Here is a 55452-nt window from a genome sequence, read left to right as displayed (position 1 = left end):
TGGCGAAGAAATCCGCCGCCAGTTGCCTGCGCATCAGCCCGTCACCTTCGCCAACCGCCTGATCAATGCGCTGCCGTTGCGCTGCCCGCAGTTCCTGCGCAAATTTTTGCTGAAGTGGAAAATCGAGCGGGCGAACGCCGACGTGGTGATCGTCTGGGACCTGGTGCCGGGGCTGGCGGCCAAACCCAAGCGCGGCAAGCTGGTTTACTACGATCACGGCTGCTCCTGGCGTTACCCCAAGAATAAAAAGACGCTGCGTTTCTTCGCCATGCTGGACGGCGTCATTTCCGCCTCACACGCGTCGAAGCGGGTGATGGAGCTGCGCTTTAATCTGCCTTGCCCAAATCACGTGGTGATCAACCGCATCAAAACACCGGCGGGGATCGACACTGCGCCGAAAACCCTGTCGCAGCCGGTCAGGATCGGCACTGCCTCACGCCTGGTCAGCCTGAAAGGCATCAGCGTGTCATTATTGATGATGCAGGAACTGCTGCGGCGCGGGCATGACGTCACGCTGGAAGTGGCCGGCAAAGGGCCGGATCGCGCGGCGTTCGAGGCGCTGGCGGCCCGGCTACAGCTCGGCGATCGCGTCACCTTCAGCGGTTATCAGGATGACGTCGCCGGCTTCTTCAATCGCACGCACATCTACATGAGCACGCCGATCACCGAGCCGTTCGGCTTGTCCTGCATGGAATCGCTCTATTTCGGCGTGCCGGTCATCTTCCCGCAGGTCGACGGCCAGCCGGAAGCGGTGAAAGACGGGGTCTGCGGCATTGGCCTGACGCCGTCGGTCACCATCGAACAACACCGGCAGCTCACCGATATCGAGGTCGACTTCCCGCATGAGGTCTACGATCCGTTGACCGACAGCCTGGTCGCGCCCAAGCTGCTGTCGCATATCGACTGTGCGGATGCCGTTGAGAAATTGCTGGAGCGAGAAACCTACCAGACTCTGAGCCGAAATGCGCAGCGCTATCCTGCGGAACATTTTAACTATGCTCAGTTCAAAGTTGAATTCGACGACACGCTGCGATCCTTTATCGCTTAATTGAAACGTGAGCCGGAAAATACGCCCGATGCTAAAACACAGAACGCCGCACCCTGCCTTCAGCTATCTGATCTATCTGGGGTGCGCTATCGCTTTTTGCACCATTCCTTTCGGTTCCGCGACCGGACGCAATCTGTTTTACGTTTCCAGCTACATCGCCTTTATCGCCGTTTGCCTGTACCCGCGCTACTACTTCAGCAACGTTAGAAACCTGCTGCTGCCCGCGCTGATGTTCAGCGTGGGCATGGGAACCATCCTCTGGATGCATCACTTCAAACAGCCGGGTGAGTACATCAATATTTATCGCTCTTATATGTCGACCGGCAAACTGCAGCTCGCGACCGCTTTCATCTTGCTGATTGCGCTCAATGAGCGGTTGTGCGTACAGCGCCTGCTGATCGTTGTGGCTCTCGCCACCGGTCTGGCGATCAACGGTTATTCCCTCTATCAGGGGCTGCGTCTGGATATCCCGCGCGTAGAGCTCAACTTCGATCGCGCCACGGTCGCCGCCTATCTGATGACCGCCATCGATCTGGTCATGATGCAAGCCATCCTGATGCTGCGCACCCGCTACCGCCTGGTGTTGTACATTGCGGCATTCCTGCTGTCCTTCTCTGCGCTGGTGCTCACCGGCACGCGCGCGGCCATGTTGGTCTATCCGGTGGCGGTCTGCCTGTCGCTGCTGGCCACCAAGCAGTTGGTTTCCAGAAAACACAAGCTTGCGTTGGTGGCCTCGGTACCGCTGCTGCTCGTAGCCTGCGGCCTGGTGTTTAAACCGCAGATAGAAGAACGCATTCAGGCTTTTGAGACCGACATGCGCCTGATGGACCAGCCGCAGACTGAAAACTCCATCATTTCCCGGCTGTCGATGCAAACGCTGGCATGGCATACCGGGTCACAAGCCCCGTGGGGCCAATCCGCCGAACAGCGCGGCGAAGAGATCCGTGCGATGGTCGCACAGCAACCCCGCCTGTCTGGCGTCATGCCCTATATCAACGTCCACCTGCACAACGAGCTGCTGGAAACTTACTCGCTCAAGGGCGTCTGGGGCGTCCTGCTGCTGCTGGCGCTGTATGTCAGCCTGTTTTTCTCTTCCTTCCGGCCACAGCGCAACGCGCTGCTGCTGAGCGTCAGCGCCAGCCTGTTCGTTTACGGCCTGAGCGACGTCATCTTCTTCAGCACGGAAGGTACCGCCATGTTCGGCCTGGCGCTGATCGCCGCCGTTCTTTCCGTCACGAAACAGCCCCCTGCCCAGGAGCCCACCCCGTGAATCCTCAGCAGCCGCTGCTCAGCGTTATCGTGCCGTTTTATAATAACGAAGCGTTCGTTATCGCTGCGCTGGATTCGTTATTTGCACAGATTAGCGACGATATCGAGGTGGTGATCATCGACGATGGCTCCACCGACGCCTCCGGCGCGCTGGTCAGCCAATATCTGGCGCAGCGGCGGCACCCGCGCGTGGTCTTTACTTCACAGGCCAACGGCGGCATTGCGCACGCCCGCAACGTCGGCTTACGTCTGGCCACCGGACGCTATATCACCTTCCTCGACGGCGACGATCTGCTGAGCGACGACTATCTGGCGATCCTGCGCCCCCAGCTTACCGCCGGTGAATATGACCTGATCGATTTTAATTATCAGAAGTTCACCGAGCATCCGCCGACACCGGATAACCGCGCGGCGCGGCCCGTAGCCTACGACTTTTCACAATTGGGGCTGGGCAGCCTGCAATCGCTTTTCGAACGCTCGATGTGGCATCTCTGGAGCCGGGTATATAAACGCACGCTGCTGGCAGGGGAAGCGTTCGAAGAAGGCAGGCGCTACGAAGACGTGATTTTTACGCCTTTTCAGTATTTCAAAACTCGCCGCATCGCCCATCTTGACGGCGAACTCTACTTCTATCGGGACAACAGCCAGGGCATCACCCGCAATATCAAACCCAAAGATATTGAAGATATGTTGTTCGCCATGGAGAAGATGCTGCGTTTTGTGGCGCAGCATCCCGGGGATGAGCCGCTGCGCCGGTTGGCCGCCCTGATGCTGGCCAACTGCTTTTCCGAGGTGAAAAGCATGTCGAAGGCGGTCTACGGCTATTACCATTACGCGCCGGCAACGCTGCACATCCTGCGCCGCGCCGCCGACGTCTGCCGCAACAGCGACGTGCCGGGCAAAAAAGTCCGCCAGATGCGCTATGCGCGAGTGGATACCTTTCTTTCTAAGCTGCGCGGGCGCAGGCCGCGCTAACCGCATCGGCCGGGCGGCCGATGGGTCGTCTCGCCTTTAGCGCGCTAAAGGCACGTGTGCGACCAGCTCGTCATAAATCCGCTGCGGTTGGATGACCCCCATCGGGCTTTCCGCCTCCAGCGGCATCGTATAACCGGTACGCGACACCTGAATGATGCGGTGCAGTTCAGCATCCTGAATCGGCCCGGTGGAGCGTGAGTCGGCGGTCACGAACAGGCTGATGGTTTTCACCTTCAACGCCACCGCCAGGTGCAGCGGCCCGGTATCGCCGGTGACCAGAACATGGAAACTGTCGATCAACGTCAGCAAGCCTTGCAGCCCCGTTTTACCGATCTGGTTATCCACGCAGGCCTGCGTTTGCGGGCCGATCAGGCTCATAAACTGTTTGGCCTTGCCGTCGTCAAACGGTGCGCCAATCAGCACGATGCGTACATTAGGGTGCTTCGCCACCAGCTCATCGGCCAGCCGCGCATAGTGCGAAACCGGCCAGCAACGCGACTCTGTTGACGCCCCCAGCTGAAAACCGATGGTGGGATGCTCGCTGCTTTTGACGCCGCGCTGATAATCCACGGGAATTTCCATCGTCGGATCGTCGCTGCGGCAGCCCAAAATGGAAATCAGCTCCAGCTTGCGGCGCACGAAGTGGCCGTAATAATGGAAGATATAGTTGGTCAGCCAAGGCTCCAGCCCGCAAATGCCCGAACTGTAGTTATCCCTGATAATGTACTTCGCCCCGGCCAGTACGGCGCTGATGATGTCATAAGGCAGGTGGGAGTGCAGGATCAGCGCCAAATCCGGCTGATGTTCGCGCAGCGATTTCAGCAACGGGCGGATCGTCTTGATCTTGCTGTCCCAATACACCACGCGATCGTAATAGCGGCCGTTTTCCACCAGCTCGCGGTTTTTCTTGTGCACCACCAGTGTGATGTGTGCGTTGGGGTAGCGTTCCCGCATCGCCCTCAATGCCGGCGTGTTGAACATGAAGTCGCCCAACGCCGTGGTGGAATAGATGACGATATTGTCAAACTGCTGGGCGCCGTCGAACGTCGTCTTATCCTGAAAACGACCGTACTTCGCCGTATAGCGCCGCAAGAACCAGTCGGCAACCTTGATTTTCCATTTTTTCGACATGTGCGTGCTTAATTCGCTTTAAGTTGATAATACTCGGCCAGCGTCATGCCCACCGTGCGCTGCTGCAGCCAGTCAAACAGCTGTTCCAGATCGCGGTACAGCACTTCGATATCCTGCTCGGTTTTGAACGTCGGGCTGCCGCCCGGCATAAACTCGGAGGAGTGCAGCATAAATTCGACGTAGTCATGCCCCTGCGCCAGCGACGCTTCAGCCACGCTTATCATCTTGGCCACGTTGCCGCCACTTGGCCGCAGCCAGTTGACGGACGGCGAACGCCGCTTGCCGCGCAGCCGATCATAACCTTGCTTGAACGCGTTCATCAGCGCCGAGTGCTTATACTGAATGCTCATCGGCACTTCCAGCAGCGCCGAAGCGCCCGGTTTGGCAATGTTCTGCGGATCGATGAAATAGGCCTGCGACGGGAACCGGCTGTAATCGGTGCCGCCGTTGCCCTGCGGATTGCCCGGCGAAAACTGCCAGTTGACGCGCGGCGTCACCGAACAGTCCACCTGATAGCCATACTCCAGCAGCAGCGAGGCATAATATTCGTTGAACGCCCAGCGGCCGGCGCGATGGCTGAGCATTTTGGTCTGGAAGGCATCTTCCAGCAGCTTGGTCATGTGATCGACCTTGGCGCGGATCTGATCGGCGGGATACTCGATCAAATACGGTTTGTGGCGCCAGTCGTCGTCGGTGAGCGGCGTTAGCGGCGGGCTGTTCCAGGCGTGCAGGTGCATGCCGACTTCACCCGCGCCGCGGGCGATCACGTCACGCGCGAACTCGACGTAAGCCGGATCCATCGCCATTTCATAGTTGGTGAGATAAACCGGTTTGAAGGCGTATTTTTCGCACAATGCCTGAAAGCGCGGCAAGAAACGCGTGTTTTCGGTCGCGATGCGATCGTGGTTTTGCCACAGATTATCGCCTTCGGTATCAATGGTGATGAGAAACGCCGGTTTAGTCATGAATATCGAGCCTGATATCAACAGAATGCACTATGTTACGCAGCCCGTTTCGCCAGGGCAAACGACTTTGCTGCCTGGTTTGGACAACATTGAAACGCATTCGTCCCCGGCTCGGCGATTTTTTTGCGGCCCGGCAAGAAAACCTTGCAACAGTAGCCACATGCGATCGGGTCATTTAGAATCAAAGATTGGTTTCCCAGAAAGCGACTCATGATGAACGACGCGCCAGCCCCAACTTCCGCCCCATCCGTACAGCGTATTTTGATCATAAAACTGCGCCATCACGGCGATATGCTGCTGGTCACGCCGGTCATCAGCAGCCTGCGGCAAAACTACCCGCAGGCGCAGATCGATGTGCTGCTGTATCAGGAAACGCAGGAGATGCTGGCCAGTAATCCGGAACTGTCGACGCTGTTCGCCATCGACCGCCAATGGAAAAAACAGGGCGCCCGCGCGCATCTGGGGCACGAACTGGCGCTGCTGCGCCGCCTGAAGGCGCAGCGCTACGATCTGGTGGTCAACCTGGCCGATCAGTGGCGCAGCGCCATCCTCACGCGCCTGACCGGCGCGCGCATCCGTCTGGGCTTCGATTTCCCCAAACGCCGCGGCTTCCTGTGGCGCCACTGCCACACGCAGCTGGTGCCGGTCGACAATCACGCCCACCTGCATACCGTCGAACAAAACCTCTCGCTGCTGGCGCCGCTGAACCTGCCCGCGCTCAGTGATCATGTGACCATGAGTTACGATCCGCAGGATTGGCAGGCATGTGAGCAACGGTTACAGAAACAGGGCGTCACCGGCAGTTATATTGTGGTGCAGCCCACCTCGCGCTGGTTCTTCAAATGCTGGAGCGAAGAGAAAATGGCAGCCACCCTCACCGCCTTGCAGGCCGACGGCCACCAGCTGGTGATCACCTCCGGCCCCGACGCCAGAGAACAAGCCATGGTAGAGCGCATTTTGGCGCTCTGCCCGCCGCAGGGCGTGATTTCGTTAGCCGGCCAGCTGACGCTGCGCCAGCTGGCCGCCCTGATCGACCACGCCAAGCTGTTTATCGGCGTGGATTCGGTGCCAATGCACATGGCCGCCGCGCTGCACACGCCGTGCGTAGCGTTGTTCGGCCCTTCCAAGCTGACTTTCTGGCGGCCGTGGCAGGCTACCGGCGCCGTGATCTGGGCCGGCGACTTCGGCGAACTGCCCGATCCGGACGCCATCGATACCGGCACCGACGAACGGTATCTCGACCTTATTCCTACAGACGCGGTGATTGCAGCCGCGCGGAGCACGCTGGCATGAAAGCATTTCGTTTGGCGATCGTTCGCCAAAAATACCGCCCGGACGGCGGGGCCGAACGTTTCGTTTCCCGCGCCCTGGAGGCGCTGGAGCAACAGGATCTCGATCTGAACGTCATCACCCGCGAATGGCAGGGTGACGCCAATCCCAACTGGCATATCCACCTGTGCAACCCGCTAAAACTCGGCCGCATCAGCCGCGAACGGGGCTTCGCCGTGGCGGCCAGGGCGCTGTGGCAGAAAGAGCATTTTGATCTGGTGCAAAGCCACGAGCGCATTCCCGGCTGCGACATCTACCGCGCCGGCGACGGCGTACACCGCCGCTGGCTGCTGCAACGCGCGCGTCTGCTGCCGGAATGGCGCCGCAAATGGCTGTTCTCCAACCGTTATCACCGCTATGTGATGTGCGCCGAACGCGCCATGTATGCCGCACCGGAGCTGAAAGCCGTCATCTGCAACGCCGAGATGATCAAGCAGGAAATCATCGCGGACTTTGGCGTGCCCGCCGAAAAAATTACGGTGATCTATAACGCCATCGATAATCAAAAGTTCCCGCCCGCCGACGAGGCCCTGCGCCAACGTCTGCGCGAGCAGTATCAGATCCCGCAACAGGCGCACTGCCTGATCTTCGTCGGTTCCGGCTTTGAGCGCAAAGGGCTGGCGGCCGCCATCCGCGCCGTGGCAGCGACCGACAGCCACCTGTTGGTGGTCGGCAAAGACAAGGCCGAAAAACGCTACCGGGCGCTGGCACAGTCGCTGGGCTGCAGCGATCGGGTTCACTTTATGGGCGTGCAGAAGCAGACCTTGCCGTTTTATCAGGCCGCAGATGCGCTGCTGCTGCCGACGCTGTACGATCCGTTCCCGAATGTGATTCTGGAAGCGATGTCGTGCGGCCTGCCGGTTATCACCAGCACCACCTGCGGCGGCGCCGAGTTTATCACCCCCGGCCAGAACGGCTTCGTGACCGATGCGCTCGACGTACCGGCCATCGCGGAGGCCATTCGCGCGCTGCCGCGCCAGGCGCTGGGATCATCCATGGGCGAAGCGGCAAGACTGCGTATTATGCCGGCTACGCCGGCGCATCTGTCCGAACAGCTTATTTCCCTCTATAACCGGTTACTGGATTAGCTATGCGTATTCTGATGATCATCGACGGCCTGCCGGGAGGCGGCGCGGAAAAAGTGGTGCTGACCCTGTGCCAGGGCATGCAGCAACAGGGGCATGACGTCAGTCTGATCTCGCTGCGCGACGTCTGCAATTACCCTATCCCGCCGGGCATTGATTATCAGGTGGTGGCCGATCGCAGCCGCGCCCCCTGGCGCAAGCTGACCGAGCTGTCGCGCCGCGCCGGCGCGCTGGATCGGGCGATAGCCGAACACGAGCGCCAACACGGCGCGTTCGATCTGGTGTTCTCCAACCTGCATAAAACCGATCGCATCGTCAGCCGCAGCAAGCGGTTGGCCGCGGATCGCCTGTGGTTCTGCATTCACGGCATTCTCTCCACCTCCTACCTCGGCCACCGCAAGGGCCTGGATCGCTGGCTGAAGCAACGCAAAATCGCCAACGTTTACCAGGGAAGAAACATCGTCGCCGTTTCACGGGCGGTCGGCGACGATCTGCAGCAGAACTTGCCGATCCGCCCGCGCCGGCTGGCGGTCATCAACAACCCGTTCGATATCGACGCCATCCAGCAACAGGCGGCGATGCCTTGCGAACTGGCCGGCCAGGACTATCTGGTGCACGTCGGCCGCTTTCACGCCACCAAGCGGCATGACCGCCTGCTGAAAGCCTATGCGCACTCCGGCATTCAGGCGCCGCTGGCCTTGATCGGCGCCGGGGACGACGCCAGAGTCGCCGAGGTCAAACGTCTGGCGACAGACCTGGGCATTGCAGAGCGCGTGCTGTTTCTCGGTTTCCAGGCTAATCCCTACCCGTTTATTCGCCATGCCTCGCTGCTGGTGCTCAGCTCCGACAGCGAAGGGTTTGGCAACGTGCTGGTAGAATCGCTGCTGTGCGGCACACCGGTGGTCAGCACTCGTTGTCCGGGTGGCCCTGCGGAAATTCTGGAAAAGGCCGGCATGGCTAACGCGCTGGCGGAATTAAACGAAGCGTCGCTGGCAGAAAAAATGGCGGAGATTTACGCCAATCCGCCGCAGATAAATCAACAGCAATTGCTGAGCTATGGGCTTGAGCCTATTTGCCGCCAATATCTGGAACTGGAAAGAAAATAATAAAGAATGAAATAAGGCAGGGGATGCCTGCCTTATTTTCTTCGCTAGCTGAGCGCCTGCATTTTCTGCCAAACCTCATCGACAGAAACATCCTCACAGTGCCCCGACTCACTTTGCAAAATATGATGACGGCCGGTCCATGGATGCCAGGAGGCTTTATCGGTATCGCCAAAGAACACTACCATGTCCTTATTCAACGCGGCGGCAAGATGCATCTGCCCACCGTCGCTGCACAGCACCCGGTCGCATAAATCAAACCCGCCCAACAGCTCACGCACCGACGCCGTCGGATAAAGCGCGACGCGTTCGTTTTGACACAGCGCCAGCAGCTGTTCGGCGCGCTGCTGGTCGCCGATGTCGTCCGGCGCCAGCGTGCCCTGCGGCGACCAGAAGATCAGCACGCCGGTGTGGGGATCGGCAACCAGACGGTTGATGATTTCGGCATAGCGTTCAACCGGCCAACGCCTTTTCGGGCTGCGGCTGCTGATATGCACGGCGCATACCCGTTCGACCGGCGGCAGACGCTCCTGCATCCGTTGCGCCGCCAATTGCCGCTCTTCAGGCGTCAGAAACACCCGCACCGGCGGGATCAGAATGGATTGATCGGTTATCGCCGATAAATAGCTGTAGGTATGTTCGACCTGATGTTGACCGTTGAAATCGTCCTTGCGGAACGGGCGATGAATATCTTTCGTGCCCAAATCAGCGCCGATGATATGGGTGGCGCCAGCCATTTTCGCTAAACGTAAACTGTATTTGCAAGGCACCGGGTTGGCCAGAATGACCGCATCGAATTTTATTTTGCGCAGCTTCAGGAAGATCATCAGACGCTCGAAATAAACGCCCAGCGTGGTCTCATTTTTCGCCTTGTGCTTGGCCTTTTTATAGACAAAGACTTTCTCGAGATGAGGGTTGTTTTTAACGACGTCCTGGCTGACTTTATTGATCAGCAGATAAACTTTTGCGTCCGGATAGGCAATTTTCACCCCTTCAATCAAGGGCGTGGTGCAAACAAGATCGCCGATGTTATCGCGGCGAATAATTAAAATATTCTTCATTCCGAGCCTGTCGGCGAAATCGCTCGCCGGTTGTCTGAAACTGACACCCAAGGTTACCAAATTAGCGCCTTTCCCTTCCAGTTATGGTACTATTCCGAATAACCCATATAAATGAAATTGATAGAATGTTGCTGCGTTTATATCAGGTACTACTCTACCTCATCCAACCCCTGATCTGGCTCCGCTTACTGCTGCGCAGCCGCAAAGCTCCAGCCTACCGTAAACGCTGGGCGGAACGCTATGGCTTCTGCGCCGGGAAAGTCGTGCCAGGCGGCATCATGCTGCATTCCGTCTCCGTCGGCGAAACGCTGGCGGCCATCCCGCTGGTGCGGGCGCTGCGCCATCGTTACCCCGCTTTGCCGATAACTGTGACCACAATGACCCCAACAGGTTCAGAACGCGTCCAGTCCGCTTTCGGCAAAGACGTGCATCATGTCTATCTGCCCTACGATCTTCCCGGCTCCATGAACCGCTTCCTCGATCAGGTGAATCCCAAGCTGGTGATCATCATGGAAACCGAGCTGTGGCCCAACCTGATCAACGCGCTGCATCAGCGGCAGATCCCCCTGGTGATCGCCAATGCGCGCCTGTCGGCCCGCTCCGCCGCCGGCTATAAGAAAATTGGCGGATTCATGCGCGATATGCTGCGCCGCATCACGCTGATCGCCGCCCAAAACCAGGAAGACGGCGATCGGTTTATCGAGCTGGGCCTGAAGCGCTCTCAGCTGGCCGTGACCGGCAGCCTGAAGTTCGATATCTCCGTCACCCCGGAACTGGCCGCTCGCGCCGTTACGCTGCGCCGCCAATGGGCGCCGCGCCGCCCGGTGTGGATCGCCACCAGTACCCATGACGGGGAAGAAACCATCCTGCTGGAAGCGCACCGCAAACTGCTGGAAAAACACCCCGATCTGCTGCTGATCCTGGTGCCGCGTCACCCGGAGCGCTTCCCGACCGCCAAGGAGCTGGTGCAGAGAGCCGGCTTCAGCTACACCCTGCGCAGCAGCGGCGAAATCCCGTCCGGCAGCACCCAGGTGGTGATCGGCGATACCATGGGCGAACTGATGCTGCTGTACGGCATCGCCGATCTGGCCTTTGTCGGCGGCAGTCTGGTGGAACGCGGCGGGCACAACCCGCTGGAAGCCGCCGCGCACGCCATCCCGGTGCTGATGGGCCCGCATACCTTCAACTTCAAAGACATCTGCGCCAAGCTTTCGCAGGCCGAAGGCCTGATCACCGTGACCGACGTGGATTCGCTGGTGAAGGAAGTGGAAACCCTGCTGACCGACGAAGACTACCGCCGCTACTACGGCCGCCATGCGGTGGAAGTGCTGTATCAGAATCAGGGAGCGTTGCAGCGCCTGCTGCAGCTGCTGGAACCGCACCTGCCGCCCCGGAGCCACTAAATGAGCAGCCGCAAAAGCCTGTCGGTGGTGATGATCGCCAAAAACGAAGCCGGGCTGTTGCCGGACTGTCTGCGCTCGGTCGAGTGGGCTGATGAAATCATCGTGCTGGACTCCGGCAGCGAGGACGACAGCGTCGCCATCGCCGAAAGCCTGGGCGCCAAAGTCTTCACGCACACCGACTGGCAAGGGTTCGGCAAGCAGCGTCAGCTGGCGCAAAGCTACGCCAGCCATGACTACGTTTTGATGATCGACGCCGACGAACGCGTCACGCCCGAGCTGCGGCAATCCATCGAACGGGTGTTGAACGCGCCGGACGACGGCGCCGTCTACAGCTGTGCGCGGCGCAATCTGTTCCTTGGCCGCTTCATGCGCCACAGCGGCTGGTATCCCGACCGCGTCAACCGCCTGTACGCCAACCGACGCTATCGCTATAACGACGATCTGGTGCACGAATCGCTGAACATCGGCGGCGCCAAAGTGATCCCCCTCAGCGGCGATATGCTGCACCTGACCTGCCGCGATTTCTTCGCCTTCCAGCGCAAACAGCTGCGCTACGCCGAAGAGTGGGCAACGCAACGCCACCGGGCCGGCAAGCGTTGCGGCTACCTGTCTATCCTGACCCACACGCTCGGCGCCTTCGTCAAAACCTGGCTGCTGCGCGCCGGCTTCCTCGACGGTAAACAGGGGTTGCTGTTAGCGGTGGTCAACGCGCAATATACCTTCAATAAATATGCCGCATTATGGGCATTGGGCCGCAACTACTCAGAGAAGTGAATCATGACCAGCAAAGCCATCTATCCCGGGACCTTCGATCCCATGACCAACGGCCACCTGGATTTAGTGACGCGCGCATCACTGATGTTCGATCACGTGATTCTGGCCATCGCCGCCAGCCCGAGCAAAAAGCCGCTGTTCAGCCTGGATGAGCGCGTGGCGTTGGCGACGCAGGTCACCTCGCATCTGGGCAATGTGGAAGTGCTGGGCTTCAGCGAGCTGATGGCGCACTTTGCCGCTCACCAAAATGCCAATATCCTGGTGCGCGGCCTGCGTGCGGTGTCTGACTTTGAATACGAATTGCAGCTGGCGAACATGAACCGCCATTTGATGCCGACGCTGGAAAGCGTGTTCCTGATGCCTTCCGAAGAGTGGTCGTTCATCTCCTCCTCACTGGTGAAGGAGGTCGCCCGTCACGGCGGCGATATCGCGCCTTTCCTGCCGGATGTGGTCACCCAGGCGCTGATGGCGAAGCTCGCCGCCGAGTAATTGCTCAGCGCTGGCAGCGGCGGCAAAAGAAGGTGCTGCGCTGCCCGTGCTTGGCGGATTCGATCGGCGTGCCGCACGCGCGGCAGGGTTCTCCCGCCCGACCGTAAACCTGCAGTTCCTGCGCGAAATATCCCGGTTTGCCGTCCGACTGCAAAAAGTCGCGCAATGTCGTGCCGCCCTGCTCGATAGAGCGCTGCAACACCGCCTTGATGGTCTGCGCCAGCAGCGCCGCTTCGGCTTTGCTCAACGATCCCGCGGGACGATCGGGCAAGATCCCGGCGCTGAACAGCGATTCGCTGGCGTAAATATTGCCGACCCCGACCACCAGCTTGTTATCCATCAGCCACGGTTTGATCAGCGTGCGCTTATTGCGTGATTTTTCATACAGGTAGTCGCCGTTGAACGCTTCGCTCAGCGGTTCCGGCCCCAGATGCGCCAACACGCTGCTGGTCGCCAAATCTTCGCACCACAGCCAGGCGCCGAAACGGCGCGGATCGGTATAGCGCAGGATCATGCCGTTGCTGATCACCAGATCGACGTGGTCGTGTTTGCCGGCTTCGTCTTCGTTTTCCTCACGCAGCATGCGCAGGCTGCCCGACATGCCCAGGTGCACGATAATCCAACCGTTCTCCAGCTCGATCAGCAGATATTTGGCCCGGCGCTGCACGCTGAGCACCGGCCGATCGCTCAGCGTCAGGATCTGCTCGGAAACCGGCCAGCGCAGGCGCGCGTTGCGCACCACCGCATACTGAATGCTGTGGCCGACAAGATAAGGCTCTATACCGCGTCTGCTCGTCTCAACTTCCGGTAATTCAGGCATCTGGCTTCCCCTCCGACGTTTTCTACCCTTTATAAAACAAAAAACCCGGCCAAGGCCGGGTTTTTCATTAATCCACTAAAATTATTTAATTTTAGCTTCTTTGTATACTACGTGCTGACGGACAACTGGATCGAATTTCTTCAGTTCCAATTTTTCCGGCTTAGTACGCTTGTTCTTCGTGGTGGTATAGAAGTGACCAGTACCAGCAGAAGAAACCAGCTTGATCTTCTCGCGAACACCTTTAGCCATGATTCAGTTCCTTAATACTTCTCACCACGGGCACGCAGATCGGCCAGAACCGTCTCAATACCCTTCTTATCGATAACACGCATACCTTTAGCAGATACACGCAGAGTTACAAAGCGCTTCTCAGCCTCAACCCAAAAACGGTGTGAGTGCAGGTTAGGCAGAAAACGGCGTTTGGTCGCGTTCATTGCGTGGGAACGGTTGTTACCGCTCACCGGGCGCTTGCCAGTAACTTGGCAGACTCGGGACATGTCTATTCTCCAAAAATCAAATCAGCTCGAGCTTCGTATAGGGTATGGCCGCCTCGTCAGGCTTTTAGAGCCCATCTCAGCAAACTTCATACTGAGGAGACTCTCGTCATCAGGTAGAAACCACACATCAGGTCAGAAACCTGCTGAGATAGGCTCTTGCGCCAAACCCAAGATTCTCAAAGGTGGCGTAGTATACGCTCTGAAGCGTAAGTGCTCAAGTCCCGAACAGCTAAAGATCCCACAAGGATCGCGAAAAAATCGCTTAAAGCCATCCGCGCTCGGCAAAAGAGACGCATTCACCCCGACCGATCACCAAATGATCAAGCACTCGGATCTCCAATAACTGACAGGCTTTCACCACCTGTTCCGTTATCAAGCGGTCGGCATGACTGGGTTCAGCCTTACCCGAAGGGTGATTATGCGCGAGAATCAGCGCGGCGGCATTAGCCTTCAACGCTTCGCGCACAATTTCTCTCGGGTAGACGACGACGCTGCTGATGGTACCAGCAAACATCTCCTGATGGCGAATAACCCGGTGCTGATTGTCTAAAAACAATACCAAAAAGACCTCCCGCTCGCGATGCGCCAGCAGGCTTTGCAGATAATGCTGGGTGACCCGCGGATTGAGCATGGCGTTTTCCTGCGACAAATGGCTGGAAAAGAAGCGCAGCGCCAGCTCGGCAATCGCCTGCAGCTGCGTATAGCTGGCGTCCCCCAGGCCTTTTTGGCTGCAAAAAGCCTGATGATCGGCCGACATCAGGTGATAAAGCGAGCCGAACCGGCGCAGCAGCTGCTCCGCCAGCTGCATCACGTGCACGCCGGGCAACCCGGTGCGCAAGAAAATGGCCAACAGCTCTGCGTCGGACAGCGCCGCCGCCCCCTGCATCAGCAGCTTTTCACGCGGTGCCAGCGCGCCCGGCCAGCACGCCACAATCGAGTTGCTCATCGTGTTCCTCCCTGAAAGGGCTACAGCATGCCATGTGCCGCCCGGCGCGTTCGACAGGTGTTTGATAACATTGCGAAGTGTTTCGCAAAGCACAATGTAACGCCCTGCAGCCATTGCGGAATCGCTCACCTGAACCACGGATATGCTAAAATGGCGCATCTTTCGGCTTTCAATCGGACAATGATGATGACGGGACTTTCCGGCAAACATATTGTGCTTGGCATCAGCGGCGGCATCGCCGCTTACAAATGCCCAGAGCTGGTGCGCCGCCTGCGAGACAGGGGCGCGGAAGTGCGCGTGGTGATGACCCACGCCGCCAAGGCGTTCATTACGCCACTGACGCTGCAGGCTGTTTCCGGCTACCCGGTGTCCGACGATCTGTTGGATCCCGCCGCCGAAGCCGCCATGGGCCACATCGAACTCGGCAAGTGGGCGGATCTGGTTATTCTGGCGCCGGCGACCGCCGATCTGCTGGCGCGCGTGGCCGCCGGCATGGCCAACGATCTGCTGACCACCGTCTGCCTGGCGACCGATGCCCCCATCGCCGCCGCGCCCGCCATGAACCAGCAGATGTATCGCGCCGCCGCCACGCAGGCCAACCTGCAAACGCTGCAGGCGCGCGGCATGCTGCTTTGGGGGCCGGACAGCGGCAGCCAGGCCTGCGGCGACGTCGGCCCGGGCCGCATGTTGGATCCGCTGAACATCGTCGACCTGGCGAACGCGCATTTTTCCGCCCCGCAGGATCTGCAACATTTGCAGGTTATGATCACCGCCGGCCCGACGCGTGAAGCGCTGGATCCGGTGCGTTTCATCAGCAACCACAGCTCCGGCAAAATGGGCTTCGCCATCGCCCGCGCCGCCGCCGCCCGCGGCGCGCAGGTGACGCTGATCGCCGGGCCGGTCAGCCTGCCGACGCCGCCATCGGTCACCCGAGTGGACGTCACCAGCGCGCTGGAGATGGAGCAGGCGGTGCAACAGCGCGCCGCGCAACAGCAGATTTTCATCTCCTGCGCCGCCGTGGCCGACTACCGCCCCGAGCGGATCGCCGATGAAAAAATAAAAAAACAGGGTGATGAAATCATCCTCAAGATGGTAAAAAACCCCGACATCGTCGCCGGCGTGGCGGCGATGACCAAAAATCGACCGTTTGTCGTGGGGTTTGCCGCCGAAACCCAGAATGTGGAAGAATACGCGCGGCAAAAACTGGCGCGTAAGAAGCTGGATTTGATTTGCGCTAACGATGTATCGCTTGCAGAGCACGGGTTCAACAGCGACACCAATGCCCTGCACCTTTTTTGGCAGGATGGAGAGAAACGCCTGGCGCTGAGCGACAAGGCACTCCTTGGCCAACGTTTAATAGACGAGATAGTCAGCCGTTATGATGAAAAAAATCGACGTTAAGATCCTCGACCCGCGCATCGGTCAGGATTTCCCGCTACCGACCTACGCCACCCCGGGCTCCGCCGGTCTCGACCTGCGCGCCTGCCTGGACAGCGCGGTAGAGCTGGCGCCGGGTGAAACCACGCTGCTGCCTACCGGCCTCGCGATCCATATCGCCGACGCAAGCCTGGCGGCGGTGATCCTGCCGCGCTCAGGCCTGGGCCATAAGCACGGCGTCGTGTTGGGCAACCTGGTCGGCCTGATCGACTCCGATTATCAGGGCCAGCTGATGGTGTCCGTTTGGAACCGCGGCCAGAAGCACTTCACCATAGAGCCGGGTGAACGCATCGCGCAGATGGTCTTCGTGCCGGTAGTGCAGGCAGAATTCAACCTGGTGGAAGATTTCGACGGCAGCGAGCGCGGCGAAGGCGGCTTCGGCCACTCGGGGCGCCACTAAGCGCCACCCAAGGCACGAGGGCCGGCAGGGAAACGTCGCCTGAACCTTGCCTTTCCGGGGAGAAGGATGTTCTCTGCGGCAAGGTTTTACCGCGACAATTGCAGCGCACACCAGGCAGCGCGGAAAAGGCCGTTAAGGCCGCTGACCCCAGCATCGTAAAAAAGCTATCACATAAGCCGCACAGAGCCTGCTCTGCAGCGGCCGGTGCCCGGGTTTCCGTCAGTTAAGTTTTAGCAAGGGTCTAATCAGACATGGCAGAAAAAGAAAAGACGAAAAGGAATCGGCGCGAGGAAATATTGCAGGCGTTAGCCCAGATGCTGGAGTCCAGCGACGGCAGCCAACGCATCACCACCGCCAAGCTCGCCGCGAACGTGGGTGTTTCTGAAGCTGCGCTGTACCGGCATTTCCCTAGCAAGACACGGATGTTCGACAGCCTGATCGAGTTTATCGAAGACAGCCTGATCACCCGCATCAACCTGATCTTGCAGGACGAGAAAGAGACGTTTAATCGTCTGCGCCTGATTTTACTGCTGATTCTGGGCTTTGCGGAACGCAACCCGGGGCTGACGCGCATCATGACCGGCCACGCGCTGATGTTTGAACAGGATCGCCTGCAGGGCCGCATCAACCAGCTGTTCGAACGCATCGAGGCGCAGCTGCGACAGGTGCTGAAAGAGCGCAAATTGCGCGAAGGCAAAGGCTTTATCGTCGATGAAACGCTGCTGGCCAGCCAGCTGCTGGCCTTCTGCGAAGGCATGTTGTCGCGCTATGTGCGTTCGGAATTCCGCTATCGCCCAACGCAGGAATTCGACGCCCGCTGGCCGCTGTTGGCGGCCCAGCTGCAATAAAGATAACGCCGGGCATGCCCGGCGTTTTTACTTACACCCCGTACTGCTCGCGGTAAGCGCGCACCGCCGCCAGGTGGTCCGCCATTTCCGGCTTCTCTTCCAGATAGGCGATCAGGTCCTTCAGCGTCACGATCGAAATCACCTTGCAGTGATAGTCGCGTTCCACTTCCTGAATGGCGGAGATATCCGCGCGGCCGCGTTCCTGACGGTCGAGGGAAATCAGCACGCCCGCCAGCGAAGCGCCGCTGGCGCCGATGATTTCCATCGACTCGCGGATCGCGGTGCCGGCGGTGATCACATCGTCCACCAACATCACGCGCCCCTGCAGCGGGCTGCCTACCAGCGAACCGCCTTCGCCGTGGGTCTTGGCTTCCTTGCGGTTAAAGCAGTAAGGCACGTCGCGCTCATGGTGTTCCGCCAACGCCACCGCCGTAGTGGTGGCGATAGGAATGCCTTTATAGGCCGGGCCAAACAGCAGGTCGAAATCGATGCCGGAGTCCATCAGAGCTTCGGCGTAGAAGCGCCCCAACAGCGCAAGATCGCGCCCGGTATTAAACAGGCCGGCGTTGAAGAAATACGGGCTGGTGCGGCCGGATTTCAGGGTGAACTCGCCGAATTTCAATACCTGCTTGTTAAGCGCGAACTCGATAAACTGGCGCTGATAGGCTTTCATTACTGCTTCTCCTCGTCTGAATCTGCTTAGGTCTTGTTATTACTGCCGCCCGATCGCCGGGCATAAAAAAGGCGACTTCTCAGTCGCCTTAAAAAATCAGTCCGCCAGCGCCGCTTTCTGCGCCTGGAAGATGGTTTCGATGCCCCCTCGGGCCAGCGCCAATAGCGCCAACAGCTCATCGTGGCTGAACGGCTCGCCTTCGGCGGTGCCCTGCACCTCAATCATGCGGCCATCTTCCATCATCACCACGTTCATGTCGGTTTCCGCCGCGGAATCCTCCACATACTCCAGATCGCACAGCGCTTCGCCATTGACGATGCCGACGGAAACCGCCGCCACCATGCCCTTCATCGGGTTGGCTTTCAGCTTGCCGTTGGCCACCAGCGTGTTCAACGCATCGGCCAGCGCCACGCAGGCGCCGGAGATCGAGGCAGTTCGGGTACCGCCGTCGGCCTGCAGTACGTCGCAGTCGAGGGTGATGGTGAATTCACCGAGCTTTTTCAGGTCTACCGCGGCGCGCAGCGAGCGGGCGATCAGGCGCTGGATCTCCAGCGTGCGGCCACCCTGTTTGCCTTTGGCGGCTTCACGAGCGTTGCGGCTGTGGGTGGAGCGCGGCAGCATGCCGTACTCGGCGGTGATCCAACCTTGCCCCTGGCCTTTCAGGAAGCGCGGAACGCCCTCTTCTACCGTGGCGGTGCACAAGACTTTTGTATCGCCAAACTCAACCAGCACTGAACCTTCAGCGTGTTTGGTATAGTGACGGGTCAGTGTCAGGGGGCGAACTTGCTGTGGTGCTCTGCCTGCAGGACGCATGGGCTCTCTCCGGCTTCAAATCAACTATTGGCTGCGCATTATACGGGCTTCGTGACGTAATGCCTATCCTGCCCGCAGCCGCGACGCTATAATCGCCCCATCTTTTCCTATTACGGGTACGCATCAATGATCCGCAGCATGACCGCCTACGCCCGGCGTGAAATCAAGGGTGAATGGGGCAGCGCAGCCTGGGAGCTGCGTTCCGTTAACCAGCGCTACTTAGAAACCTACATCCGCCTGCCGGAACAATTCCGCAGCCTGGAGCCGGTGATCCGTGAACGTATCCGTGGCCGCCTGACCCGCGGCAAAGTCGAATGCAACCTGCGTTTCGAGCTGGATCCAAGCGCGCAAAGCTCGCTGATCCTGAACGAAAAACTGGCCAAACAGCTGGTCGAAGCCGCCAACTGGGTGAAAATGCAGAGCGACGAAGGTGAAATCAACCCGATCGACGTGCTGCGCTGGCCGGGCGTGATGTCCGCGCAGGAGCAGGATCTGGACGCCATCAGCGCCGAGCTGATGCAGGCGCTGGACGGCGCGCTGGATGACTTCATCGTCGCACGCGAAAGCGAAGGTGCCGCGCTGAAAACGCTGATCGAACAGCGCCTCGACGGCGTCAGCGCCGAAGTGGTCAAAGTGCGCGCCCAGATGCCGAACATCCTGCAATGGCAGCGCGAGCGCCTGGTCAGCAAGTTGGAAGAAGCGCAGGTACAGCTGGAAAACACCCGCCTGGAGCAGGAGCTGGTGCTGATGGCGCAGCGCATCGACGTCGCCGAAGAGCTGGACCGTCTGGAAGCGCACGTGAAAGAGACGCACAACATTCTGAAGAAGAAAGAAGCCGTCGGCCGCCGCCTCGACTTTATGATGCAGGAGTTCAACCGCGAATCGAACACCCTGGCCTCCAAGTCGATCAATGCCGACGTCACCGCTTCCGCCATCGAGCTGAAAGTGCTGATTGAGCAAATGCGCGAGCAGATCCAGAACATCGAGTGATCCTGCCCCGCATGCCATCAAGCCCGCGCCAAGCGGGCTTTTTTATGGCTGCAGATCAGCGATGGGCGGCCGCCTGCTCTTCATCAATCAGCCCCATTTTCTGCAGCTGCACCGCAATGCTCCAGGTTGAGCGCTCGAACTCATCGCTCAGCGCTTCCAGCGTCGCCCCGGCCGCATGGCTCTCACGCAGCCGCAGTTTTTCTTCTTCCGGCCAAGGGAAGTAGGCATTGGCCGGCCGGCCCTCGGCCAGATTCTTCTGCCGCTTCTCCTCCGGCGTCAGCCGGGCTTTTTTCTGCAGTTCGGCTTCACCGTCGAACTCGTTGGCCAACGCGAACAGCAGGCGGATAGCCTCCGGCGCACAGGCCGCCGAAGCCGGTCTCAACAGCTCGCCGGTGTCGGGATTAACGCCGTTGGCCAGCGCCCTGAGCAACGTGCCGGTATTCATCGTTCGCCTCCTTGTCCGAGAAAATACGCGCCGGTCGTGGCGCTTTGTTCAGGCATTTTTCTCTGCCTCTCTCGAGAAAACCACGCTTTACGCCATGAAAAAGCGCCAGTTGCGAGCCAGATTCCAGGCGTTTGCACGCGAGTGACGGCGATTGCATCAGGTTGCGAGCCGGCAGGCCTCTGGGCAACCGGCCACCGGGAAGCTTATGAAAAACTGCCGAGCAGCGCGTGCGGATGACAATCGGCAAGATATCCCGCACGCCATAAGTATTTTGTTCTAATTATCACGCAAGGTAATGAAAGGACGGCGATGCTGTGGCTAAATGTGTTTTTTCTCTGCCCGTGAACCGTACGGACCGTTTATGCCACAAATTCTGCAATTTATTATGGCTCTGGTGGTGATCATCGCCCTGGCGCTGCTGGTCAGCAATAATCGCAAGAAAATCCGCCTGCGCTATATCATCCAGCTGCTGGTGATCGAAGGCGCGCTGGCCTATTTCTTCCTGCACTCCGCCAGCGGGCTCAGCGTGATCAAACACGTCGCCGGCTTCTTCGACACCCTGCTCGCCTACGCCGCCCAAGGATCGGAGTTCGTGTTCGGCGGCATGAGCAAGGATGGTCTGGCATTCATCTTCCTCGGCGTTTTGTGCCCTATCATCTTTATTTCCGCCCTGATCGGCATTTTGCAGCATTTCCGCATCCTGCCGCTGATCATTCGCCTGGTCGGCACCTTGCTGTCCAAGGTCAACGGCATGGGCAAGCTGGAATCGTTCAACGCAGTCAGCACGCTGGTGCTGGGGCAGTCGGAGAACTTCATCGCCTATAAAGGCATCATCGGCGATATATCGCCGCGCCGCATGTACACCATGGCCGCGACCGCCATGTCGACGGTATCGCTCTCCATCGTCGGCGCCTACATGTCAATGATCGACGCGCAGTACGTGGTGGCGGCATTGATCCTTAACATGTTCAGCACCTTCATCATTCTGTCGATCATCAACCCGTATCAGGTCGAAGACGAGCCGGAGCTGAAGCTGAACAAACTGCATGAAGATCAGAGCTTCTTCGAAATGTTGGGCGAATACATTCTGGCCGGCTTCAAGATTGCGATGATCATCGCGGCGATGCTGATCGGCTTTATCGCGCTGATCTCCGCCGTCAATGCGCTGTTCTCCGCGGTGCTCGGCATCAGCTTCCAGCAGATCCTCGGCTATGTGTTCTATCCGCTGGCCTGGCTGATCGGTATCCCGGCGGAAGAGGCTCTGAAGGCGGGCAGCATCATGGCGACCAAGCTGGTGGCCAACGAATTCGTGGCGATGATTGAGCTGAAGAAAATCGCGGCGGAGCTGTCGCCGCGCGGGCTGGGCATTCTGTCGGTGTTCCTGGTGTCGTTCGCCAACTTCGCCTCCATCGGCATCGTCGCCGGCGCCATCAAGGGGCTGAACGAGCAACAAGGCAACGTGGTTTCCCGTTTTGGCCTGAAGCTGGTTTACGGCTCGACGCTGGTGAGCCTGCTGTCGGCGGCCATCGCCGGCCTGGTGCTGTAATCCCCACTCCCGGCCGCAGAGCCGGGAGTTCGCTTTAAAACGCCACGCACACCGGCGCATCCACCCGCATTACCGAATCCTGCGCAAACTGCTGCTTGTAGCCGCTGCGCAGCGCCTCGATATTCGCCTCGCTCTCTTTGCCCGGCGCATGGATCAGCAGCAGCGCCTTGCTGTTCTCGCGCGCCAGCTTGCCGTCGTGGCCCAGCCACTGCCCTTTGGCATCAAAGACCGTCAGCCCGTCTTTAAAGCGCGGCGTCACCTGGCTATCGACGAAGGTTTGCCACTCGGCGGCGGTGATCGCCGGCCCCGCCGGGCGATTCAGGCCGAAGTAGAGCGTTGTTTGCACCAGCGGGTCGCCGGTGCGGCAAGCCGGGGCGGGTGGCACAGCCTGGTGGCCTGGCGCCACGCAGCCGCTCAGCAGCAGGGCGGCCACCACGGCGCCGGCGGCCAATCTCGGGGAGTTTTTCATCTGCAGTCTCGGTTTATCGGTTGAAGGATTCGCTGCAAAAAGCATAGTCAGCGATGGAAACCAGCGCGAAATTTCTAATGCTTTCATCAACAGCCAGATGTTAAAAAAGGCTGGTTATCGGCAATAAAAACGGAGTTTTGATTAGCTAAATTAATCCGAAACGCCATCGGTGAAAAAAACTCAGTGGCGCGCGTCCTCGGCGGCGATTACCCTGCCGGCCATCATTCTGACGCAAGTACGCTGTGAATCCCTTATGTTACTGAGCATCCTTTATATCATCGGCATCACCGCCGAAGCCATGACCGGCGCGCTGGCGGCCGGCCGCCGCCAAATGGACATGTTCGGCGTGATCATCATCGCTTCGGTCACGGCGATCGGCGGCGGGTCGGTGCGCGATATGCTGCTCGGGCATTTTCCATTGGGCTGGGTCAAACACCCGGAATACATCGTCATCGTCGCGATAGCGGCGATCGTCACCACCTGGGTGGCTCCCCTGATGCGCCATTTGCGCCGCCTGTTCCTGGTGCTCGACGCCGTCGGCCTGATCGTCTTCTCGATCATCGGCGCGCAGGTGGCCCTGGATATGGGGCACAGCGCCATTATCGCCGCCATCGCCGCGGTGATCACCGGCGTCTTCGGCGGGGTGCTGCGCGACATGTTCTGCAACCGTATCCCGCTGGTTTTCCAGAAGGAGATCTACGCCGGCATCTCCTTCAGCGCCGCCTGGCTGTATATCGGCCTGCAGCACCTCAGCCTGCCGCACAATCTGGTGGTGATCCTCACGCTGGTCGCCGGCCTGAGCGCACGCCTGATCGCCCTGCGCTTCCGCCTCGGCCTGCCGGTGTTCAACTACCAGCACCCGGATCACTGATCTCGGGGCGGCAACGCGCCGCCGCCGAGGCCAAAACTGCAAAAATGTCGCCCTTCGACGCGCAAATTCGCCCATTCGCCGCTTTTTCCGCGCAAAGCCGCGGGCAAAATGCGAGCTAACGCTGCACCCGGCGCGTTAGCCGTGTATACTGTGCGGAGAAAATACACATCCGCTGTTATTGGCATATCAACCGTTATCAACGAACATCATCATGGCTCAAGGCACGCTTTATATTGTCTCTGCTCCCAGTGGCGCAGGTAAATCAAGTCTGATTCAGGCTTTGTTAAAGACGCAACCGCTGTACGACACGCAGGTTTCAGTTTCGCACACCACGCGCGACAGCCGCCCGGGTGAAAATCACGGCGAGCACTATTTCTTCGTCTCGAAAGACGAATTCCGCCGGATGATCGAGCAGGACGCGTTTCTTGAGCACGCCGAAGTGTTCGGCAACTATTACGGCACCTCGCGCGCCGCCATCGAACAAGTATTGTCGACCGGCGTGGACGTGTTTCTGGATATCGACTGGCAGGGCGCGCAGCAAATCCGCGCCAAAATGCCGCAGGCGCGCAGCATCTTCATTCTGCCGCCGTCGAAGGAAGAACTGGGCCGCCGCCTGCGCGGGCGCGGGCAGGATTCCGAAGAGGTGATCGCCAAGCGCATGGCTCAGGCCGTGGCGGAAATGACGCATTACGCGGAGTACGATTACCTGATCGTGAACGATGATTTCGATCTGGCACTGTCCGATCTGAAGACCATCATTCGCGCCGAACGCCTGCGTTTGGGCCGCCAGTTGCTGCGGCATGACGCTTTAATCAGCAAACTATTGGCAGACTGAAGGCAGTTTCAGTATCATGCCCAGTCTTTTCGTCACCTGTGGAGTAGCACAAATATGGCACGCGTAACTGTTCAAGACGCTGTAGAGAAAATTGGTAACCGTTTTGACCTGGTGTTGGTCGCTGCTCGTCGGGCGCGTCAGATCCAGACCGGCGGCAAAGATGCACTGGTTCCGGAAGAGAACGACAAGTACACCGTTATCGCCCTGCGCGAAATCGAAGAAGGCCTGATCACCAGCCAGATCCTCGACGTGCGTGAGCGCCAGGAGCAGCAAGAGCAGGAAGCCGCAGAGATTCAAGCGGTTACCGCGATTGCTGAAGGTCGTCGTTAATTAGACTGCGAGTCCGCCTTGTACCTGTTTGAAAGCCTGAATCTGCTGATTCAACGTTACCTGCCCGAGGAGCAGATTAAGCGCCTCAAACAGGCATACCTCGTCGCGCGCGACGCGCACGAGGGCCAGACACGCTCCAGCGGTGAGCCTTACATTACTCACCCGGTCGCCGTGGCCTGCATCCTGGCGGAAATGCGTCTCGATCACGAGACGCTGATGGCGGCATTGCTGCACGACGTCATCGAAGACACCCCAGCCACCTATCAAGATATGGAACAGCTGTTCGGCAAGAGCGTCGCCGAACTGGTTGAGGGCGTCTCCAAGCTCGACAAGCTGAAGTTCCAGGACAAGAAAGAAGCGCAGGCGGAAAACTTCCGCAAGATGATCATGGCGATGGTGCAGGATATTCGCGTCGTGCTGATCAAGCTGGCCGACCGTACGCACAACATGCGCACCCTCGGTTCGCTGCGCCCCGACAAACGCCGGCGCATCGCGCGTGAAACCCTGGAAATCTACAGCCCGCTCGCCCACCGTCTGGGTATTCATCACCTGAAGACCGAGCTGGAAGAGCTGGGCTTCGAGGCGCTGTACCCGAACCGTTATCGCGTGATCAAGGAAGTGGTGAAAGCCGCGCGCGGCAACCGCAAAGAGATGATTCAAAAAATCCTCTCCGAGATTGAAGGGCGACTGACCGAAGCCGGTATCGCCTGCCGCGTCAGCGGGCGGGAAAAACACCTCTACTCCATCTACCTCAAGATGCACCTCAAGGAACAGCGTTTCCATTCCATCATGGATATCTACGCGTTCCGGGTGATCGTGAAAGAGGTCGATACCTGCTACCGCGTGCTCGGCCAGGTGCACAGCCTGTACAAACCGCGCCCGGGGCGAGTGAAAGATTACATCGCCATTCCCAAGGCCAACGGCTATCAATCGCTGCATACCTCGCTGATCGGCCCGCACGGCGTGCCGGTCGAAGTGCAGATCCGCACCGAAGACATGGACCAGATGGCTGAGATGGGGGTAGCCGCGCACTGGGCTTACAAGGAAAGAGAACAGGGCGAAACCGGCACCACGGCGCAGATCCGCGCCCAGCGCTGGATGCAGAGCCTGCTGGAACTGCAGCAAAGCGCCGGCAGTTCGTTTGAGTTTATCGAGAGCGTCAAATCCGATCTGTTCCCGGATGAGATTTACGTTTTCACCCCGGAAGGCCGCATCGTCGAGCTGCCCGCCGGCGCCACGCCGGTCGATTTCGCCTATGCGGTGCATACCGATATCGGCCATGCCTGCGTCGGCGCGCGCGTCGATCGTCAGCCGTACCCGCTGTCGCAGTCGCTGACCAGCGGCCAGACCGTCGAGATCATCACCGCGCCGGGCGCGCGGCCCAACGCCGCCTGGCTGAACTTCGTGGTCAGCTCGAAAGCGCGCGCCAAAATTCGCCAGATGCTGAAGAACCTCAAGCGCGACGACTCCGTCGGCCTCGGCCGCCGTCTGCTCAACCACGCGCTGGGCGGCAGCCGCAAGCTGGCCGAAATCCCGCAGGAAAACATTCAGCACGAGCTGGACCGTATGAAGCTGGCGACGCTGGACGATCTGCTGGCGGAAATCGGCCTCGGCAACGCCATGAGCGTGGTGGTGGCGAAGAACCTGCAGGGCGATCAGTCCAGCCTGGGCGCATCCTCCGGCGTGCGTAACCTGGCCATCAAGGGCGCCGACGGGGTGTTGATCACCTTCGCCAAGTGCTGCCGTCCGATTCCGGGCGATCCGATTATCGCTCACGTCAGCCCGGGCAAAGGGCTGGTGATCCACCATGAGTCCTGCCGCAATATTCGCGGCTATCAGAAAGAGCCTGAGAAGTTCATGGCGGTCGAGTGGGATAAAGAGACCGAGCAGGAGTTCATCGCCGAGATCAAGGTGGATATGTTCAACCACCAGGGCGCGTTGGCCAACCTGACGGCGGCGATCAACGCGGCCGAGTCCAATATTCAGAGCCTGAACACCGAAGAGAAAGACGGTCGGGTTTATAGCGCCTTTATCCGCTTGACCACCCGCGATCGCATCCATTTGGCAAACATTATGCGTAAAATCCGTATCATGCCGGATGTGATCAAAGTTAACCGCAACCGAAACTAGCGCTTATGAGTCCTGAACGCTATGCGCGGATTTGTGAAATGCTCGCGACCCGGCAGCCGGATTTGACGGTCTGCCTGGAGCAAGTGCACAAACCGCATAACGTCTCCGCCATTATCCGCACCGCCGACGCCGTCGGCGTGCATCAGGTCCACGCCGTGTGGCCCACCACCCGCATGCGCACCCTGGTTTCCTCCGCCGCCGGCAGCAACAGCTGGGTCAGCGTCAAAACCCATCGCACCATCGGCGACGCGGTCGGTCATCTGAAAGCGCAGGGCATGCAAATTCTGGCCACCAATCTGTCTGCGCGCGCGGTCGATTTCCGCGAGGTGGACTACACCCGGCCCACCTGCGTGCTGCTCGGCCAGGAAAAAACCGGCATCACCGAAGAAGCGCTGGCGCTGGCCGATCGGGACATCGTCATTCCGATGATCGGCATGGTGCAGTCGCTCAATGTCTCCGTGGCCTCGGCGCTGATCCTGTATGAAGCGCAGCGCCAGCGGCAGAACGCCGGCCTGTATCGCCGCGACAACAGCATGCTGGATGAAGAAGAGCAGCAGCGTCTGCTGTTCGAAGGCGGTTACCCGGTGCTGGCCAACGTGGCCAAGCGCAAAGGGCTGCCGCGCCCGCAGATTGATGAGCAGGGCCAGGTGGTCGCCAGCGCCGAATGGTGGGCGGCCATGCAGGCGACGGTGCGCAAATGAAAGGCCGCCTGCTGGATGCTGTCCCACTCACCACGCTTTCCGGGGTTGGCGCCAGCCAGGCGGGCAAACTGGCCAAACTCGGCCTCGAGACCATTCAGGATCTGCTGCTGCACCTGCCGCTGCGCTACGAAGACCGCACCCGCCTCTACCCGATCAACGATCTGCTGCCGGGCATCTACGCCACGGTAGAAGGGGAAGTGCTGCGCAGCGACATCAGCTTCGGCCGCCGCCGCATGCTGACCTGCCAGATTAGCGACGGCACCGGCATCCTCACCATGCGGTTCTTCAACTTCAACGCCGCAATGAAGAACAGCCTGGCCACCGGCCGCCGCGTGACCGCCTACGGCGAGATCAAGCGCGGCAACCACGGCGCGGAAATCATCCATCCTGAATACCGCATTCAGGGCGAAGCCAGCGAGGTTGAGCTGCAAGAGTCGCTGACGCCGGTCTACCCCACCACCGAAGGGGTGCGGCAGGCCACGCTGCGCAAGCTAACCGATCAGGCGCTGGAGCGGCTGGATACCTGCGCTATCGCCGAGCTGCTGCCGCCGGAGCTGAGCGGCGGCCTGATGAGCCTGCCGCAGGCGCTGCACACCCTGCATCGCCCGCCGCCGGACATCCAGCTGGCGGATCTGGAGCTGGGCAAACACCCGGCGCAAAAACGCCTGATCCTCGAAGAGCTGCTGGCGCATAACCTCAGCATGCTGGCGGTGCGCGCCGGCGCGCAGAGCTATCAGGCGCAGCCGCTGCTGCCGGACGATCGGCTGAAAAACCGTTTTCTCGCCCAGCTGCCGTTCTCGCCGACCGGCGCGCAAACGCGCGTGGTGGCCGACATCGAAGCCGATATGCAAAAAGACTTCCCGATGATGCGGCTGGTGCAGGGCGACGTCGGCTCCGGTAAAACGCTGGTGGCGGCGCTGGCGGCGCTGCGCGCCATCGCGCACGGCAAGCAGGTAGCGCTGATGGCGCCGACCGAGCTACTGGCCGAGCAGCACGCCAACAATTTCCGTCAGTGGTTTGAACCGCTGGGGCTGGAGGTCGGCTGGTTGGCCGGCAAACAGAAAGGCAAGGCGCGCATCGCGCAGCAGGAGGCTATTGCCAGCGGCCAGGTGTCGATGGTGGTCGGCACCCACGCCATCTTCCAGGAGCAGGTGCAGTTCAACGGCCTGGCGCTGGTGATCATTGATGAGCAGCACCGCTTCGGGGTGCATCAGCGGCTGGCGCTGTGGGAGAAAGGCGAAGAGCAAGGCTTCCACGCCCATCAGCTGATCATGACCGCCACGCCGATCCCGCGCACGCTGGCGATGACCGCCTATGCCGATCTCGATACCTCGGTCATCGACGAGCTGCCGCCGGGACGCACGCCGGTGACCACCGTCGCCATCCCCGATACCCGCCGCGCCGACATCATTCAACGGGTGAAAAGCGCCTGTCTGGAAGAGGGGCGGCAGGCTTACTGGGTATGTACGCTGATCGAAGAGTCCGAGCTGCTGGAAGCGCAGGCGGCGGAAGCCACCTGGGAAGAACTGAAAACCGCGCTGCCAGAGCTGAAGGTAGCGCTGGTGCACGGCCGCATGAAAGCGCAGGAAAAGCAGGCGGTGATGCAGGCGTTTAAACAGGGCGAGCTGCAGCTGTTGGTGGCCACTACGGTGATCGAAGTCGGCGTCGACGTGCCGAACGCCAGCCTGATGATCATCGAAAACCCGGAGCGGCTGGGCCTGGCTCAGCTGCACCAGCTGCGCGGCCGCGTAGGACGCGGCGCCGTGGCCTCACACTGCGTGCTGCTGTACAAAACGCCGCTGAGCAAGACTGCGCAAACGCGCCTGCAGGTGCTGCGCGACAGCAACGACGGCTTCGTCATCGCGCAGCGCGATCTGGAGATCCGCGGCCCAGGCGAGCTGCTGGGCACCCGCCAGACCGGCAGCGCCGAATTCAAGGTGGCGGACCTGCTGCGCGATCAGGCGATGATCCCCGAAGTGCAACGCGTCGCTCGCCATCTCCATCAGCACTATCCGGAGCACGCCCAGGCGCTGATCGAACGCTGGCTGCCGGAGAAGGCGCGCTACTCCAACGCATAAAAAAGGGCGCCGCAGGCGCCCTTTTCGCGATGACCCGCGATATCACCCCACCGCCGGGAACACCGGCAGCAGCAGATACAGCTTGATGACGATGGCATTGGCGATATCAATAAAGAACGCCCCCACCATCGGCACCACCAAAAACGCCACGTGCGACGGACCGAAACGATCGGTGATCGCCTGCATGTTGGCGATCGCCGTCGGCGTGGCGCCCATGCCGAAGCCGCAGTGGCCGGCGGCCAGCACCGCCGCATCGTAGTTCTTGCCCATCACCCGATAGGTGACGAAGATCGCGTACAGCGCCATGACCAGCGTCTGCACCGCCAGGATCGCCAGCATCGGCAGCGCCAGCGAGGCCAGCTCCCACAGGCGCAGGCTCATCAACGCCATCGCCAGGAACAGCGACAGGCTGACGTTGCCCAGCACCGACACCGCCCGCTCGAACACGGTATAGAAACCGGTGAAGGCCAGCGTGTTGCTGAGGATCACCCCGACGAACAGCACGCAAACGAAGTTCGGCAGTTCAAACACCGTGCCGCTCAGCAGGCCGGCAATCAGCTGCCCCAGGCTCAGACAGATGGCGATCATGGCGATGGTTTCGATCATCACCAGCGAGGTGATCAGACGGCCGCTTTCCGGCTTCTCGAAGCCGCTCGGCTGCACGCTGTCATCCGGGGTGCCTTCCGGCGTGGAGGAGTGCTTGACCAGATAGCGCGCCACCGGGCCGCCGATCAGGCCGCCCAGCACCAGGCCGAAGGTGGCGCAGGCCATGGCGACTTCCGTGGCGTTCTCGAAGCCGTAGCGCTCAATGAACAGTTTGCTCCAGGCCGCCCCGGTGCCGTGGCCGCCCGACAGGGTGATCGACCCGGCGATCAGGCCCATCAGCGGATCCAACCCCAGCATTTTCGCCATGCCGATGCCGATGGCGTTCTGCACGATAAGCAGCCCCAGCACCACGAACAGGAACACCACCAGCACCTTGCCGCCGGCGCGCAAACGCGCCAGGTTGGCGTTCAGGCCGATGGTGGCGAAGAAGGCCAGCATCAGCGGATCCTTCAGCGACATGTCAAAACTGATTTCCCAGTTGACGAGCTTTTTCAGGGCTAACAGCAGGAGGGCCACCAGCAAACCGCCGGCGACGGGAGCGGGAATGGTATATTTTCGCAGCAGAGGAATGGTTCTGACGCACTTGCCCCCGAGGAGCAAAACCAGCGTCGCCGCGACTAACGTGCCATAAGTATCAAGATGAAACATCCAGGTACTCCATGTAAGGAAAAAGATCCAAATAAAAATAATAAGTTATAGAAAACCACTGAGTTTTTAAACTTGATGAGTGCAGGATTAGAAGTAAAAAACGCTGAGATGACAAGAAAAAATGAATGAAAATGCGACATAAGCGAGAAAGTCGGCAACATAATATTTACGCGCAACCGTTTGCTTTTGTGGGGCGGAGCATTAAAATGCCTGCTTTGCCGTATCTGGAAACGCCACACCATGAGCATGTCATCCTCCGAGCTTGATGCCGCGCGCCAAGCCGCCTCAGAACCCCGCGCCAGTGAACTGATTTATCGCCTGGAAGATCGCCCGCCGCTGCCGCAAACGCTGTTTGCCGCCGGCCAGCATCTGCTGGCGATGTTCGTCGCGGTGATCACCCCGGCCCTGCTGATCTGCCAGGCGCTGGGTCTGCCGGCACAGGATACCCAGCACATCATCAGCATGTCGCTGTTCGCCTCCGGTCTGGCTTCCATTCTGCAAATCAAAACCTGGGGGCCGGTGGGTTCCGGGCTGCTGTCGATTCAGGGCACCAGCTTCAACTTCGTTTCGCCGCTGATCATGGGCGGTCTGGCGCTGAAAAACGGCGGCGCCGACGTGCCGACCATGATGGCCGCGCTGTTCGGTACCCTGATGGTCGCCTCCTGCACCGAAATTCTGCTGTCGCGCGTGCTGCATCTGGCGCGCCGCATCATCACCCCGCTGGTTTCCGGCATCGTGGTGATGATCATCGGCCTGTCGCTGATTCAGGTCGGCCTGACCTCGATCGGCGGCGGTTACGCCGCGATGAACGATCACAGCTTCGGCTCGCCGAAAAACCTGCTGCTGGCCGGCGCGGTGCTGGCGGTAATCATCCTGCTGAACCGCCAGCGCAACCCTTACCTGCGCGTGGCTTCGCTGGTGATCGCCATGGCGGTCGGCTATCTGTTGGCCTGGGCGATGGACATGCTGCCCGCCGATGCACCGGCGGCCCCCACGGCGGCGATCACCATCCCCACGCCGCTCTATTACGGCCTGGGCTTCGACTGGAACCTGCTGCTGCCGCTGATGCTGATTTTTATGGTCACCTCGCTCGAGACCATCGGCGACATCACCGCCACCTCCGACGTCTCCGAACAGCCGGTCAGCGGGCCGCTGTACATGAAGCGCCTGAAGGGCGGCGTGCTGGCCAACGGCCTGAACTCGATGCTGTCGGCGGTGTTCAACACCTTCCCCAACTCCTGCTTCGGCCAGAACAACGGCGTGATCCAACTGACCGGCGTCGCCAGCCGCTACGTCGGCTTCGTGGTGGCGCTGATGCTGATCGCGCTGGGGCTGTTCCCGGCGGTGGCCGGCTTCGTGCAGCACATCCCCGAACCGGTACTGGGAGGCGCGACCATCGTGATGTTCGGCACCATCGCCGCCTCCGGCGTGCGCATCGTGTCGCGCGAGCGTCTGAACCGCCGCGCCATCATGATCATGGCGCTGTCGCTGGCCGTCGGCATGGGCGTGTCCCAGCAGCCGCTGATCCTGCAGTTCGCGCCGGACTGGCTGAAAACCCTGCTCTCTTCCGGCATCGCCGCCGGCGGTATTACCGCTATCGTGCTGAACCTGGTGTTCCCGCAGGAACACGAGAAGAAGTAACCCGTCCATCGGCGTTCAAACGGCCGCTTGCGGCCGTTTTTTATTGTCTATCAGACCATTGCCCTTGAGATGCCCGGCCAATTGCGGCATAAACAGGGTATCTTTTTTGACCGATGCGGATGTAGACGATGAAATTTATCGGAAAGCTGTTGCTGACGTTGCTGCTGCTGATCGTGCTGGCGGCAGTGGTGCTGTACCTGGTGGGGCAAACCCGCTGGGCGGCAGGCCGCCTGAGCGCCTGGATCAGCGACAACAGCGAATACCGCCTGTCGATAGGAAAAATCACCCATTCGTGGAGCCAGCCGAACCAGATTGAGCTGGAAGACGTGCAACTGGCGCGCAACGGTCAGCCGCAGGCGCTGGTCGCCAAACGCGTCGATCTCGGCCTCAGCCTGCGCCAAATCACCGAGCCGCGCTATTTTCACAGCGTCACGCTGCGCGACGGCACGCTGAACGTGCAGCCGCAGGCAGCGGCGCTGCCTGTACAGGCCGACGTGTTGCAGCTGAGCAACATGGCGTTGCAGTCCAACGATAACGAGTGGCAGCTCAACGCGCAGCAGGTCACTGCCGGCATTACGCCGTGGCGCCCGCTGGCCGACCATCTGCTGGGGGACAACAACCAGTTCCAGTTCAGCGCCGGTTCGATGACGCTGAACGGCATCCCCGCCTCGAAGGTGTTGGTGCAGGGGGAGCAGAAGCAGGGCCAGCTGCTGTTGAACAACTTCGGCGCCGATCTGGCGCAGGGCGACCTGACCGGCGTGGCCAGCCGCGCCGCCGACGGCAGTTGGCAGGTGGATCGCCTGCGGCTGAGCGGCGTGCGCATGCAGACCCCGCTGACGCTGGCGGAATTCATGCAGCGCTTTACCACCCTGCCGCCGGTCACCCTCAAGCGTTTCGATCTGATCGACGCGCGCCTGGAAGGCAAGGCATGGGCGTTTAACGATCTCGATCTGTCGCTGCAAAACGTCAGCGTCGAAAAAGGCGACTGGCGCAGCGAAGACGGCTCGCTCAACGTCAACGCCAGCGACGTGATCAACGGCGGCTTCCACCTGATCGATCCGATCGCCACCCTGCGGCTCTCCTCCGCCGGCATCGCCATTCAACAGTTCACCACCCGCTGGGAAGGCGGGCTGCTGCGCACCTCCGGCAACTGGCTGCGCGCCGGCAAACGCCTGCAGCTGGATGAAGTGGCCATGGCGGCGCTGGAGTACACCTTGCCGAGCGACTGGCGCGAACTGTGGCTGAAACCGCTGCCGGACTGGCTGGCGGAGGTGTACGTCACCAAGCTGACCACCAACCGCAATCTGATCATCGATATCAACCCGGCATTCCCGTTCCAGATCACCGCGCTGGACGGCTACGGCAGCAACCTGCTGCTGGCGCGCGATCGCCAGTGGGGTATATGGTCCGGATCGCTCAACCTGAACGGCAGCGAGGCGACCTTCAACAAGATAGACGTGCGGCGCCCTTCGCTGGCGCTGAACGCCGACGCCAATCAGATTAACGTCACCGAGCTCAGCGCCTTTATGCCTAATGGGTTGCTTGAGGCCAAAGCGACCGTCGATCAGCTGCCGGGCAAGCCGTTCCAGCTGACGCTGCACGGCCGTTCGGTACCGATCAACACCTTGCAGCAATGGGGATGGCAGCCGGTGCCGCTGACGGGCGACGGCAACCTTGAGCTGCAGTTGAAAGGGCTGCTGAACAGCGACGGGCCGTTCAAAGCCTCGTTGAAGGGAAATCTGCAGGCCACCGCCGGCGACGGCCAAGCGGTGAACCAGCAACTGCCGTAATGCCCTGCGCGGCCCGCCCTCAGGCAGGCCGCCGTCTTACTCTTCCAGCGCCTCAGAGCCGCCCTGATCCAGCGGCACATCCGGCTCGGCCGGCAGCACCATGTAGGTGCCTTCGAACACCGCACCTTTATCCTCGTCGCCGAACAGATGCACTTCGGCGTGCACGCGCGCGCGGCGGCCGCGCGCCAGACGCGCCAAATCGCCGCTCAGCGAGCCGAGATCCGCCACCGCTCGCGGCCTGCCGGTAATCGGTTTGCTGTAGCGAATGTGCGCGTCCGCCAGAATGATGGTGCCGCCGAGATGGCGCTCGCGCAGCAGCAGCCAAATCAGCCCCCAGGCGGTCAGCGTCGCCAGCGAGAACAGGCTGCCGGCGAACAGCGTGTGGTGCGGATTCTGGTTGCCGGTCTCCGGCATGGTGGTGACGAAGCGCTGGCCGGTGTATTGGCTGATGCGCACGCCCATCTTTTCGCTCAGCGGGATGTGTTCATACCAGGCCTGCTGCAGTTGGCCGCACCAGTCGGGGCGATGCAGGATATCGTCCAGCGTCGCTACCGGTTTGATCATCAAAAAGTGGCGGATCGGGGTGGTCTGCGGCGCAGTGATCTCCCCCTGATTGACGAACCCCAGCTTGGCGAAGAAGTCCACCGCGTCTTCACGAGCGCTGCACACCACCCGCTTCACGCCCTCCTGCCGCGCGACGGACTCCAGCGTCATCGCCACCAGCGTCCCCAGCCCTTTATCCTGCAGCGTCGGATCTACCGCCAGAAAACGGATCGCCGCCTCGTTGTCGGCATTGATGTACAGCCGCCCGATGGCGACGATTTTACCGGCCTCGTCCACCACCATTTGGTGGTGGGCCATGGCGTCATAGGCATCCTTTTCCGAACCCACCGGCTGGTGCAGCGGCTTGCGCAGCATTTCCCAGCGAAACTGGTAATACTCCTTCAGTTCTTGCTCTGTTACGGGTACTCGTAGGTGATACATAGACGCCTGTTCTCCGAATGCTTAGACCTGTAGCCAGAATGTCACCGGACCATCGTTGACCAGCGCCACCTGCATGTCGGCGGCGAATTCGCCGGTCTGGGTCTCTACGCCGCGTTCGCGGCACTGGCCAACAAAATATTGATACAACCGATCGGCGACCAAAGGTGCGGCGCCGCGCGAGAAGCTGGGCCGCATGCCCTTTTGGGTGTCCGCCGCCAGGGTGAACTGCGAAACGACCAGCACGCTGCCCCCGGCCTGCTGGACGTTGAGATTCATCTTGTCGTTCTCGTCGCCGAAAATGCGGTATCCCAACACGCGTTCGCACAGGCGCTGCGCTTTTTGCTCGTTATCGCCCTGCTCCACGCCCAATAACACTAACAAACCGGGGCCAATCTTGCCTACCGTCTCGCCACCCACCGTGACGCTGGCGTTTAACACCCGTTGAATCAACGCAATCATTCCTGCTGCCCTTCTGGTTTCTGTTCCTGTTGCTCCGCCTTCTGCCGGCGGTAGTCGCGGTATTCGCCGATGGTCACGGTGATTTCCGCGCCGAGTAACACGATACACCAGCTCCAGTAGACCCACAGGAATAAAATCGGGATCACCGCCAGCACGCCGTAAATCAGCTGGTAGGAAGGGAACATGGTGACGTACAGCGCGAATCCCTTCTTGCCCAGCTCGAACAGCAATCCGGCCACCAGCGCGCCAATCAGCGCGTCTTTGGGCGGCACCCGCACCGTCGGCACGATGCAATACAGCAGCCAGAAGGAAGCGCACGACAAAATCAGCGGGAAAATGCGCAGCACCTGATCCACCAGGCCGTTGACGCCGGTCTGTGCCAGCCAGTTGAGCGACAACAGATAGGAGCTGATGGCCATGCTGGCGCCAACCAGCAGCGGCCCCAGCGTCAGCACCATCCAGTACACGGCGAAGGAGAAGACAATCGGCCGCTTGTTCTTGCTGCGCCAGATGGTGTTCAGCACGCTGTCCACCGAGGAGATCAACAGCAGCGCGGTGACGATCAGCCCGCAGGTGCCGACGGCGGTCATCTTGTTGGAGTTGGCGACGAACTGTTCCAGGTAGTTCTGTATGACGTTGCCGGCGGCCGGCACGAAATTGGAAAAGATAAAGCTCTTCAGCTGCTCGCTGATATCGGAAAACATCGGGAAAGCGGCGAACAGAGCAAACACCACGGTGACCAGCGGCACCAGCGACAGCAGGGAAACATAGGCGAGATGGCCCGCCAACATCGTCAGGCCATCGTGATCGATACGCTGGTACAGCAGCCGTCCGAAGGTGACGCCGGGCTTAATCGCAGAGGGCAGCTTCTTGCGGCGGAAAAACGACATGGTCACTCCTTGATGTCCGTTGATACGCCTTAAGCTTAACGCGCCCTGCGCTCATTGAGCAAAATAGGCCGGCACCACGTCGCGATCGGTGACGTGCACCGTCTTGATCCCCAGCGCCTGCGCGGCGAGGACGTTCGCCGGGTGATCGTCGAAGAACACCGCGTCGGCGGCGGCGGTGTTTTCCGCGGCCAGCACATGCTGGTAGATCTCGGCCTCCGGCTTGCGCATGCCGAGATCTTGCGACAGATAGAGGTGATCGGCGGCGGCGGCCACTTCAGGATAGTGCTGCGGCCAGTAGTTGCAGTGCAGACGGTTGGTGTTCGACAGCACCACCACCCGGTGGCCCTCGTTGCGCAGGCGCTGCATGATGTCGATCACTTCCGGGCGCAGCGCGACGAATACCGCCTGCCAGCCGGTGGCGAACTGCTCGAAGCTGAGCGCGATGCCCATTTCATCGCACAGCTTGCCGGCGAAGTCTTCGTCGCTGATTTCACCGCGTTCATGCTGCTGGAACACCTCACCCATGGTGAAACGATCGGACAGCACCGCCAACGGCGTGCCGCTCAAATTGCTCCACACGCCCAGCACACGCTTGAAATCGATATCGACGATCACATTACCTAAATCAAAGATATACAGCATAGTCCTCTCCTGATGGGCCGGTGAGATTTCACTGTAGCGGGAAAAGGAACAGCTGAACAGGGAGCGAACGGAAAAGCGCATAGCGCGCCGCACAAACGGGGAACAACAGAGGAAAAAACTCAGGGCGCGAGAACCACGCCCTAAGCATGAGACACTCAATCAGCGATTAAGCGTCTTTAGGACCGCGGCTGGCACGCTTACGATCGTTTTCCGTCAGGTGACGCTTACGGATACGGATCGAGGTTGGCGTCACTTCTACCAGTTCGTCGTCATCGATGAACTCCAGAGCTTGCTCCAGGGTCATTTTGATGGCCGGAACCAGGGTAGTCGCTTCGTCAGTACCGGAAGCACGCATGTTGGTCAGCTTCTTACCGGTCAGGCAGTTTACGGTCAGGTCGTTGGAACGCGAGTGAATACCGATGATCTGGCCTTCATACACTTCCGCACCGTGGCCCAGGAACAGCTTGCCGCGATCCTGCAGGCCGAACAGCGCGAACGCGACCGCTTTGCCCTGGCCGTTGGAGATCAGCACGCCGTTCTGACGCTGGCCCACTTCGCCCGGACGCACGTCGTCGTAGTGGCTGAAGGTGGAGTACAGCAGACCGGTGCCCGAAGTCATGGTCATGAATTCGTTACGGAAGCCGATCAGACCGCGGCTTGGGATCACGTAGTCGAGACGCACGCGGCCCTTACCGTCCGGATCCATGTTTTTCAGGTCGGCTTTACGCTCGCCCATCGCCTGCATCACGGAACCCTGATGCTGCTCTTCAATATCCAGCGTCACGTTCTCGAATGGCTCCTGCTTGCGGCCATCGATTTCGCGGAAGATAACTTTCGGACGGGAAACCGCCAACTCGAAACCTTCGCGACGCATGTTTTCGATCAGCACCGACAGGTGCAGTTCGCCACGGCCGGAAACGCGGAAGGCGTCCGCATCGTCGGTTTCTTCAACGCGCAGCGCCACGTTGTGCACTAACTCCTTGTTCAGACGGTCAAGGATCTGACGCGACGTCACGTACTTGCCTTCTTTACCGCAGAACGGCGAGGTGTTGACGTTGAAGAACATGGTGACGGTCGGTTCGTCGACGGACAGCGCCGGCAGCGCTTCTACGGCGTTGGTGTCGCAGATGGTGTCGGAGATGTTCAGCTCGCCCAGGCCGGTGATGGCGATGATGTCGCCCGCTTCCGCCAAGGTGCTGTCGATACGCTCCAGACCCAGGTGGCCCAGCACTTTGCCCACTTTACCGTTGCGAGTTTTACCTTCGCTGTCGATGATGGTGACCTGCTGGTTCGGCTTCACTTTACCGCGCTTGATGCGGCCGATGCCGATAACGCCCAGGTAGTTGTTGTAGTCCAACTGGGAGATCTGCATCTGGAATGGCGCTTCCAGCTCAACCTGCGGCGCAGACACGTGGTCGACGATCGCCTGATACAGCGGGGTCATGTCTTCCGCCATGTCGGTGTGGTCGACGCCGGCGATGCCGTTCAGCGCAGAAGCGTAGATGATCGGGAAGTCGAGCTGCTCGTCGGTCGCGTCGAGGTTCACGAACAGGTCGAACACCTGATCCACAACCCAGTCAGGGCGCGCGCCAGGACGGTCAACCTTGTTGATGACCACGATCGGCTTCAGACCGTTGGCGAAGGCCTTCTTGGTCACGAAGCGGGTTTGCGGCATAGGGCCATCCATTGCATCCACAACCAGCAGCACCGAGTCAACCATCGACATCACGCGCTCTACCTCGCCGCCGAAGTCGGCGTGTCCCGGGGTATCCACGATGTTGATACGGTAACCGTTCCAATTAATGGCGGTGTTTTTTGCGAGGATGGTAATCCCACGCTCTTTCTCCAAATCGTTGGAGTCCATTACGCGTTCGGTGGCTTCCGCACGCTCTCCGAAAGTACCGGATTGTTGCAGCAGCTTATCAACCAGGGTGGTTTTACCATGGTCAACGTGGGCAATAATGGCGATGTTACGCAAATTTTCGATCACAGCTTTGCCTCGGGCATTAGAAATAGCGCGCTATTGTACACGTATTAAGCGAGGGACTAAACAAGATCACAACCATCTCTTATAAACAACCGCGTACCGGTCAGTTTGTGATCCCTTTCACGGTGCAAAAAGCCGCAATCGCTGCACTTTTGCACCATTTCGGTGCCTGCACCCGCCCTTATTGCACCATAACAGTGCAATTTATCGTTGGTGGTGCATACTGTGGCTGGGTAAAACCCGCGCAGAAAGGCGATGAACGCCTTTTTAAAAAGTTGGCACGCTTTTCGCTTTAGTCTTTTCAAGGCGAAAAAAAGCCAGTTCCACAGATTCGTTCCACGACGACGACAATGATAAACCGGGAGAGTTAAGTATGTCCGCTGAACACGTTTTGACGATGCTGAATGAGCATGAAGTGAAATTCGTAGACCTGCGTTTCACTGACACCAAGGGTAAGGAACAGCACGTGACTATCCCGGCTCACCAGGTAAACGCCGACTTCTTCGAAGAAGGCAAAATGTTTGACGGCTCCTCTATCGGTGGTTGGAAGGGCATCAACGAATCTGACATGGTGCTGATGCCGGACGCCAGCACGGCGGTTCTGGATCCGTTCTTCGAAGAACCTACCCTGATCATTCGCTGCGACATTCTCGAGCCGGGCACCATGCAAGGCTACGATCGCGACCCGCGCTCCATCTCCAAACGCGCCGAAGACTTCCTGCGCTCCTCCGGCATCGCGGATACCGTGCTGTTCGGGCCAGAGCCTGAGTTCTTCCTGTTCGACGACATCCGCTTCGGCAGCAGCATCCGCGGTTCCCACGTGGCCATCGACGACATCGAAGGCGCCTGGAACTCCGGCACAAAATACGACGGCGGCAACAAAGGCCACCGTCCGGCGGTGAAAGGCGGTTACTTCCCGGTTCCACCGGTCGACTCTTCGCAGGATCTGCGTTCCACCATGTGCTTGACCATGGAAGAGATGGGCCTGGTGGTTGAAGCGCACCACCACGAAGTGGCGACCGCCGGTCAGAACGAAGTGGCAACCCGCTTCAACACCATGACCAAGAAAGCCGACGAAATTCAGATCTACAAATACGTGGTGCACAACGTGGCGCACGCTTTCGGCAAAACCGCGACCTTCATGCCGAAGCCTATGTTCGGCGACAACGGTTCCGGCATGCACTGCCACATGTCGCTGTCCAAGAACGGCACCAACCTGTTCGCCGGCGACAAATACGGCGGCCTGTCTGAAACCGCGCTGTTCTACATCGGCGGCATCATCAAGCACGCCAAGGCGATCAACGCCCTGGCCAACCCGACCACCAACTCGTACAAACGTCTGGTGCCGGGTTACGAAGCGCCGGTGATGCTGGCTTACTCCGCCCGTAACCGCTCCGCGTCCATCCGTATCCCGGTGGTCGCCAGCCCGAAAGCGCGCCGCATCGAAGCCCGCTTCCCGGATCCGGCGGCTAACCCATACCTGTGCTTCGCCGCGCTGCTGATGGCCGGCCTGGACGGCATCATCAACAAGATCCACCCTGGCGACGCCATGGACAAAAACCTGTACGACCTGCCGCCGGAAGAAGAAGCCGAGATCCCAAAAGTGGCCGGCTCGCTGGATGAGGCGATGGCCGCACTGAACGAAGACCGCGAGTTCCTGACCCGCGGCGGCGTGTTCACCGACGATGCGATCGATGCCTACATCGAACTGCGCAAAGAAGAGATGGACCGCATTCGCATGACGCCACACCCGGTTGAGTTCGAACTGTACTACAGCGTCTAAGCCCTACCCGCGCCGTCTGCGCAGGCGGACGGCGCCCACATTTTTGTTATCGCTTTTTTGTTGCCGTGGAAACTTTCAGCCCATCTTCGGATGGGTTTTTTTCTCCACCGTATTTTCTGCAAAACTATTCCATACCGCGCCGATCCCGGATGGAGTAGGATAGATGCACTAAAAAGGTGCAGGAGTCTGCTGTATGGCAACTGGCAAGCTGCCCGATGCTGGGCAGATCCTCAATTCACTCATCAACAGCATCCTGCTGTTGGATGACTCTCTGGCGGTTCACTACGCCAACCCTGCGGCACAGCAATTGCTGGCGCAAAGCTCCCGCAAGCTGTTCGGCACGCCGCTGCCCGATTTGCTCGGTTATTTTTCGCTGAACGTCTCTTTGATGCGTGAAAGCCTGCGCGCCGGTCAGGGCTTCACCGACAACGAAGTGACCCTGGTGGTCGACGGCCGTGCGCATATCCTTTCCCTGACCGCTCAGGCGCTGCCGGAAGGCTATATTCTGGTCGAGCTGGCGCCGATGGACAATCAGCGCCGCCTGAGCCAGGAACAGCTGCAGCATGCCCAACAGGTGGCGGCCCGCGATCTGGTGCGCGGTTTGGCGCACGAGATTAAAAATCCGCTGGGCGGCCTGCGCGGCGCGGCGCAGCTGCTGGCCAAGGCGCTGCCCGATCCGGCGCTGACCGAATACACCAAGGTGATCATCGAGCAGGCCGATCGGCTGCGCAATCTGGTGGATCGCCTGCTCGGCCCGCAGCGGCCCGGCCAGCACATCACCCAGAGCATTCATCAGGTCGCGGAGCGCGTCTGCCAGCTGGTGTCGCTGGAAATGCCGGATAACGTCACGCTGGTGCGCGATTACGATCCGAGCCTGCCGGAAATGGCCCACGACCCGGATCAGATAGAACAGGTGCTACTGAACATTACCCGCAACGCGCTGCAGGCGCTGGGCGAAGCGGGCGGCACCATCACGCTGCGCACCCGCACCGCGTTTCAGATTACGCTGCACGGCACCCGCTACCGGCTGGCGGCGCGCATCGACGTCGAAGACGACGGCCCCGGCGTGCCGGCGCAGCTGCAGGACACGCTGTTCTACCCGATGGTCAGCGGCCGCGAGGGCGGCACCGGCCTGGGATTATCCATCGCCCGCAATCTTATCGATCAGCATTGCGGAAAAATTGAATTCAACAGTTGGCCAGGTCATACCGAATTCTCGGTCTACCTGCCCATTCGTCAGTGAGGTTTGCTATGCAACGAGGGATAGTCTGGATCGTCGATGACGATAGCTCCATCCGCTGGGTGCTTGAGCGCGCGCTCACCGGCGCGGGCCTGAGCTGCGCCACCTTCGAAGGCGGCAATGACGTGCTGGAAGCCTTGGCCACGCAAACCCCCGACGTGCTGCTGTCCGATATCCGCATGCCGGGCATAGACGGCCTGGCGCTGCTCAAGCAGATCAAACAGCGCCACCCGATGCTGCCGGTGATCATCATGACCGCGCATTCGGATTTGGACGCCGCCGTCAGCGCCTATCAGCAAGGGGCCTTCGACTACCTGCCGAAGCCGTTCGACATCGACGAAGCGGTGGCGCTGGTCGAGCGCGCCATCAGCCATTATCAGGAGCAGCAGCAGCCGGTGCGCAGCCAGCCGGCCAGCGATCCGGCGGCGGACATCATCGGCGAGGCGCCGGCGATGCAGGACGTGTTTCGCATCATCGGCCGGCTGTCGCGTTCGTCGATCAGCGTGTTGATCAACGGTGAATCCGGCACCGGCAAGGAGCTGGTGGCGCATGCGCTGCACCGCCACAGCCCGCGCGCCAAGTCGCCGTTCATCGCCCTGAACATGGCCGCCATCCCCAAGGATCTGATCGAGTCCGAGCTGTTCGGCCACGAGAAAGGCGCCTTCACCGGCGCGAACCAAATCCGTCAGGGCCGTTTTGAACAGGCCGACGGCGGCACGCTGTTCCTCGACGAGATCGGCGATATGCCGCTCGACGTGCAAACGCGCCTGCTGCGGGTGCTGGCGGACGGCCAGTTCTACCGGGTCGGCGGCTATGCGCCGGTGAAGGTCGACGTGCGCATCATCGCCGCCACGCACCAGAATCTGGAGCTGCGGGTGCAGGAAGGCAAGTTCCGCGAGGATCTGTTCCACCGCCTGAACGTGATCCGCGTACACCTGCCGCCGCTGCGCGAGCGCCGTGAAGATATCCCGCGGCTGGCGCGCCACTTCCTGCAGATCGCCGCCAAAGAGTTAGGCGTCGAGGCCAAGAACCTGCACCCGGAAACCGAAACCGCGCTGACCCGCCTGCCCTGGCCGGGCAACGTGCGCCAGCTGGAGAACACCTGCCGCTGGCTGACGGTGATGGCCGCCGGGCAGGAAGTGCTGATCCAGGATCTACCGGGTGAGCTGTTCGAAACCGCCGCGCCGGAAAGCCCCAGTCACAGTCTGCCGGACAGCTGGGCCACGCTGCTGGCGCAGTGGGCCGATCGCGCGCTGCGTTCCGGTCATCAAAACCTGCTGTCGGAAGCACAGCCGGAAATGGAGCGCACGCTGCTCACCACCGCGCTGCGCCACACCCAAGGGCACAAACAGGAAGCCGCGCGCCTGCTGGGCTGGGGGCGCAATACCCTGACCCGCAAGCTCAAAGAGCTGGGTATGGAATAGGAACGGGGATGGATGATGAAAAACGCCGTCCGGCGCACAAAAAAACGCCAACCGCAGGCTTTACAGCCGGTGCGGGCGCAGTATGATCGTGTCGCACACTCTGGAGGTTGACGATGCTGGACTCATTCATCGTATTCATTTCTCAGGGCGCGGAGCTGGGCTCCGCCGCCAGCCACACCCCGCAGGCGGCGGTTGCCGCGGTATTGTGCGCCGCGCTGATTAACTTCTTCAGTTAAAAAAACAGCCGCATCAGCGGCTGTTTTTTCATCCTCAGATCACCCGTGAGAATTGCTGGCTGCGCGCCTGTTGCCGCAGATAGCGGTCGAAACACATGCAGATATTGCGGATCAGCAAGCGCCCGCGCGGCGTGACGCGAATGCCCTGCTCGTCGCGCTCCACCAGCCCATCGCGTTCAAACGGCGCCAGCAGCTGCAGGTCTTCGGCGAAGTAAGCGGTGAAATCGATGCCGTATTGCCGTTCGAGCGGCTGATACGCCAACCGGAAATTGCAGATCAGGGTTTTGATCAGATCGCGCCGCAGGCAATCGTCGTCCGTCAGCGCCAGCCCGCGCCACAGGGCGTTGCCCTGCGCCGGTACGCTCTCATAGTAATGCTTCAGCTCTTTCTGGTTCTGCGCATAGCTGTCGCCGAGCATGCTGATGGCCGACACGCCCAGCCCCAGCAGATCGCTGTCGCCCTGGGTAGTATAGCCCTGGAAGTTTCGGTGCAGCTTGCCTTCGCGTTGGGCGATTGCCAGCTCGTCGTCCGGGCGCGCAAAGTGATCCATGCCGATGAACTGATAGCCGGCGCCGGTCAGGAAAGCGATGCTCTGCTGCAGAATATCCAGCTTCTGCTGGGCGCTGGGCAGATCGGCGTCTTTGATTTTGCGCTGGGCGGCGAACAAGTTCGGCATATGCGCGTAGTTGAACACGCTGAGGCGATCGGGATTCAATTCAGCCACCCGCTGCAGCGTGAAAGCGAAGCTTTCCGGCGTCTGTTTCGGCAGGCCGTAGATCAGATCGATATTGGTCGAGCGGAAGCCCAGCGCTTTGGCCCGCTCAATCAGGGCGAAGATAAAGGCTTCGTCCTGCTCGCGGTTGACCAACTGCTGCACCTGCTTGTTGAAATCCTGCACCCCCATGCTCAGACGGTTAAAGCCTTCGACGCGTAAATGATCGAGCACATCCAGCTCTATCTCGCGCGGATCGACTTCGATCGACATCTCCGCATCGGGCAGGAAATCAAAGTGTTCGCGCAGCAACGCCACCAACCGGCTGATTTGCGCTTTATCCAGGTAGGTCGGCGTACCGCCGCCCCAGTGCATCTGGCCGACCTTGCGGCCGGCGAACAGCGGCGCACGGCTGGCGATCTCTTGCGCCAAAACGTTCAGGTACTCATCGGCCTTGTGGGTCTGGCGCGTCACCAGCTTGTTGCAGCCGCAGAAGTAACACAGCTTATGACAGAAAGGGATATGCACATACAGCGACAGCGGCCGCTCAGGGTAACGCGCAGCGGCGCGTTGAAACGCCGCTTCGTCGTAGCGCTGGTTAAACTCCAGCGCCGTGGGGTATGAAGTATAACGCGGCCCTGAGTAGTTATATTTTTGGATCAGGGCCAAATCCCAGACAATCGTCTGCTCTGACATGCTCACTCCTTCCGATATCTTTTTCTACCGGGCCTGGAGAGAGGCGGTTGTCTGCGCTGTCTGGCCACGGAAGCGCTGCGAAAACGCGCTTTGCGCTTAGACAGCCGCCATAGTTTACCGAATAACCACAGCAGATAACACATCAAGAGTAGGGCTATTGCCGGGATTAGCCACATAGCGCGTTAAAAAGCGTCTTTCGGGTTGCCGCCTTTCAGCAGCTTCAGAATATCTTCCTGCTTCTCTTCTTCTTCGTCGTCGTCTTCACCCAGTTCAATGCCCAACACGTCCATCAGCACATCGATGCGATCCAACGTTTTATCGACATAGGTCTGCTCTTCCGCGTTCAGCGTTTCGCCATCGTCGATGCGATCCAGCAGCGCGTTCAGGCGTTCGTCATTTTCCAGCTTCGCCAGCTCTTCTTCCGGCGACAGGCGCGGTTTCGCTTCGGCCTTTGGCTTCGGCTGCGGTTTGGCCTTCGCTTTGGTTTCGTCGACCACCAGCGCAACCGGCACTTTACTGCCGATACGCGGATCTTTGGCTTCCGCCGCCGATTTGTTCTTCTGGCTGCCGGACTCGACCTGGGTGCGCGAACCGGAAGCGTGGCCGCGGCGCTTTTTCAGGCGTTTGCGCTCGCGCGCTTCCTGATCGAGCTCCATACGGCTTTTCTTTTTCGTTTTTGACTTCGCCGCGCTGCCGCGAGGTGCTTTTGATGGCTGGTTCATAGCGTGTGCTCTTAGGTATGTAGATTCAGTATAGAATTGCGGCGGAATCTAGCAGAAAGCGGACAAAGAAAAAAGGCGGCAGGTTAAACCTGCCGCCTATTTCGCACCTTCTTGCGAAGGGTATTCCTGTTACGCGCTCCTTGCGCACATGCAACATCCCGGTTTTTCCTTCTGCTATAACCGCATTCCCTGCCACTACGTCCTTCATCCTGAAAGAAAAATCGTCCATGGCGCAATCCATTCGCATTCGCTCTTCCCGAGCGAGCTTCCTGCCGGCATCCAAACTGCCAATACTTCACCATCCGATGTGCCTGCCGCCTGTTCCGGTGCGAAAGGGTCACTTCCTGTTGCGTTCATCCTGGCACTCATTGCACGCCCTGTGCATTCCCTGAGATTTGTCATCCTTCCCGGATGTTCCTTAATCCTGCGCAACCCTGCGTTAACGACTACTTTACGTTATTGTTGCCAAGGCTCAAGGCACCTGACGCCGATTTGGACGACATTTCCCTACAACGAAAAAACAACATATTGTTTTTAAAATAAAAACAGAAACATCACTTTCGAATAAAGCGACATTACCCGCGATTCGAATGGCAAATGTCTCACAACGTACGCGCGGCATAACTGTCGTTTTATCGCGTCCCGCCGCTTAAAAACCGAGAAACACGCCATTTTTACCGCTGATGCAGTTATAATCGCCAACCAGTTAGCCATCCTCACGGAGACGAAAAATTTTGACCAGCAAGAACTACAACTATCATGTGACCCATTTCGTCACCAGCGCACCCGATATTCGCCATCTGCCGGGGGATGCAGGAATTGAAGTCGCCTTTGCCGGCCGTTCCAACGCCGGGAAATCCAGCGCGCTGAATACGCTGACCAACCAAAAAAGCCTGGCGCGCACCAGTAAGACGCCGGGGCGCACCCAGCTGATCAACCTGTTCGAAGTGGAAGACGGCATCCGCCTGGTCGACCTACCGGGTTACGGCTACGCCGAAGTGCCGGAAGAGATGAAGCGCAAATGGCAGCGCGCGCTGGGCGAATACCTGCAGATGCGCAACAGCCTGAAAGGCCTGGTGGTGCTGATGGATATTCGCCATCCGCTGAAAGATCTCGACCAGCAGATGATCCAGTGGGCGGTCGACGTCGGCACGCCGGTGCTGGTGCTGCTGACCAAGGCCGACAAGCTGGCCTCCGGCGCACGCAAGGCGCAGCTCAATATGGTGCGTGAAGCGGTGCTGCCGTTTATGGGGGATATCCAGGTTGAAGCCTTCTCGTCGCTGAAGAAGATCGGCGTCGACAAGCTGCGCCAGAAGCTGGACACCTGGTTTAACGAGATCCCACCGGAAGTGCTGCCGGAAGACGAAGCCGGCGAATAAGCCCAGGCCGAACGCCAGAGCCGATGCCTCGCCGCATCGGCTTTTTTATACCCGCAGTTCAGCCGCAGGCGGGATTTTTTGTTATCTAATTACAGTTCTGAAATAAAGCCATCATAAAAACTTATCGCCAGGGCTGGCTTATCTCGCCGGATTACGCGAGTCGAGAGGGGGGGAAGCAGGAACGAAAAGCGGTGCGGAGCGATAGGAAAAACGTATGGTTTGCTGCTGTTTTTACAATAAAAAACGCCCCAGTCAATACTGACTGGGGCGGCTAAATATTCAGCCAAATCCGATTACGTGAAGTAAAAGGTCTGAAAGATAGAACATCTTACCTCTGTACCCTACGCCTGTAACTCTACCTTATTTTTTCGCAGGGCAAAAGAATTTTTTGTAGTTTACTTACACAATTTGCGGCACAAGAACGGCGAAGTTGGGGAAACTATCGCCGCATCTTGTAGCTTAATTACGAAAAGTGCTTAGGTTATCGCCAGTTAGCGCATCCGGCGATAACCCGGTAATCAGTGCGCCTCATCCCAGTTCATGCCGACGCCCACGTCGACCTTCAGCGGCACCGCCAGGGTCATGCTGCCTTCCATCAATTGACGGATGCGTTGGCTGGCTTCTTCGATCACCGACTCATGCACCTCAAATACCAATTCATCGTGCACCTGCATGATCGCGCGCACCAACGGCTTCTCCTGCCCTTGCAGCCAGGCGTCGACCTCGATCATCGCACGCTTGATGATATCGGCCGCGGTGCCCTGCATCGGGGCGTTAATGGCGGCGCGCTCGGCCGCCTTGCGGCGCATGGCGTTGCTGGAGCGGACGTCCGGCAGGTACAGGCGGCGCCCGTCCAGCGTGCTGACATAGCCCTGTTCGGAAGCCTGCTGACGGGTGCGCTCCATGTAGTCCAGCACGCCCGGGTAACGCTCGAAGTACAGATCCATATAGCGCTGGGCTTCCCCACGCGGGATCCCCAACTGGCGCGCCAGGCCGAAGGCGCTCATGCCGTAAATCAGGCCAAAGTTAATCGCCTTGGCGCTGCGGCGCTGTTCGCCGGTCACTTTATCCAACGGCACACCGAAGACTTCCGACGCCGTGGCGCGGTGAATGTCTTTCCCTTCGGCGAAGGCCTTCAGCAGCCCTTCATCCTGTGACAGATGCGCCATGATGCGCAGCTCAATCTGCGAGTAGTCGGCCGCGACGATGCGGTAGCCTTCCGGCGCGATGAAAGCCTGGCGGATGCGCCGCCCTTCTTCGTTGCGCACCGGGATGTTCTGCAGGTTCGGATCGCTCGAGGAGAGACGGCCGGTCGCAGTCACCGCCTGATGGTACGAGGTGTGTACCCGGCCGCTGACCGGGTTGATCATCAGCGGTAGCTTGTCGGTATAGGTGGTCTTCAGCTTCGCCAGGCCGCGGTATTCCAGGATCACCTTCGGCAGCGGGTAATCCAGCGCCAGCTCGGCCAGCACTTCTTCGTTGGTAGAAGGCGCACCGCCTGGGGTTTTCTTCAGCACCGGCAACTTTTGTTTCTCGTACAAGATAGCCTGCAGCTGCTTGGTCGACGCCAGGTTGAACGGCTCTTCCGCCAGCTCGTGGGCCTGCGCCTCCAGCTCAGCCAGACGCTTGGCCAGCTCCTGGGAGTGGGCCGACAAAATGGCCGGATCGATCAGCACCCCGGTGCGTTCGATATGCGACAGCACCGGCAGCAGCGGCATTTCAATCTCGTTGAACACCGTCAGCAGCTCTGCGCTCTGTTTCAACTGCGGCCACATCGCCAGGTGCAACTGCAGCGTGACATCGGCGTCTTCGGCGGCGTAAGGCGCCGCCTGCTCCAGCGCGATCTGATTGAACGTCAGCTGGTTTTTGCCCTTGCCGGCGATCTCTTCGAAGGTGATGGTTTTATGGCCCAGATAACGATCGGCCAGGCTGTCCATATCGTGACGGCCGCCGACGCTGTCCAGCACATAGGACTCCAGCATGGTGTCGTAGGCGATGCCGCGCATCTCAATGCCGTAGCGCGCCAGCAGGCTCATGTCGAACTTCAGGTTTTGCCCGACCTTCAGCGCCTTCTCGTCCTCCAGCAGCGGCTTGAGCGCTTCCAGCACGTAGGCTCGGTCCAACTGTGGCGGAGCGTCCAGATAATCGTGCGCCACCGGCAAATAAGCCGCTTCGCCCGGCGCGATCGCGAAGGACAGGCCGATCAGGTTGGCGGTCAGGGTATCCAGACCATCGGTTTCGGTATCGAAGGCAAACACGTCGGCCTTTTTCAGCCGCGCCAGCCAGTCGGTAAAGGCCGCTTCATCCAGAATGGTGACATAACCGTCCTGGGACAGCTTGGCCTCCGCCAGCGCCTTCGGCGCTTCCGCGGCGGCGGCCGGTTTGCCACCGCCGGCAGCTTTCGCTCCCGCGCCTTTCTTGTTTTCCAACCATACGCCGGCTTCCACGTCCGCCAGCCAGCGTTTGAATTCGTACTGTTTGAACAGCTGCTGCAGCGTATCGACATCCGGTGCAGAGACCGTCAGATCCGCGCAGGTCAGATCCAGCTCAACGTCGGTTTTGATCGTCGCCAGCTTATAGGAGAGGTACGCGACCTCTTTGTTCTGCTCCAGCTTAGCCGCCATGGTTTTGGCGCCGCGGAAGCTCAGCGTGGCGATATTCTCCAGATTGCCGTACAGCGCATCCAGCCCGCCGATACCCTGCAGCAACGCCTGAGCGGTTTTCTCACCCACGCCCGGCACGCCGGGAATGTTGTCCGATGAATCGCCCATCAGCGCCAGGAAGTCGATGATCAGCTCCGGCGGAATACCGTACTTGTCGCACACTTCCTGCGGGCCGAGGATGGTGTTGTTCATGGTGTTGATCAGGGTGACGTTCGGCGTCACCAGCTGCGCCATGTCTTTGTCGCCGGTGCTGATCAGCACCGCGTGGCCAGCTTTTTCGGCCTCCAGCGCCAGCGTACCGATGACGTCGTCCGCCTCAACGCCGGGCGTCACCAGCAGCGGCAGGCCCATCGCCTTGACCATGTTATGCAGCGGCTCGATCTGCGCACGCAGATCGTCCGGCATCGGTGGCCGGTGCGATTTGTATTCGGCGAAGAGATCATCGCGAAAGGTCTTCCCTTTGGCATCAAACACCACGGCAACGTGGCTCGGTTGATACTGCAGCAGCAGGCTGCGCAGCATATTCAGCACGCCGTACATCGCGCCGGTCGGCTCGCCCGCCGAGTTGGTCAGAGGCGGGAAGGCGTGATAAGCACGGTAGAGGTAGGAGGAACCGTCAACCAGGATTAGTGGGTTTTCTGCAATCTGGGCCATAGCGTTTCTTTATCGTGATCGGACATAGGGGTAAGCATGCCATAGCTGGCCGCCGGAGACGAACCTTAGCGTGCATTGCGGACGAAAATGATGAGATTGTGCGCGAGGATCCGCAAGATCTTACCTGTGGATAACTTTGTGCATAGAAAAGAGACCGAATTATAACGTTGTGATTATCGTTATAACGGCGAATAAAATTCCTATTTAAATCACCGCGTTAAAAGAACGAATTCCGGCGACGCTTTATTACTGGCTTTTATTGGATTTGTGGATATAACTTTCGCCGGATTTTAATCGCACTATTAATCAAATTCGGCGCCTCAATTACCTTAGCACAAGCTGGACAAGTTGCACAAAAACTCGGCAAATGGTTATCCGGCGAGGCCAAAAACAGTGATTTTTAGCGGCGCTTTACCCCGACATTCTCTGTTAAAATAGGCTTTTGTTCATGCGCTTCGGCATGCAACGATGTTCCCAACAACCGTCAGCCCATAACCATGCCAAGATTGTTAACACCTGTTATTTTTATCATTTCCGTCATACTCACCATTCTGGTGACGGTGTTGTGTTCTATCCCCATCACGCTGGCCGGCATCGTGAAACTCCTGGTGCCCATTCCCGCCGTCTGGCGATATATCTCTGCTTTTGCCGATTTCATGATGTGGTGTTGGTGTCAGGGGTTGGCGTTGTTATTGCGCATTAACGGGCAATTGCGTTGGGATATTGAAGGGCTGGAAGGGCTGGATCGCAAAAACTGGTATCTGCTGATCAGCAACCACGAAAGCTGGTCAGACATTGTCGTGTTGTGCGTGCTGTTCAGAAATCATATTCCAATGAATAAGTATTTCCTCAAGCAACAGCTCGCCTGGGTGCCTTTTGTCGGCCTGGCCTGCTGGGCGCTGGATATGCCATTCATGAAGCGTTACTCCCGCGCCTATTTGCTCAAGCATCCGGAGAAGCGCGGCAAGGATATCGAAACCACGCGCCGTTCCTGCGAAAAATTCCGTCAACGTCCAACCACCATCGTCAATTTCGTCGAAGGTTCGCGCTTCACCGAAGCTAAGAAAATTAAAAGCAATTCGCCGTATCGCAATTTGCTGGCGCCCAAAGCCGCCGGCATCGCGTTTACCCTTAGCGCGCTGGGCAATCAGTTCGACAAAGTGTTGAACGTCACTCTGCTCTATCCGGAAAATAACCAACGGCCTTTTCTGGATATGCTGTGCGGTCGTTTGACGCGCATCGTGGTAAGAATAGAGACGCTACCGATCGATGAAACCCTGCACGGGGACTATTTCAACGACAAGCAGTTCAAGCGGCGTTTCCAACTGTGGCTGAATACGCTGTGGCAGGAAAAAGACCGGCTGCTGGATAAATTGAAGCGGCAATACGGATAAAAAAAACGCCGGCAACGAACGCCGGCGTTTTTCATGTTGAATCTGGCTTATTTCTGCTGGCTGAGGAATTTAACCACATCGGCGAACTGCTTCACGTAAGCGTCCATCGAGCTGGTGTCCAGGCCATCGTTTTTAACCATGTATTTGCCGTTCACGAATACCGCCGGCACACCGCGCAGCTGCAGATCTTCCGCGGCTTTCTCCTGTTGAACCACCAGAGATTTCACCACGAAGCTGTTCCATGCCGCGTCATAATCTGCGGCGGTCACGCCCGCTTTCACGAAGACGTTACGGATATCGTCCGGCGTTTGCACGGTCTGGGTTTTCTGCACCGCTTCAAACATCAACGGGCTTACCTTGTCTTCCACGCCCAGCGCCATCGCCACCGCCCATGCCTGAGTCAGCTGTTTGCCCAGCGGCCCCAGGAACTCAACGTGGTACTTGGTCATTTTGGTGCCAGCAGGCAGCGCCTTCTTCACGTTCTCGGACACGTGATAGACCTGCTCGAACTGGTAGCAGTGCGGGCAGTAGAAGGAGAAGAACTCCAGCACCTGAGGCTCACCGGTCACCGGCTTGTCCAGGGTCACGTACTGAGCGCCATCGCTGAACTGTGCCGCCGAGGCACTGAAGGCCATCACCATGCCAACGAGCGCCAACCATATTTTTTTCATAAGACTAAACTCTCCATTGTGTTAAAGCTTCAATACATTGGCGTCAGCTGCAGAGGGGGCTCCTGCAACAGCTTAACCTGTTCGGTGAAGGCCGCAGTCTGAGACAACCAGAAATCAGACTCCGCCATCCACGGAAAACTCTTAGGGAAGGCCGGATCCTGCCAACGGCGGGCGACCCAGGCCAGGTAATACACCATGCGCATCGCCCGCAGCGGCTCAATCAACGCCAGCTCGCGTTGGTCGAACTCGGCAAATTCGCCGTACGCTTCCAGCAAGACGTCCAGCTGCATCAATTGATCGCGCCGCTCACCGTGCAACAGCATCCACAAATCCTGCACCGCCGGGCCGTTACGCGCGTCATCAAGATCGACGAACAGCGGGCCGTCGCGCCACAGAATATTGCCGGGATGGCAATCACCGTGCAAACGGCGTGGCTGCCAGTCCAGATGCCAGTTCGCCTTGATCGCCGCAATCAGGTTGTCCGTTGCCAGCAGGAACGCGTCACGCTGTGCTGCCGGCAACAGCCCGCAATCGGCCAACACCTGACGCGGGGCGGTGAGATACTCTTCAACCCCCATCGTCGGCCGTTCGGCGAACAAACGCTCGCCGCCGACCTGATGGATACGGCCCAGGAAACGACCCACCCATTCCAACTGATCCAGGTTGTCTATCTCATATTGGCGCCCGCCCACGCTGGGAAACAGGGTAAAGAAGAATCCACCGTGCGTATGCAGCGTAGCGCCTTGCAGCGCCAGCGGCGCCACCGCCGGAATTTCCGCGCTGGCCAGATCCAGAGCGAACTGATGTTCCTCACCGATTTGTGCGGCGCTCCAGCGCTCCGGGCGGTAAAACTTCACTACGTAGCGCCGGCGATCTTCGTCTATAAACTGATAGACGCGGTTCTCATAGCTGTTCAGCGCCGTCAGGCCGGAATCGACGCGCAGGCCAACCCCTTCTAGCGCGTCCATAATCAAATCGGGCGACAGGGTGTCGAAATTAAAAGCAGAGTTATTCATAACGTTCGTTTGATCGCTGACAGCACGGTGCCGGGAATGAGAAATAGTAGCATTAATGGCGCATTTGACGCGCTATGCTTTCTCGCACCGCGCGAGGATCAGTCCTTGATAACGCCGCGAGCGCGCAACAGCGCCGTTTTAAAATCTTCTTCGTAATCTTTCTTCAGGCCCGGGATCTGATCCGTGCCGGCGCTGCCGCGCATTTTCAGATGGTAAATAAGAATGTCGTCGCTCAGTTCGGACAACTCGCCCTGGAAGCCCGCTTCCTGCGCCAGCTTTTGCAAAAACTGCATCAAATTGAGATCGGGATCTTCCTGCCAGGCCGGGTGCAACAGCTCGATCAACTCGTTTACGCGATGCGTTTTCATCTCAATATCGTCCAATAGCATGAATAAACTCACAAAGTAACAGGCTTACCCACGCAGTGAAAGAACCGGCTTGTCAATAAAGGTAAATCCTGATGTCGCACCGGCTTTAGCGCTACAATCAGCGCATCGACAAGGCGGGATAAACGAGATGCATAAAGAAATCAGCGGCGTCATTTTGGCCGGCGGACGGGCCACGCGTATGGGCGGTGAAGACAAAGGCCTGGTGTCGATTGCCGGTATCGCACTCTATCAACACGTATTGGCTCGGTTACGGCCGCAAGTGGCTTCCGTCGCCATCAGCGCCAATCGCAATCAGGCACGTTACCAGGCGAGCGGTTTGCCGGTGATTGGCGATCTGACGCCCGATTTCGCCGGGCCGTTGGCCGGGATGCTCGCCGGGCTCAAACAGGCCCCCAGCGAGTGGGTGGCCTTCGTCCCTTGTGACGTCCCCGACTTTCCCGCCGACTTAGTCGCGCAGCTATGGCGGCAAAAAGGCGCGGCGCCAGCAGCCTTTGCCAGCGATGGTGAACGAGATCACCCTACGCTGGCATTATTGCATACCCAAATAGCGCCGCAGCTGGCCGACTATCTGGCGCGCGGTGAACGCAAGCTGATGCTGTTCTTGCATCAGATTAACGCACAACGCGTGGTGTTCAGCGGGCAGCAAACGGCATTTCATAACCTGAATACGCCGGAAGACTGCCTGCACTGGCAGCAAGCACGAGAGCTAAAAACATGAATCGTTCATTGCCCCCTTTGCTGGCCATCGGCGCCTACAGCGGGACGGGGAAAACCACCCTGCTCAAGCAATTGATCCCAATGCTGAAAGAGCGCCAGGTGCGGGTTGGGCTGATAAAGCATACGCATCACGACATGGATGTGGATACGCCGGGTAAAGACAGCTATGAGCTGCGCAAAGCGGGTGCCGACCAAACGCTGGTCGCCAGCGATCGCCGTTGGGCATTGATGACCGAAACGCCGGAGCAACAACCTTTGGATCTACGCTACCTGGCAGGGCGTTTTGACGCCGATAAGGTCGATTTGATTCTGGTGGAAGGGTTCAAATATGAGCCGGTCAGCAAGATTCTGCTTTATCGGGCCGAGATCGGCAGACCGTTGGAAGACATGCTGGATCAGTTTGTCGTGGCGGTAGCCAGCGACCGGCCGCTATCCATCGCGGCTAAGCAGTTGGATCTCAATCAACCGGAAAGTATCGCCGACTTTATTGTCGAGTGGTTGAAAGGCGCAGCGTAGCTGCGCTTTTTTGCGTTTTACGCATAGCAAAAAGCCCTGAACGTCAGTTCAGGGCTTTCGGCTTGGTTTGATGCCTGGCAGTGTCCTACACAATTCGTCTCATCCTGAGACTCTCCCCTCCGGGGCCGCCGC

55 protein-coding genes (1 of these 55 only partly in view) are annotated in these 55452 nt (G+C 59.4%); 30 read left to right on the top strand and 25 right to left on the bottom strand.

Annotated elements, in window-relative coordinates; genetic code table 11:
* The 3 genes in view from ACJ8IN_RS19385 to ACJ8IN_RS19375 are tightly spaced (at most 28 nt apart) and all read left to right on the top strand, a layout consistent with a single transcriptional unit that may run on beyond the window.
* Nucleotides 1-1048: the 3' portion of a glycosyltransferase gene (locus ACJ8IN_RS19385; protein ID WP_033654528.1), read on the top strand. 119 nt of this gene lie to the left of the window's left edge; only the last 1048 of its 1167 coding nucleotides appear in the window; its start codon lies beyond the left edge, outside the window; its stop codon occupies nt 1046-1048.
* Between the two features lie 28 nt (nt 1049-1076).
* On the top strand, nt 1077-2318 hold the full coding sequence (locus ACJ8IN_RS19380; RefSeq protein WP_049195701.1) for an O-antigen ligase family protein: 1242 nt from the start codon (nt 1077-1079) through the stop codon (nt 2316-2318).
* On the top strand, nt 2315-3292 hold the full coding sequence (locus ACJ8IN_RS19375) for a glycosyltransferase family 2 protein (RefSeq protein ID WP_060420228.1): 978 nt from the start codon (nt 2315-2317) through the stop codon (nt 3290-3292). Before ACJ8IN_RS19380 ends, ACJ8IN_RS19375 begins: the two co-directional genes overlap by 4 nt.
* Before the next feature lie 36 nt (nt 3293-3328).
* On the opposite strand, the gene ACJ8IN_RS19370 is transcribed toward ACJ8IN_RS19375, so the two are convergent.
* Nucleotides 3329-4423 (bottom strand): glycosyltransferase family 9 protein, encoded by a 1095-nt coding sequence (locus ACJ8IN_RS19370; protein ID WP_060431538.1) that lies wholly within the window; start codon nt 4421-4423, stop codon nt 3329-3331.
* A gap of 8 nt (nt 4424-4431) precedes the next feature.
* Nucleotides 4432-5388: a polysaccharide deacetylase family protein gene (locus tag ACJ8IN_RS19365; protein ID WP_033636469.1), complete on the bottom strand. Its 957-nt coding sequence runs from the start codon at nt 5386-5388 to the stop codon at nt 4432-4434.
* A gap of 210 nt (nt 5389-5598) precedes the next feature.
* Between ACJ8IN_RS19365 and rfaQ the strand changes: the two genes are divergently transcribed.
* Genes rfaQ through ACJ8IN_RS19350 form a run of 3 tightly spaced genes read left to right on the top strand, consistent with a single transcriptional unit; the run spans nt 5599 to nt 8908 of the window.
* Nucleotides 5599-6681, top strand: a complete 1083-nt coding sequence (gene rfaQ / locus ACJ8IN_RS19360) for a putative lipopolysaccharide heptosyltransferase III (protein ID WP_033649736.1) — start codon at nt 5599-5601, stop codon at nt 6679-6681.
* Entirely contained in the window at nt 6678-7805 is a 1128-nt protein-coding gene (locus tag ACJ8IN_RS19355; protein WP_033649737.1) for a glycosyltransferase family 4 protein, read from the top strand. The genes rfaQ and ACJ8IN_RS19355 overlap by 4 nt, the downstream gene beginning before the upstream one ends.
* A gap of 2 nt (nt 7806-7807) precedes the next feature.
* On the top strand, nt 7808-8908 hold the full coding sequence (locus tag ACJ8IN_RS19350) for a glycosyltransferase (RefSeq protein ID WP_033649738.1): 1101 nt from the start codon (nt 7808-7810) through the stop codon (nt 8906-8908).
* A 44-nt stretch (nt 8909-8952) separates the two neighbouring features.
* On the opposite strand, the gene ACJ8IN_RS19345 is transcribed toward ACJ8IN_RS19350, so the two are convergent.
* The gene (locus tag ACJ8IN_RS19345; RefSeq protein ID WP_060439582.1) at nt 8953-9966 is read right to left on the bottom strand and encodes a glycosyltransferase family 9 protein; all 1014 of its coding nucleotides are present in this window, start codon (nt 9964-9966) and stop codon (nt 8953-8955) included.
* 125 nt (nt 9967-10091) lie between these two features.
* On the opposite strand from ACJ8IN_RS19345, the gene waaA reads away from it, so the two are divergent.
* From waaA to coaD, 3 genes are read left to right on the top strand one after another with little or no spacing between them, the layout of a single operon-like run.
* Nucleotides 10092-11369, top strand: a complete 1278-nt coding sequence (gene waaA / locus ACJ8IN_RS19340) for a lipid IV(A) 3-deoxy-D-manno-octulosonic acid transferase (RefSeq protein ID WP_308326129.1) — start codon at nt 10092-10094, stop codon at nt 11367-11369.
* Entirely contained in the window at nt 11370-12143 is a 774-nt protein-coding gene (locus tag ACJ8IN_RS19335; RefSeq protein WP_041037400.1) for a glycosyltransferase family 2 protein, read from the top strand.
* 3 nt (nt 12144-12146) lie between these two features.
* Complete coding sequence (coaD, locus tag ACJ8IN_RS19330; RefSeq protein WP_033631353.1) at nt 12147-12632, top strand: pantetheine-phosphate adenylyltransferase; 486 nt, start codon at nt 12147-12149, stop codon at nt 12630-12632.
* A gap of 4 nt (nt 12633-12636) precedes the next feature.
* Here the strand turns inward: coaD and mutM are convergent, their stop codons facing one another.
* The 4 genes from mutM to radC form a co-directional block, all read right to left on the bottom strand.
* The gene (gene mutM, locus ACJ8IN_RS19325; RefSeq protein ID WP_033649742.1) at nt 12637-13452 is read right to left on the bottom strand and encodes a bifunctional DNA-formamidopyrimidine glycosylase/DNA-(apurinic or apyrimidinic site) lyase; all 816 of its coding nucleotides are present in this window, start codon (nt 13450-13452) and stop codon (nt 12637-12639) included.
* Between the two features lie 81 nt (nt 13453-13533).
* On the bottom strand, nt 13534-13701 hold the full coding sequence (gene rpmG / locus ACJ8IN_RS19320; protein ID WP_002442576.1) for a 50S ribosomal protein L33: 168 nt from the start codon (nt 13699-13701) through the stop codon (nt 13534-13536).
* An 11-nt stretch (nt 13702-13712) separates the two neighbouring features.
* On the bottom strand, nt 13713-13949 hold the full coding sequence (gene rpmB / locus ACJ8IN_RS19315; protein WP_004931195.1) for a 50S ribosomal protein L28: 237 nt from the start codon (nt 13947-13949) through the stop codon (nt 13713-13715).
* 262 nt (nt 13950-14211) lie between these two features.
* Nucleotides 14212-14895, bottom strand: a complete 684-nt coding sequence (radC, locus tag ACJ8IN_RS19310; protein WP_033654522.1) for a RadC family protein — start codon at nt 14893-14895, stop codon at nt 14212-14214.
* A 183-nt stretch (nt 14896-15078) separates the two neighbouring features.
* On the opposite strand from radC, the gene coaBC reads away from it, so the two are divergent.
* From coaBC to slmA, 3 genes are all read left to right on the top strand, one after another.
* Entirely contained in the window at nt 15079-16296 is a 1218-nt protein-coding gene (coaBC, locus tag ACJ8IN_RS19305) for a bifunctional phosphopantothenoylcysteine decarboxylase/phosphopantothenate--cysteine ligase CoaBC (RefSeq protein ID WP_033654544.1), read from the top strand.
* Nucleotides 16274-16732 (top strand): dUTP diphosphatase, encoded by a 459-nt coding sequence (gene dut, locus ACJ8IN_RS19300; protein ID WP_060457355.1) that lies wholly within the window; start codon nt 16274-16276, stop codon nt 16730-16732. Before coaBC ends, dut begins: the two co-directional genes overlap by 23 nt.
* Nucleotides 16733-16983: 251 nt before the next feature.
* Nucleotides 16984-17580 carry a nucleoid occlusion factor SlmA gene (gene slmA, locus ACJ8IN_RS19295; RefSeq protein ID WP_004931203.1) on the top strand — a complete coding sequence of 199 codons (597 nt, stop codon included), beginning with the start codon at nt 16984-16986 and terminating at the stop codon, nt 17578-17580.
* A gap of 31 nt (nt 17581-17611) precedes the next feature.
* Here the strand turns inward: slmA and pyrE are convergent, their stop codons facing one another.
* The gene (gene pyrE, locus ACJ8IN_RS19290) at nt 17612-18253 is read right to left on the bottom strand and encodes an orotate phosphoribosyltransferase (RefSeq protein WP_004931204.1); all 642 of its coding nucleotides are present in this window, start codon (nt 18251-18253) and stop codon (nt 17612-17614) included.
* Nucleotides 18254-18349: 96 nt separating this feature from the next.
* Nucleotides 18350-19066: a ribonuclease PH gene (rph, locus tag ACJ8IN_RS19285; protein ID WP_025160305.1), complete on the bottom strand. Its 717-nt coding sequence runs from the start codon at nt 19064-19066 to the stop codon at nt 18350-18352.
* Nucleotides 19067-19192: 126 nt separating this feature from the next.
* Between rph and ACJ8IN_RS19280 the strand changes: the two genes are divergently transcribed.
* A complete protein-coding gene (locus tag ACJ8IN_RS19280) occupies nt 19193-20056 on the top strand; it encodes a YicC/YloC family endoribonuclease (RefSeq protein WP_015379441.1) in 864 nt (287 codons plus the stop codon).
* A 55-nt stretch (nt 20057-20111) separates the two neighbouring features.
* Here ACJ8IN_RS19280 and ACJ8IN_RS19275 read toward each other — a convergent pair whose 3' ends face one another.
* Nucleotides 20112-20501, bottom strand: coding sequence for a hypothetical protein (locus ACJ8IN_RS19275; RefSeq protein ID WP_033636479.1), 390 nt, complete (start codon nt 20499-20501; stop codon nt 20112-20114).
* A gap of 361 nt (nt 20502-20862) precedes the next feature.
* On the opposite strand from ACJ8IN_RS19275, the gene ACJ8IN_RS19270 reads away from it, so the two are divergent.
* The gene (locus tag ACJ8IN_RS19270) at nt 20863-22047 is read left to right on the top strand and encodes a NupC/NupG family nucleoside CNT transporter (protein WP_004931212.1); all 1185 of its coding nucleotides are present in this window, start codon (nt 20863-20865) and stop codon (nt 22045-22047) included.
* 34 nt (nt 22048-22081) lie between these two features.
* Here the strand turns inward: ACJ8IN_RS19270 and ACJ8IN_RS19265 are convergent, their stop codons facing one another.
* Nucleotides 22082-22516 carry a DUF3574 domain-containing protein gene (locus tag ACJ8IN_RS19265; protein ID WP_047569999.1) on the bottom strand — a complete coding sequence of 145 codons (435 nt, stop codon included), beginning with the start codon at nt 22514-22516 and terminating at the stop codon, nt 22082-22084.
* Nucleotides 22517-22769: 253 nt separating this feature from the next.
* Between ACJ8IN_RS19265 and ACJ8IN_RS19260 the strand changes: the two genes are divergently transcribed.
* The 6 genes from ACJ8IN_RS19260 to recG all read left to right on the top strand — a co-directional run bounded on the left by ACJ8IN_RS19260 (nt 22770) and on the right by recG (nt 29461).
* A complete protein-coding gene (locus ACJ8IN_RS19260; protein WP_025304704.1) occupies nt 22770-23387 on the top strand; it encodes a trimeric intracellular cation channel family protein in 618 nt (205 codons plus the stop codon).
* A 211-nt stretch (nt 23388-23598) separates the two neighbouring features.
* Nucleotides 23599-24222 (top strand): guanylate kinase, encoded by a 624-nt coding sequence (gene gmk / locus ACJ8IN_RS19255; RefSeq protein WP_033636481.1) that lies wholly within the window; start codon nt 23599-23601, stop codon nt 24220-24222.
* A gap of 54 nt (nt 24223-24276) precedes the next feature.
* Entirely contained in the window at nt 24277-24552 is a 276-nt protein-coding gene (gene rpoZ, locus ACJ8IN_RS19250; RefSeq protein ID WP_004931221.1) for a DNA-directed RNA polymerase subunit omega, read from the top strand.
* Nucleotides 24553-24570: 18 nt separating this feature from the next.
* Nucleotides 24571-26682, top strand: coding sequence for a bifunctional GTP diphosphokinase/guanosine-3',5'-bis pyrophosphate 3'-pyrophosphohydrolase (gene spoT, locus ACJ8IN_RS19245; protein WP_019452189.1), 2112 nt, complete (start codon nt 24571-24573; stop codon nt 26680-26682).
* A gap of 5 nt (nt 26683-26687) precedes the next feature.
* Nucleotides 26688-27383 carry a tRNA (guanosine(18)-2'-O)-methyltransferase TrmH gene (gene trmH / locus ACJ8IN_RS19240; protein ID WP_060424792.1) on the top strand — a complete coding sequence of 232 codons (696 nt, stop codon included), beginning with the start codon at nt 26688-26690 and terminating at the stop codon, nt 27381-27383.
* Nucleotides 27380-29461 (top strand): ATP-dependent DNA helicase RecG, encoded by a 2082-nt coding sequence (gene recG / locus ACJ8IN_RS19235; protein WP_308326130.1) that lies wholly within the window; start codon nt 27380-27382, stop codon nt 29459-29461. Before trmH ends, recG begins: the two co-directional genes overlap by 4 nt.
* A gap of 42 nt (nt 29462-29503) precedes the next feature.
* On the opposite strand, the gene gltS is transcribed toward recG, so the two are convergent.
* Entirely contained in the window at nt 29504-30715 is a 1212-nt protein-coding gene (gene gltS, locus ACJ8IN_RS19230) for a sodium/glutamate symporter (protein WP_033649747.1), read from the bottom strand.
* Nucleotides 30716-30955: 240 nt separating this feature from the next.
* On the opposite strand from gltS, the gene ACJ8IN_RS19225 reads away from it, so the two are divergent.
* Together ACJ8IN_RS19225 and ACJ8IN_RS19220 are read left to right on the top strand one after the other, a co-directional pair.
* A complete protein-coding gene (locus tag ACJ8IN_RS19225; RefSeq protein ID WP_019452186.1) occupies nt 30956-32356 on the top strand; it encodes a nucleobase:cation symporter-2 family protein in 1401 nt (466 codons plus the stop codon).
* A 128-nt stretch (nt 32357-32484) separates the two neighbouring features.
* A complete protein-coding gene (locus tag ACJ8IN_RS19220) occupies nt 32485-34146 on the top strand; it encodes an AsmA family protein (RefSeq protein WP_308326131.1) in 1662 nt (553 codons plus the stop codon).
* A 36-nt stretch (nt 34147-34182) separates the two neighbouring features.
* Here ACJ8IN_RS19220 and fabY read toward each other — a convergent pair whose 3' ends face one another.
* From fabY to typA, 5 genes are all read right to left on the bottom strand, one after another.
* Nucleotides 34183-35130: a fatty acid biosynthesis protein FabY gene (gene fabY / locus ACJ8IN_RS19215; protein WP_033636491.1), complete on the bottom strand. Its 948-nt coding sequence runs from the start codon at nt 35128-35130 to the stop codon at nt 34183-34185.
* Between the two features lie 21 nt (nt 35131-35151).
* Entirely contained in the window at nt 35152-35589 is a 438-nt protein-coding gene (dtd, locus tag ACJ8IN_RS19210) for a D-aminoacyl-tRNA deacylase (protein ID WP_016929644.1), read from the bottom strand.
* Complete coding sequence (locus tag ACJ8IN_RS19205; RefSeq protein ID WP_033636493.1) at nt 35586-36479, bottom strand: virulence factor BrkB family protein; 894 nt, start codon at nt 36477-36479, stop codon at nt 35586-35588. The genes dtd and ACJ8IN_RS19205 overlap by 4 nt, the downstream gene beginning before the upstream one ends.
* Before the next feature lie 51 nt (nt 36480-36530).
* Nucleotides 36531-37121 (bottom strand): glucose-1-phosphatase, encoded by a 591-nt coding sequence (yihX, locus tag ACJ8IN_RS19200; protein WP_033636494.1) that lies wholly within the window; start codon nt 37119-37121, stop codon nt 36531-36533.
* 166 nt (nt 37122-37287) lie between these two features.
* Nucleotides 37288-39111, bottom strand: coding sequence for a ribosome-dependent GTPase TypA (gene typA / locus ACJ8IN_RS19195; protein WP_004931243.1), 1824 nt, complete (start codon nt 39109-39111; stop codon nt 37288-37290).
* 370 nt (nt 39112-39481) lie between these two features.
* Here typA and glnA point away from each other — a divergent pair, with 370 nt between their 5' ends.
* From glnA to ACJ8IN_RS19175, 4 genes are all read left to right on the top strand, one after another.
* A complete protein-coding gene (glnA, locus tag ACJ8IN_RS19190) occupies nt 39482-40891 on the top strand; it encodes a glutamate--ammonia ligase (RefSeq protein ID WP_004931244.1) in 1410 nt (469 codons plus the stop codon).
* Between the two features lie 193 nt (nt 40892-41084).
* Nucleotides 41085-42134: a nitrogen regulation protein NR(II) gene (gene glnL, locus ACJ8IN_RS19185; RefSeq protein WP_004931246.1), complete on the top strand. Its 1050-nt coding sequence runs from the start codon at nt 41085-41087 to the stop codon at nt 42132-42134.
* 8 nt (nt 42135-42142) lie between these two features.
* Nucleotides 42143-43555 carry a nitrogen regulation protein NR(I) gene (gene glnG / locus ACJ8IN_RS19180; protein WP_015379452.1) on the top strand — a complete coding sequence of 471 codons (1413 nt, stop codon included), beginning with the start codon at nt 42143-42145 and terminating at the stop codon, nt 43553-43555.
* A 113-nt stretch (nt 43556-43668) separates the two neighbouring features.
* On the top strand, nt 43669-43791 hold the full coding sequence (locus ACJ8IN_RS19175) for a YshB family small membrane protein (RefSeq protein WP_015379453.1): 123 nt from the start codon (nt 43669-43671) through the stop codon (nt 43789-43791).
* A 34-nt stretch (nt 43792-43825) separates the two neighbouring features.
* Here the strand turns inward: ACJ8IN_RS19175 and hemN are convergent, their stop codons facing one another.
* The 3 genes from hemN to ACJ8IN_RS19160 form a co-directional block, all read right to left on the bottom strand.
* The gene (hemN, locus tag ACJ8IN_RS19170) at nt 43826-45199 is read right to left on the bottom strand and encodes an oxygen-independent coproporphyrinogen III oxidase (protein WP_033649750.1); all 1374 of its coding nucleotides are present in this window, start codon (nt 45197-45199) and stop codon (nt 43826-43828) included.
* Between the two features lie 182 nt (nt 45200-45381).
* Nucleotides 45382-45921 (bottom strand): Der GTPase-activating protein YihI, encoded by a 540-nt coding sequence (gene yihI / locus ACJ8IN_RS19165; RefSeq protein ID WP_308326133.1) that lies wholly within the window; start codon nt 45919-45921, stop codon nt 45382-45384.
* Between the two features lie 25 nt (nt 45922-45946).
* Entirely contained in the window at nt 45947-46150 is a 204-nt protein-coding gene (locus ACJ8IN_RS19160) for a hypothetical protein (protein ID WP_223182053.1), read from the bottom strand.
* A gap of 505 nt (nt 46151-46655) precedes the next feature.
* Between ACJ8IN_RS19160 and yihA the strand changes: the two genes are divergently transcribed.
* Nucleotides 46656-47300 carry a ribosome biogenesis GTP-binding protein YihA/YsxC gene (yihA, locus tag ACJ8IN_RS19155; RefSeq protein ID WP_019452177.1) on the top strand — a complete coding sequence of 215 codons (645 nt, stop codon included), beginning with the start codon at nt 46656-46658 and terminating at the stop codon, nt 47298-47300.
* Between the two features lie 279 nt (nt 47301-47579).
* Here yihA and ACJ8IN_RS19150 read toward each other — a convergent pair whose 3' ends face one another.
* Nucleotides 47580-47627, bottom strand: a complete 48-nt coding sequence (locus tag ACJ8IN_RS19150; RefSeq protein ID WP_071892919.1) for a spot 42 RNA, inhibition of DNA synthesis — start codon at nt 47625-47627, stop codon at nt 47580-47582.
* Between the two features lie 191 nt (nt 47628-47818).
* Complete coding sequence (gene polA / locus ACJ8IN_RS19145; RefSeq protein WP_047569990.1) at nt 47819-50617, bottom strand: DNA polymerase I; 2799 nt, start codon at nt 50615-50617, stop codon at nt 47819-47821.
* 497 nt (nt 50618-51114) lie between these two features.
* On the opposite strand from polA, the gene ACJ8IN_RS19140 reads away from it, so the two are divergent.
* Nucleotides 51115-52011: an acyltransferase gene (locus ACJ8IN_RS19140; protein WP_033636498.1), complete on the top strand. Its 897-nt coding sequence runs from the start codon at nt 51115-51117 to the stop codon at nt 52009-52011.
* Nucleotides 52012-52058: 47 nt separating this feature from the next.
* On the opposite strand, the gene dsbA is transcribed toward ACJ8IN_RS19140, so the two are convergent.
* The 3 genes from dsbA to ACJ8IN_RS19125 all read right to left on the bottom strand — a co-directional run bounded on the left by dsbA (nt 52059) and on the right by ACJ8IN_RS19125 (nt 54066).
* Nucleotides 52059-52682, bottom strand: a complete 624-nt coding sequence (dsbA, locus tag ACJ8IN_RS19135) for a thiol:disulfide interchange protein DsbA (protein WP_004931264.1) — start codon at nt 52680-52682, stop codon at nt 52059-52061.
* Between the two features lie 29 nt (nt 52683-52711).
* Nucleotides 52712-53698 carry a serine/threonine protein kinase gene (locus ACJ8IN_RS19130; RefSeq protein ID WP_308326134.1) on the bottom strand — a complete coding sequence of 329 codons (987 nt, stop codon included), beginning with the start codon at nt 53696-53698 and terminating at the stop codon, nt 52712-52714.
* A gap of 98 nt (nt 53699-53796) precedes the next feature.
* On the bottom strand, nt 53797-54066 hold the full coding sequence (locus ACJ8IN_RS19125; RefSeq protein ID WP_033638631.1) for a YihD family protein: 270 nt from the start codon (nt 54064-54066) through the stop codon (nt 53797-53799).
* 148 nt (nt 54067-54214) lie between these two features.
* On the opposite strand from ACJ8IN_RS19125, the gene mobA reads away from it, so the two are divergent.
* On the top strand, nt 54215-54805 hold the full coding sequence (gene mobA, locus ACJ8IN_RS19120) for a molybdenum cofactor guanylyltransferase MobA (protein WP_033636501.1): 591 nt from the start codon (nt 54215-54217) through the stop codon (nt 54803-54805).
* On the top strand, nt 54802-55320 hold the full coding sequence (mobB, locus tag ACJ8IN_RS19115; RefSeq protein WP_060424781.1) for a molybdopterin-guanine dinucleotide biosynthesis protein MobB: 519 nt from the start codon (nt 54802-54804) through the stop codon (nt 55318-55320). Before mobA ends, mobB begins: the two co-directional genes overlap by 4 nt.
* Nucleotides 55321-55452 lie beyond the last annotated feature (132 nt).

The organism is Serratia sp. CY31944 (genome assembly GCF_052169175.1).
Lineage (GTDB): Bacteria > Pseudomonadota > Gammaproteobacteria > Enterobacterales > Enterobacteriaceae > Serratia > Serratia sarumanii.
This window is presented reverse-complemented; position numbering and strand designations above follow the sequence as displayed.

Bases quoted from the DNA above. Each gene is read 5' to 3' on its own strand.
- ACJ8IN_RS19380 (WP_049195701.1), top strand. From the start codon at position 1,077: ATGCTAAAACACAGAACGCCGCACCCTGCCTTCAGCTATCTGATCTAT.
- ACJ8IN_RS19370 (WP_060431538.1), bottom strand. From the start codon at position 4,423: ATGTCGAAAAAATGGAAAATCAAGGTTGCCGACTGGTTCTTGCGGCGC.
- ACJ8IN_RS19365 (WP_033636469.1), bottom strand. From the start codon at position 5,388: ATGACTAAACCGGCGTTTCTCATCACCATTGATACCGAAGGCGATAAT.
- rfaQ (WP_033649736.1), top strand. From the start codon at position 5,599: ATGATGAACGACGCGCCAGCCCCAACTTCCGCCCCATCCGTACAGCGT.
- ACJ8IN_RS19355 (WP_033649737.1), top strand. From the start codon at position 6,678: ATGAAAGCATTTCGTTTGGCGATCGTTCGCCAAAAATACCGCCCGGAC.
- ACJ8IN_RS19350 (WP_033649738.1), top strand. From the start codon at position 7,808: ATGCGTATTCTGATGATCATCGACGGCCTGCCGGGAGGCGGCGCGGAA.
- ACJ8IN_RS19345 (WP_060439582.1), bottom strand. From the start codon at position 9,966: ATGAAGAATATTTTAATTATTCGCCGCGATAACATCGGCGATCTTGTT.
- waaA (WP_308326129.1), top strand. From the start codon at position 10,092: ATGTTGCTGCGTTTATATCAGGTACTACTCTACCTCATCCAACCCCTG.
- ACJ8IN_RS19335 (WP_041037400.1), top strand. From the start codon at position 11,370: ATGAGCAGCCGCAAAAGCCTGTCGGTGGTGATGATCGCCAAAAACGAA.
- coaD (WP_033631353.1), top strand. From the start codon at position 12,147: ATGACCAGCAAAGCCATCTATCCCGGGACCTTCGATCCCATGACCAAC.
- mutM (WP_033649742.1), bottom strand. From the start codon at position 13,452: ATGCCTGAATTACCGGAAGTTGAGACGAGCAGACGCGGTATAGAGCCT.
- rpmG (WP_002442576.1), bottom strand. From the start codon at position 13,701: ATGGCTAAAGGTGTTCGCGAGAAGATCAAGCTGGTTTCTTCTGCTGGT.
- rpmB (WP_004931195.1), bottom strand. From the start codon at position 13,949: ATGTCCCGAGTCTGCCAAGTTACTGGCAAGCGCCCGGTGAGCGGTAAC.
- radC (WP_033654522.1), bottom strand. From the start codon at position 14,895: ATGAGCAACTCGATTGTGGCGTGCTGGCCGGGCGCGCTGGCACCGCGT.
- coaBC (WP_033654544.1), top strand. From the start codon at position 15,079: ATGATGACGGGACTTTCCGGCAAACATATTGTGCTTGGCATCAGCGGC.
- dut (WP_060457355.1), top strand. From the start codon at position 16,274: ATGATGAAAAAAATCGACGTTAAGATCCTCGACCCGCGCATCGGTCAG.
- slmA (WP_004931203.1), top strand. From the start codon at position 16,984: ATGGCAGAAAAAGAAAAGACGAAAAGGAATCGGCGCGAGGAAATATTG.
- pyrE (WP_004931204.1), bottom strand. From the start codon at position 18,253: ATGAAAGCCTATCAGCGCCAGTTTATCGAGTTCGCGCTTAACAAGCAG.
- rph (WP_025160305.1), bottom strand. From the start codon at position 19,066: ATGCGTCCTGCAGGCAGAGCACCACAGCAAGTTCGCCCCCTGACACTG.
- ACJ8IN_RS19280 (WP_015379441.1), top strand. From the start codon at position 19,193: ATGATCCGCAGCATGACCGCCTACGCCCGGCGTGAAATCAAGGGTGAA.
- ACJ8IN_RS19275 (WP_033636479.1), bottom strand. From the start codon at position 20,501: ATGAATACCGGCACGTTGCTCAGGGCGCTGGCCAACGGCGTTAATCCC.
- ACJ8IN_RS19270 (WP_004931212.1), top strand. From the start codon at position 20,863: ATGCCACAAATTCTGCAATTTATTATGGCTCTGGTGGTGATCATCGCC.
- ACJ8IN_RS19265 (WP_047569999.1), bottom strand. From the start codon at position 22,516: ATGAAAAACTCCCCGAGATTGGCCGCCGGCGCCGTGGTGGCCGCCCTG.
- ACJ8IN_RS19260 (WP_025304704.1), top strand. From the start codon at position 22,770: ATGTTACTGAGCATCCTTTATATCATCGGCATCACCGCCGAAGCCATG.
- gmk (WP_033636481.1), top strand. From the start codon at position 23,599: ATGGCTCAAGGCACGCTTTATATTGTCTCTGCTCCCAGTGGCGCAGGT.
- rpoZ (WP_004931221.1), top strand. From the start codon at position 24,277: ATGGCACGCGTAACTGTTCAAGACGCTGTAGAGAAAATTGGTAACCGT.
- trmH (WP_060424792.1), top strand. From the start codon at position 26,688: ATGAGTCCTGAACGCTATGCGCGGATTTGTGAAATGCTCGCGACCCGG.
- recG (WP_308326130.1), top strand. From the start codon at position 27,380: ATGAAAGGCCGCCTGCTGGATGCTGTCCCACTCACCACGCTTTCCGGG.
- gltS (WP_033649747.1), bottom strand. From the start codon at position 30,715: ATGTTTCATCTTGATACTTATGGCACGTTAGTCGCGGCGACGCTGGTT.
- ACJ8IN_RS19225 (WP_019452186.1), top strand. From the start codon at position 30,956: ATGAGCATGTCATCCTCCGAGCTTGATGCCGCGCGCCAAGCCGCCTCA.
- ACJ8IN_RS19220 (WP_308326131.1), top strand. From the start codon at position 32,485: ATGAAATTTATCGGAAAGCTGTTGCTGACGTTGCTGCTGCTGATCGTG.
- fabY (WP_033636491.1), bottom strand. From the start codon at position 35,130: ATGTATCACCTACGAGTACCCGTAACAGAGCAAGAACTGAAGGAGTAT.
- dtd (WP_016929644.1), bottom strand. From the start codon at position 35,589: ATGATTGCGTTGATTCAACGGGTGTTAAACGCCAGCGTCACGGTGGGT.
- ACJ8IN_RS19205 (WP_033636493.1), bottom strand. From the start codon at position 36,479: ATGTCGTTTTTCCGCCGCAAGAAGCTGCCCTCTGCGATTAAGCCCGGC.
- yihX (WP_033636494.1), bottom strand. From the start codon at position 37,121: ATGCTGTATATCTTTGATTTAGGTAATGTGATCGTCGATATCGATTTC.
- glnA (WP_004931244.1), top strand. From the start codon at position 39,482: ATGTCCGCTGAACACGTTTTGACGATGCTGAATGAGCATGAAGTGAAA.
- glnL (WP_004931246.1), top strand. From the start codon at position 41,085: ATGGCAACTGGCAAGCTGCCCGATGCTGGGCAGATCCTCAATTCACTC.
- glnG (WP_015379452.1), top strand. From the start codon at position 42,143: ATGCAACGAGGGATAGTCTGGATCGTCGATGACGATAGCTCCATCCGC.
- ACJ8IN_RS19175 (WP_015379453.1), top strand. From the start codon at position 43,669: ATGCTGGACTCATTCATCGTATTCATTTCTCAGGGCGCGGAGCTGGGC.
- hemN (WP_033649750.1), bottom strand. From the start codon at position 45,199: ATGTCAGAGCAGACGATTGTCTGGGATTTGGCCCTGATCCAAAAATAT.
- yihI (WP_308326133.1), bottom strand. From the start codon at position 45,921: ATGAACCAGCCATCAAAAGCACCTCGCGGCAGCGCGGCGAAGTCAAAA.
- ACJ8IN_RS19160 (WP_223182053.1), bottom strand. From the start codon at position 46,150: ATGGACGATTTTTCTTTCAGGATGAAGGACGTAGTGGCAGGGAATGCG.
- polA (WP_047569990.1), bottom strand. From the start codon at position 50,617: ATGGCCCAGATTGCAGAAAACCCACTAATCCTGGTTGACGGTTCCTCC.
- ACJ8IN_RS19140 (WP_033636498.1), top strand. From the start codon at position 51,115: ATGCCAAGATTGTTAACACCTGTTATTTTTATCATTTCCGTCATACTC.
- dsbA (WP_004931264.1), bottom strand. From the start codon at position 52,682: ATGAAAAAAATATGGTTGGCGCTCGTTGGCATGGTGATGGCCTTCAGT.
- ACJ8IN_RS19130 (WP_308326134.1), bottom strand. From the start codon at position 53,698: ATGAATAACTCTGCTTTTAATTTCGACACCCTGTCGCCCGATTTGATT.
- ACJ8IN_RS19125 (WP_033638631.1), bottom strand. From the start codon at position 54,066: ATGAAAACGCATCGCGTAAACGAGTTGATCGAGCTGTTGCACCCGGCC.
- mobA (WP_033636501.1), top strand. From the start codon at position 54,215: ATGCATAAAGAAATCAGCGGCGTCATTTTGGCCGGCGGACGGGCCACG.
- mobB (WP_060424781.1), top strand. From the start codon at position 54,802: ATGAATCGTTCATTGCCCCCTTTGCTGGCCATCGGCGCCTACAGCGGG.